Source organism: Paenibacillus xylanivorans, from assembly GCF_001280595.1.
Taxonomy (GTDB): Bacteria; Bacillota; Bacilli; order Paenibacillales; family Paenibacillaceae; genus Paenibacillus; species Paenibacillus xylanivorans.
The window spans coordinates 190,366-248,036 of sequence record NZ_LITU01000065.1 but is presented as its reverse complement, the minus strand read 5'-3'; the positions used below and the strand labels follow the sequence as shown (position 1 = coordinate 248,036).

Annotated in this window: 46 protein-coding genes and 1 other annotated feature (1 of these 47 running past the window's edge); of the genes, 9 read left to right on the top strand and 37 right to left on the bottom strand. The window is 45.8% G+C overall.

From position 1 onward, the window contains the following. Positions 1-890: the 5' portion of an ABC transporter substrate-binding protein gene (locus AMS66_RS18370; RefSeq protein WP_082350770.1), read on the bottom strand. The gene continues 718 nt to the left of window position 1, outside the view; 890 of the gene's 1,608 nt are visible here — the first part of the coding sequence; the start codon lies at positions 888-890; the stop codon falls past the left edge of the window. Positions 891-1,144: 254 nt separating this feature from the next. On the opposite strand from AMS66_RS18370, the gene AMS66_RS18365 reads away from it, so the two are divergent. Continuing rightward, on the top strand, positions 1,145-2,647 hold the full coding sequence (locus AMS66_RS18365) for a carboxypeptidase M32 (protein WP_053782174.1): 1,503 nt from the start codon (positions 1,145-1,147) through the stop codon (positions 2,645-2,647). Between the two features lie 220 nt (positions 2,648-2,867). Here AMS66_RS18365 and AMS66_RS18360 read toward each other — a convergent pair whose 3' ends face one another. The 3 genes from AMS66_RS18360 to AMS66_RS18350 all read right to left on the bottom strand — a co-directional run bounded on the left by AMS66_RS18360 (position 2,868) and on the right by AMS66_RS18350 (position 8,744). Further along, positions 2,868-4,085, bottom strand: a complete 1,218-nt coding sequence (locus AMS66_RS18360; RefSeq protein WP_053782173.1) for an MFS transporter — start codon at positions 4,083-4,085, stop codon at positions 2,868-2,870. Between the two features lie 234 nt (positions 4,086-4,319). Next, a complete protein-coding gene (locus tag AMS66_RS18355) occupies positions 4,320-7,565 on the bottom strand; it encodes a bifunctional cytochrome P450/NADPH--P450 reductase (protein ID WP_053782172.1) in 3,246 nt (1,081 codons plus the stop codon). Between the two features lie 249 nt (positions 7,566-7,814). Continuing rightward, positions 7,815-8,744 carry an NAD(P)/FAD-dependent oxidoreductase gene (locus AMS66_RS18350; RefSeq protein ID WP_053782171.1) on the bottom strand — a complete coding sequence of 310 codons (930 nt, stop codon included), beginning with the start codon at positions 8,742-8,744 and terminating at the stop codon, positions 7,815-7,817. Positions 8,745-9,136: 392 nt separating this feature from the next. Between AMS66_RS18350 and cyoE the strand changes: the two genes are divergently transcribed. After that, on the top strand, positions 9,137-10,060 hold the full coding sequence (gene cyoE, locus AMS66_RS18345) for a heme o synthase (protein WP_379436314.1): 924 nt from the start codon (positions 9,137-9,139) through the stop codon (positions 10,058-10,060). A 104-nt stretch (positions 10,061-10,164) separates the two neighbouring features. On the opposite strand, the gene AMS66_RS18340 is transcribed toward cyoE, so the two are convergent. The 4 genes from AMS66_RS18340 to AMS66_RS18325 all read right to left on the bottom strand — a co-directional run bounded on the left by AMS66_RS18340 (position 10,165) and on the right by AMS66_RS18325 (position 16,250). Further along, on the bottom strand, positions 10,165-11,934 hold the full coding sequence (locus AMS66_RS18340; RefSeq protein ID WP_053782169.1) for an ABC transporter ATP-binding protein: 1,770 nt from the start codon (positions 11,932-11,934) through the stop codon (positions 10,165-10,167). Continuing rightward, entirely contained in the window at positions 11,931-13,676 is a 1,746-nt protein-coding gene (locus AMS66_RS18335) for an ABC transporter ATP-binding protein (protein WP_053782168.1), read from the bottom strand. The genes AMS66_RS18340 and AMS66_RS18335 overlap by 4 nt, the downstream gene beginning before the upstream one ends. Positions 13,677-13,813: 137 nt before the next feature. Beyond that, positions 13,814-14,545, bottom strand: a complete 732-nt coding sequence (locus AMS66_RS18330; RefSeq protein ID WP_053782167.1) for a Stf0 family sulfotransferase — start codon at positions 14,543-14,545, stop codon at positions 13,814-13,816. A gap of 484 nt (positions 14,546-15,029) precedes the next feature. Beyond that, positions 15,030-16,250, bottom strand: coding sequence for an MDR family MFS transporter (locus tag AMS66_RS18325; protein ID WP_053782166.1), 1,221 nt, complete (start codon positions 16,248-16,250; stop codon positions 15,030-15,032). A gap of 147 nt (positions 16,251-16,397) precedes the next feature. On the opposite strand from AMS66_RS18325, the gene AMS66_RS18320 reads away from it, so the two are divergent. Next, positions 16,398-18,197, top strand: coding sequence for an ABC transporter substrate-binding protein (locus AMS66_RS18320; protein WP_053782165.1), 1,800 nt, complete (start codon positions 16,398-16,400; stop codon positions 18,195-18,197). A gap of 22 nt (positions 18,198-18,219) precedes the next feature. Here AMS66_RS18320 and AMS66_RS18315 read toward each other — a convergent pair whose 3' ends face one another. The 10 genes from AMS66_RS18315 to uvrA form a co-directional block, all read right to left on the bottom strand. Beyond that, positions 18,220-19,110: an SDR family oxidoreductase gene (locus AMS66_RS18315; RefSeq protein WP_053782164.1), complete on the bottom strand. Its 891-nt coding sequence runs from the start codon at positions 19,108-19,110 to the stop codon at positions 18,220-18,222. 31 nt (positions 19,111-19,141) lie between these two features. Then, positions 19,142-19,621 (bottom strand): hypothetical protein, encoded by a 480-nt coding sequence (locus AMS66_RS18310; protein ID WP_053782163.1) that lies wholly within the window; start codon positions 19,619-19,621, stop codon positions 19,142-19,144. Between the two features lie 121 nt (positions 19,622-19,742). Next, a complete protein-coding gene (locus AMS66_RS18305; protein ID WP_053782162.1) occupies positions 19,743-20,300 on the bottom strand; it encodes a MarR family winged helix-turn-helix transcriptional regulator in 558 nt (185 codons plus the stop codon). A gap of 230 nt (positions 20,301-20,530) precedes the next feature. Then, positions 20,531-23,167 carry a PAS domain S-box protein gene (locus AMS66_RS18300; protein WP_053782161.1) on the bottom strand — a complete coding sequence of 879 codons (2,637 nt, stop codon included), beginning with the start codon at positions 23,165-23,167 and terminating at the stop codon, positions 20,531-20,533. A 211-nt stretch (positions 23,168-23,378) separates the two neighbouring features. Further along, complete coding sequence (locus AMS66_RS18295; protein ID WP_053782160.1) at positions 23,379-25,763, bottom strand: polyprenyl synthetase family protein; 2,385 nt, start codon at positions 25,761-25,763, stop codon at positions 23,379-23,381. A gap of 187 nt (positions 25,764-25,950) precedes the next feature. After that, the gene (locus tag AMS66_RS18290) at positions 25,951-26,748 is read right to left on the bottom strand and encodes a sulfite exporter TauE/SafE family protein (RefSeq protein ID WP_053782159.1); all 798 of its coding nucleotides are present in this window, start codon (positions 26,746-26,748) and stop codon (positions 25,951-25,953) included. Between the two features lie 473 nt (positions 26,749-27,221). Beyond that, on the bottom strand, positions 27,222-27,977 hold the full coding sequence (locus AMS66_RS18285; RefSeq protein ID WP_053782158.1) for an SDR family NAD(P)-dependent oxidoreductase: 756 nt from the start codon (positions 27,975-27,977) through the stop codon (positions 27,222-27,224). A gap of 66 nt (positions 27,978-28,043) precedes the next feature. Next, the gene (locus tag AMS66_RS18280) at positions 28,044-28,202 is read right to left on the bottom strand and encodes a hypothetical protein (protein WP_201782193.1); all 159 of its coding nucleotides are present in this window, start codon (positions 28,200-28,202) and stop codon (positions 28,044-28,046) included. A gap of 32 nt (positions 28,203-28,234) precedes the next feature. Then, entirely contained in the window at positions 28,235-28,408 is a 174-nt protein-coding gene (locus tag AMS66_RS32780; RefSeq protein WP_160319706.1) for a hypothetical protein, read from the bottom strand. 26 nt (positions 28,409-28,434) lie between these two features. After that, complete coding sequence (uvrA, locus tag AMS66_RS18275) at positions 28,435-30,939, bottom strand: excinuclease ABC subunit UvrA (protein ID WP_053782156.1); 2,505 nt, start codon at positions 30,937-30,939, stop codon at positions 28,435-28,437. A gap of 152 nt (positions 30,940-31,091) precedes the next feature. On the opposite strand from uvrA, the gene AMS66_RS18270 reads away from it, so the two are divergent. Beyond that, positions 31,092-31,586 carry a MarR family winged helix-turn-helix transcriptional regulator gene (locus AMS66_RS18270; protein WP_053782155.1) on the top strand — a complete coding sequence of 165 codons (495 nt, stop codon included), beginning with the start codon at positions 31,092-31,094 and terminating at the stop codon, positions 31,584-31,586. 177 nt (positions 31,587-31,763) lie between these two features. Here AMS66_RS18270 and AMS66_RS18265 read toward each other — a convergent pair whose 3' ends face one another. Then, positions 31,764-32,234, bottom strand: a complete 471-nt coding sequence (locus tag AMS66_RS18265; protein ID WP_144424529.1) for a DUF6376 family protein — start codon at positions 32,232-32,234, stop codon at positions 31,764-31,766. A 141-nt stretch (positions 32,235-32,375) separates the two neighbouring features. Here AMS66_RS18265 and AMS66_RS18260 point away from each other — a divergent pair, with 141 nt between their 5' ends. After that, positions 32,376-33,344 (top strand): bile acid:sodium symporter family protein, encoded by a 969-nt coding sequence (locus AMS66_RS18260; protein ID WP_053782153.1) that lies wholly within the window; start codon positions 32,376-32,378, stop codon positions 33,342-33,344. An 84-nt stretch (positions 33,345-33,428) separates the two neighbouring features. Here the strand turns inward: AMS66_RS18260 and AMS66_RS18255 are convergent, their stop codons facing one another. The 9 genes from AMS66_RS18255 to AMS66_RS18220 form a co-directional block, all read right to left on the bottom strand. Next, positions 33,429-33,689 (bottom strand): hypothetical protein, encoded by a 261-nt coding sequence (locus AMS66_RS18255; RefSeq protein ID WP_236703496.1) that lies wholly within the window; start codon positions 33,687-33,689, stop codon positions 33,429-33,431. A gap of 284 nt (positions 33,690-33,973) precedes the next feature. Then, positions 33,974-34,216, bottom strand: coding sequence for an SGNH/GDSL hydrolase family protein (locus tag AMS66_RS33865; protein WP_144424528.1), 243 nt, complete (start codon positions 34,214-34,216; stop codon positions 33,974-33,976). A 50-nt stretch (positions 34,217-34,266) separates the two neighbouring features. Then, a complete protein-coding gene (locus AMS66_RS33860; protein ID WP_144424527.1) occupies positions 34,267-34,551 on the bottom strand; it encodes an SGNH/GDSL hydrolase family protein in 285 nt (94 codons plus the stop codon). Positions 34,552-34,763: 212 nt separating this feature from the next. After that, on the bottom strand, positions 34,764-35,849 hold the full coding sequence (gene asd / locus AMS66_RS18245; RefSeq protein WP_082350775.1) for an aspartate-semialdehyde dehydrogenase: 1,086 nt from the start codon (positions 35,847-35,849) through the stop codon (positions 34,764-34,766). A gap of 117 nt (positions 35,850-35,966) precedes the next feature. Continuing rightward, positions 35,967-36,245: a binding site (T-box leader), on the bottom strand. A 191-nt stretch (positions 36,246-36,436) separates the two neighbouring features. Further along, on the bottom strand, positions 36,437-37,282 hold the full coding sequence (locus tag AMS66_RS18240) for a class I SAM-dependent methyltransferase (protein ID WP_053782152.1): 846 nt from the start codon (positions 37,280-37,282) through the stop codon (positions 36,437-36,439). A 105-nt stretch (positions 37,283-37,387) separates the two neighbouring features. Then, entirely contained in the window at positions 37,388-38,260 is an 873-nt protein-coding gene (gene galU, locus AMS66_RS18235; RefSeq protein WP_053782151.1) for a UTP--glucose-1-phosphate uridylyltransferase GalU, read from the bottom strand. Between the two features lies 1 nt (position 38,261). Beyond that, positions 38,262-38,699, bottom strand: coding sequence for a GtrA family protein (locus tag AMS66_RS18230; protein WP_053782150.1), 438 nt, complete (start codon positions 38,697-38,699; stop codon positions 38,262-38,264). Then, positions 38,692-39,678: a glycosyltransferase family 2 protein gene (locus AMS66_RS18225; RefSeq protein ID WP_053782149.1), complete on the bottom strand. Its 987-nt coding sequence runs from the start codon at positions 39,676-39,678 to the stop codon at positions 38,692-38,694. The genes AMS66_RS18230 and AMS66_RS18225 overlap by 8 nt, the downstream gene beginning before the upstream one ends. Positions 39,679-39,751: 73 nt before the next feature. After that, positions 39,752-42,001, bottom strand: a complete 2,250-nt coding sequence (locus tag AMS66_RS18220; protein ID WP_053782148.1) for an ArnT family glycosyltransferase — start codon at positions 41,999-42,001, stop codon at positions 39,752-39,754. A 203-nt stretch (positions 42,002-42,204) separates the two neighbouring features. Between AMS66_RS18220 and AMS66_RS18215 the strand changes: the two genes are divergently transcribed. Then, entirely contained in the window at positions 42,205-42,888 is a 684-nt protein-coding gene (locus AMS66_RS18215; RefSeq protein WP_053782147.1) for a response regulator transcription factor, read from the top strand. After that, the gene (locus AMS66_RS18210; RefSeq protein ID WP_053782146.1) at positions 42,888-44,414 is read left to right on the top strand and encodes a sensor histidine kinase; all 1,527 of its coding nucleotides are present in this window, start codon (positions 42,888-42,890) and stop codon (positions 44,412-44,414) included. The genes AMS66_RS18215 and AMS66_RS18210 overlap by 1 nt, the downstream gene beginning before the upstream one ends. Before the next feature lie 157 nt (positions 44,415-44,571). Here the strand turns inward: AMS66_RS18210 and AMS66_RS18205 are convergent, their stop codons facing one another. The 6 genes from AMS66_RS18205 to AMS66_RS18180 form a co-directional block, all read right to left on the bottom strand. Then, positions 44,572-45,138, bottom strand: coding sequence for a GNAT family N-acetyltransferase (locus AMS66_RS18205; RefSeq protein ID WP_053782145.1), 567 nt, complete (start codon positions 45,136-45,138; stop codon positions 44,572-44,574). Positions 45,139-45,201: 63 nt separating this feature from the next. Then, positions 45,202-45,744 carry a hypothetical protein gene (locus tag AMS66_RS18200; protein ID WP_053782144.1) on the bottom strand — a complete coding sequence of 181 codons (543 nt, stop codon included), beginning with the start codon at positions 45,742-45,744 and terminating at the stop codon, positions 45,202-45,204. A gap of 82 nt (positions 45,745-45,826) precedes the next feature. Then, complete coding sequence (locus AMS66_RS18195; protein ID WP_053782143.1) at positions 45,827-46,402, bottom strand: GNAT family N-acetyltransferase; 576 nt, start codon at positions 46,400-46,402, stop codon at positions 45,827-45,829. 175 nt (positions 46,403-46,577) lie between these two features. Continuing rightward, on the bottom strand, positions 46,578-46,883 hold the full coding sequence (locus AMS66_RS18190; RefSeq protein ID WP_053782142.1) for a hypothetical protein: 306 nt from the start codon (positions 46,881-46,883) through the stop codon (positions 46,578-46,580). A 98-nt stretch (positions 46,884-46,981) separates the two neighbouring features. Then, on the bottom strand, positions 46,982-48,736 hold the full coding sequence (locus AMS66_RS18185; RefSeq protein WP_053782141.1) for an ATP-binding cassette domain-containing protein: 1,755 nt from the start codon (positions 48,734-48,736) through the stop codon (positions 46,982-46,984). Continuing rightward, complete coding sequence (locus AMS66_RS18180; protein WP_053782140.1) at positions 48,730-49,584, bottom strand: ATP-binding cassette domain-containing protein; 855 nt, start codon at positions 49,582-49,584, stop codon at positions 48,730-48,732. The genes AMS66_RS18185 and AMS66_RS18180 overlap by 7 nt, the downstream gene beginning before the upstream one ends. A gap of 112 nt (positions 49,585-49,696) precedes the next feature. Between AMS66_RS18180 and AMS66_RS18175 the strand changes: the two genes are divergently transcribed. After that, positions 49,697-50,287, top strand: a complete 591-nt coding sequence (locus AMS66_RS18175) for a biotin transporter BioY (protein WP_053782139.1) — start codon at positions 49,697-49,699, stop codon at positions 50,285-50,287. A gap of 125 nt (positions 50,288-50,412) precedes the next feature. On the opposite strand, the gene AMS66_RS18170 is transcribed toward AMS66_RS18175, so the two are convergent. From AMS66_RS18170 to AMS66_RS18160, 3 genes are all read right to left on the bottom strand, one after another. After that, complete coding sequence (locus AMS66_RS18170; RefSeq protein ID WP_053782138.1) at positions 50,413-52,305, bottom strand: beta-glucoside-specific PTS transporter subunit IIABC; 1,893 nt, start codon at positions 52,303-52,305, stop codon at positions 50,413-50,415. Between the two features lie 214 nt (positions 52,306-52,519). Next, positions 52,520-53,350, bottom strand: a complete 831-nt coding sequence (licT, locus tag AMS66_RS18165; protein WP_053782194.1) for a BglG family transcription antiterminator LicT — start codon at positions 53,348-53,350, stop codon at positions 52,520-52,522. Between the two features lie 285 nt (positions 53,351-53,635). Further along, a complete protein-coding gene (locus AMS66_RS18160; RefSeq protein WP_053782137.1) occupies positions 53,636-55,078 on the bottom strand; it encodes a 6-phospho-beta-glucosidase in 1,443 nt (480 codons plus the stop codon). A gap of 648 nt (positions 55,079-55,726) precedes the next feature. Between AMS66_RS18160 and AMS66_RS18155 the strand changes: the two genes are divergently transcribed. Beyond that, entirely contained in the window at positions 55,727-57,451 is a 1,725-nt protein-coding gene (locus tag AMS66_RS18155) for a cellulase family glycosylhydrolase (RefSeq protein ID WP_082350768.1), read from the top strand. Positions 57,452-57,671 lie beyond the last annotated feature (220 nt).

Genomic DNA, 57,671 nt, shown 5'->3' with positions numbered 1-57,671 from the left:
AGGAAGGTTTGCAAGTCAGGATTGTCCGCGATCTGCTGTTCATTATCCACAGAGATATTCAGTGCAATGTCATATTCCCCGGAAGTAATCCCGGCAAGACGGGTCGACTCGTCTGTAACGAAGCGGAAGTACAAGTCATCGACCAGCGCTTCCTTTTTGCCGCCTGCTCCATCACTCGGCTCGGTACGGGCAGAGTAATCGTCATATTTTTTCAAATGAATATACTGATCCTGCTTCCACTCCTCCAGTTGAAACGGACCTGTACCGATGAATGATTTGATCCCTTTATCATCTGCTTCATCAACCACTTCTTTCGGGTAGATCGCAGCTGCGGGAATCGGATCAGCAAGCAGTTGCAGTGTTAGCAGAAATGGTGTTTTCAATTGAAGTACGACGGTATACGGGTCCGTTTCTTTGGCCTCGGCACCCACAAAGTTTGCTTTACCATGACTAGACAGTTTGATCCAGCGATTCAGGGAAGCAACAACGTCCTCCGCTTGCAGTTCCTTGCCATTATGAAACTTCACACCTTGGCGCAGATGGAATGTATAGGATAATTTGTCGTCGCTGATCTCATAAGATTCTGCCAGCAGCGGAATGACCTGTGCATCTTTATCCAACGTTACCAGTTGCTCATAGATCTCGCGTGAAATATCCTTGACCGCTGTATTGGAAGACACATGTGCATCCAGTGTGACCGGTTGTGTTGGATAACCAATGTTCAGCGTCCCGCCTGTCTTTCCTTCAGCCGATGTCTGCTGTGACGAACTTTCACCGGTTGTTGAAGAGGCTTGTGTACTCTGCTGACCTTCTCCACCTGAAGCGCAACCTGCCAGAAGCAGGAATACCAGAATCATCATTAAAGCAGGCTTGGTATGTTTTCTCATCATGTAACCCCTCTCGCTCTCATGCATAATGTTAAATCCGATTTCACTATCCCGAGTGATATACAAGTGTTCATGTCGGATTAGTGAAATTGGTATTTTCAGGCTAAGGGAACAGAGGTCTTTTGTAAAATAAGCAATAGTAATGTGTTGATTCATTTTTTGTAATCTACGAAAAAGCGTGATTCTCTGTACTTCCAACTATTCCGATGGTAATATACAACTTAAATTTCATCCTTTATCTGGAAGGAGTCATGAACATGACAACGATACAACGCTTGGATGCCAAACTGGAGGAGCATATCGAGAAGGTCGAACATTACAAACAGGTACAAACCCTGCTTGCCTGGGATGCTCGCACAGGGGCACCTCGAAAGGGCGCATCCTACGCCGCACGAGCCAAAGCAACATTGGCTGGAGAACTATTCAAGATACAGACCGATGCTGATTTCGGTTTGCGACTAGAGGACGCAGCACAACAAGAGGACCTTGATGAGCTATCCAAGCGAATTATTGCAGAGCATTGGAAAACGTATAAACGCAGGAGTGCCATTCCAATAGAGGAATATCAGGCATTTGTACAGCAGCAAGGTCTTGCAAACGCCGCTTGGCTGGAAGCCAGAGCTGCCAATGATTTTTCCATTTTCGCTCCGCATTTGAAACAGATCTTCGATGCAAGCTTGAAATTTGCCGGATACTGGGGATACGAGCAGCATGCATACGATCCACTCGTGCAGCAGTTTGATCCTGACCTTGATAAGGTAACGTTGGATCGCATTTTCAGTGAGCTGAAATCCGCTCTAATACCGCTAATCCGTCGTGTCACATCTTCCGCTAAACAACCGGACACATCCATATTCACTCATCCCTTCCCACTTGAACAGCAGCGGCAGCTTGGGATCGAGCTGTTACAAGCCATTCGCTACGACTTTGATGCCGGGCAATTCGGTGCAACCGTGCACCCATTCAGTTCTGCCATCAATCCTTACGATGCACGGCTCGCAGCCAAATTTGTTGAAAATGACGTTCGCGTTTCATTGTGGAGTGCATTACATGAAGGAGGTCACTCTCTCTATACACAGAATATTGACCCCAACCTGATACATACCGGACTTGGGATCTTCACTTCGTACGGCATTCATGAATCCCAATCGATCTTTTTCGAGAAATTCATTGGCAGACACAAAGGCTTCTGGGAAAATAACTATTTTATTTTGCAAAAAATCAAACCTGAAACGTTTGGCCATGTGAGTTTGGATGACTTTTATTTTGCTTTAAATGCAGTAAAACCGACGTTTAACCGTTTTGAGGCCGATGAACTTACCTACAACCTGCATCTAATTATTCGGTATGAGCTGGAACAAGCCATTATTGCTGGAGAAGTGGATTACGAAGGATTGCCTGAAGCATGGAATGATAAATATGAGGAATATCTGGGCATTCGTCCCCCGACTCATCTGGAAGGCATTTTACAGGATGGACACTGGAGCGCCGGATTTGGATTATTCCCTTCCTATACACTCGGGTTTGTCTACGCAGCACAAATACACAAAGTCATCCGCCGCGAACTTCCCGATTATGATCATTTGATTGAATCAGATCATATCGAGACGATTACCGGATGGCTGACAACACATATTCATCAATTTGGTAAATCAAGATCGGCGGACGAGCTAATTAAGTCCATCACCGGAAAAAGTATTGATACCGCTCCATTGATTCGTTACTTAACGGATAAATACGAGCAGCTCTATGAACTGTAATGATTCTGCACAACAAAAAAAGCGAGAGTTGTTCCTCGCTTTTTTTGTGTATTATTTTTTAAATGGAAAATCTATCGCTTACTCGAAGAAATCATCGAACGACCGCACAGGTTTTACATCCATGGGCTGCTTGGACGCAGCCAGACATGCGTATGCCCCCACATATACGATCAAGCATAACAATATTAATGCTAGCATGTTAAGCCCTCCCTTTTTTTATCTAGCCATTCAGAATCCTCTTTTTCAAAATACGATTCACTTGCTCTGAGCTTGCCAGCATTAAGATAAGGAAAATAAGAACAACCAGCGGGAAAAAGCCGATATTGGTTTTCGCAGCAAGAACGCCAAAAAGCGGAGGAAGCAATGTGGTTCCTGTGTATGCCAGTGCCATTTGGTATCCCATTAATCGGGCAGAATTCGCTTTGCCGAATCGAGCTGGAGTTTCATGAAGAAGTCCGGGATAGATGGGTGCAAGCCCCAATCCAATCAGCATAAATCCAGCCAGCGCAAACGAAATCGATAATGGAAGCAATAAAATGATCCCACCCACAATGGCGGTCATTTGACCAGCCAGAATTAACACCCGATTTTTTATTTTTAACGTGATAAAGCCTGTAATCAACCTGCCTATCGTAATACCTCCGTAGTATAAGGAGATCCAGCCAGCTGCCGTTTCTGCCGAGATGTTTCTTGCTCCTACCAGATAACTGGCCCCCCATAAACCGACCGTTGTCTCCACGCCACAATAAAACAGAAATGCGATCAGTGAGTTTTTGACTCCCTTAATCTTCAATACATTCCGTTCGGGTCTGTTCTCACGCTGTACTAACGTGTTGTCTGCTTGCACATTATCTGATTCGTTGTTCATACTTGCACTCTCCCGACTTGCAGCAACACGCTTCCACAACGGCAACGTGGCAAACAAAATCAGGACGAGACAACACTGGACGACGGCTACAGCTGTATATCCGCTTCTCCAGGAATGATGTTCCGCAATGTAATATGACATAATGATAGGCCCCGTTGTCGCGCCCACCCCCCAGAAACAGTGCAGCCAGTTCATATGGTGTGCTTTGTAATGCTCTGCGACATAATGATTCAGTGCAGCATCAACGGCTCCAGCCCCTAAACCCAGAGGAATGGCAAGAATGACGAGCCATATCAATGAAGGTGCGTAGGAAAATCCAAGGAGTGCTCCGGCAGTTAGACAACAGCTAATTAATGTAACCTTGCCTGTTCCCCATTTTTGAATAACCGTGCCGCTTGCCAAGCTTGAAACGATAGTTCCCCCTGCAACGACCATCGATAGAATTCCTGCTGACCCAAACGAGGCACCAAGTTCAGGCCACATGACTGGCCAGGCTGAACCTAGCAAGGAGTCCGGAATCCCCAGACTGATAAACGCAAGGTAGATAATGATAAGAAACCAAGTTGCCATAAATAGATCCCTTCCCTGCATATAAATTGAGAGTAAATGAACACAAGAATACTGATTAAACCACTTTATTTATATACTTTATAAAGATTACTTATTTATATTGACTCAAAAAAAATTCTTTGTCAATAGATCGTATCAGCCCAAATTAAAACAGCCGCCAATCTGGATGAAAAACTCCTGATCGGCGGCTATTTTTAGGACATAAAAAAAAGGCAGCTTATCGCCGCCTCCATCTTAACGTGTCTCGGCAAATAGGACCTTAGCCGATTCAACAGTTCGTTTACCTGCCCACACATCCTGAACGTAACGCCCTTCCGCCTGAAGCTGGCGGAGCCAATCCTTTGCTTCCTGAATGGTTGCTCCCTTCACATTCTCGTATGCTTGTCTTAAAGTCTCTTCCACGGCGGGAGCCATTTGGTTTCCGTCACCACATACGTAGATTCTCCCATTGGCATCAAGCAAATGAAGCAATTGTTCGGCTTCCTTCAACATCAGATGCTGCACATACGTTTTGGGCTTACCCTCAACACGAGAAAAAGCAGTATGCAGCTTGACGATGCCTGCCTCTTCGTATTGCTCTAGTTCTTGACGATATATAAAATCCGAATCATTTCTGCATCCAAAGAACAAATGGGCTTCACTGAGCGGTAATCCTCTTTGTTTCACAACAGATCTGGCCTGAAGGAAACCTCTGAACGGTGCAACGCCCGTCCCTGGACCCACCATAATAATGGGAACATTCGGCCCTTCCGATAGCTCAAATCCCGATTCTGGCGTACGTACAAACATCAGAATGCTCTCGCCCGTTTGACAATCGGCCAGATAGGATGAAGCCACGCCCCGGAATTCGCCAATCCCACTCCATGCAGGCTCCCTTACAACCGACACCGTTATGCTTGCCTGCTTGGAATTGAGGTGTGGAGAGCTGGATATGGAGTAATACCTGGGCTTGAGTGGAGGCAACAATTCAAGAAACCTTTCGAACGGCAGCTCACAGGCCTCATATTTTTCAAGCAGTTCCAGCATGGTGATCCTGTTTTCAAGTATCTGTTCCGTGTAGTTGTTTTCTTCCAACATCGCCTCCAGTTCACGCTTATGAGGTGGGCACACCGTATAGTTCGCCAGCTCCTGCAGCTGCGTTCTTGTAACAGGTGCCTGTAATTCAACACAAGTACGAAGCAACTCATTAACATGGACTGGACGGTTCAGAGGAAGATGGGTAAGCTGTGTTACGTTTGAAGTTAATTGGATCTGAACGTCTCCTTTTAATCCGAACCGATGAAGGATGCGATTCACAATTTCATTTGCATTTCGGGGTAATACGCCAAGATGATCGCCTTCCTTATAGGTCATGCCTTCAGGCAGCAGCATCTCAATGTGACGTGTACTCCGTCCACTATCCAGTGCTTGAAGCTCTTCGTTTGACACTATAGTGGCATAGCTGGCATTGTAGGTTCGCGCAAGTGGTAGATCGGCTTTCTCGCGAACAAATTCCATTTGAAGTGTACTTCGTGAGGAGTGTTCCATAGATTCCTCGCTAATCCCCAACGCGTTTAACATCTGAGGCCACAACATCCGCTGCCACTCCTCCACTTGTTTCTCCATATCCCCACCTGCATCGACTTCTCCCCGAGGTAACAGCCTGTTGCCTCCCAAGCTCGCAAACTTCTCATCGACCCATCGAGGAATGCTCTGGTAGGTACCGGACCAGCTCCGATCCCCGCAGCCCAGCACTGCATAGGTCACACCGTGCACCTTCTCTGACTCCGCTTCCTTTAACCATTCCATAAATGCCGTTGCATTTTGCGGAGGTTTACCATTATACGATGCTGTCACGATGAGAACGATCCCCTCTTTGGGCAAGCGGCCAACCCATTCATTCAATGTTGCGGCTTTGCTTAGAATTCCATAGGAACGGGCTTTCTCTCCAACCGCTCTGGCAATGTCTTCTGCCGTCCCCAGATTGGAGCCGTATAGAATCAATAGAGGTGGATTAGCATTCACCGACGTGGTCATCGATTCCGCAATAGGGCTGTGATCAGCTACATTGGTATGAATAGGCTGGTTCAACTGTTCATAAGCGGGGACAACAGGTGTACTCAGCTTCGGAGAAACTGTGCGTACTCTCACCTGTATTCGAAAATCCCCTGGTTTTAACGTTAACGTTTGTTTCACGTCCAACTTATAGTTGCTATAGTCTACCAGTTCAAAATGTTTAAGTACCATACCCAGCACAAGTGTTGCTTCATACAAAGCAAACTGCATGCCGATACACGCTCTCTCCCCATTCCCAAACGGTTTATACGCATGATGAGGCACTTGAGTCGTATCTTCAAAACGTTCTGGACGGAAAAGCTCTGCATCCTCTCCCCAGGCACCTTTGTCACGGTGAAGCTGAGGCAGAAGAATACTGCAGCTCTCTCCTTTTTTCAGCGGATACTTGCCACCTATGACGGTGTCTTCTTTGGCATAGACGTCAAATCCCGGAGCCGTTGGCCATAGACGTAACGATTCGCTGAGAATCATGCGGATATATGGGAGCCTGAGGATTTCCTCGTACTGTGGAGAGTCACCGACCAATACTTGGTCCACCTCGTCATACGCCTTTTGAAGTGATTCCGGATTGTTCAGCAAAAAATAAAGAGCAAATGATAACAGGCCACTCGTCGTTTCATGTCCGGCAATGAGAAAAGTAATAATCTGATACCGGATGTTCTCATCGTCCAGCGTTTCTCCGGTTTCTGGATCTTTGCCATTCAGCATACGCGCGAGCAAATCAACCTCTTCGGGAGCTGCGCTTGCTTTACGTTCCTCGATAATCTGGTCGACCAAAGAGAACATCGTTTGAATATCGTCTTGGAACTGTCGTTTGGTTTTCACCATCAGCAGATTTTGAATTTTCAAACGGGAGCTTTTCTGCATGGCTTCATTTAAAGCACGAACCATACTTTCGATAAAAGGACTGTGGTCCTGTCTGTAAAAGCTGTTAAAGCGATAATTGAATCCGCACAGTCCAATGGTATCCAGCGTAAGTCGTGTCATGTCATCAGCTACATCAATGCTATCGTTGGAATTCAAACGCGCCCATTTGTTTATCAATTGTTCCGCTATGTCGACCATCATTGGATGATAACCCTTCATTGCCTGTTTACTGAAGGTGGGAAGCAGAATATTATGCGCCTTTTTCCAGTTCGGCTCGAATGTTCTGCTTGTAAATAAACCATCTCCTCCAAAGGCACGTACATTTTCGAGTTCATTGTATACAAATTTATCAAAACGGGATACGTCACATAATTCAGCCACCAGATCTGGGCCAGATACGATCAATCCGGAGTAGCCAGGAACGGTCAGTCGGTATATAGGACCATACTCCTCAGCTAATTCCCCAAGGGACAACGTTGGTTTTTCTTTATCAATTAAGGGCAGATTCCCGAGTGGCCCATACATTTGGGGCTGTGGAACGTTAGTTGCATTTCTCATTTTAAACACCCTCTCCCAGAGTTTAAAATGATAGATTTATCTATCATTTGATACAATAATAAACCGAACAAGAATGGAAATCAAATATTGCGTTTATGCCAATACCCATCGGAACTAGTCCACTCGACAAAGAAGAAAATCTGTTAAACACAAAAAGGGAATTGCGTCTGCAATCCCCTTTTTGATTTGAATTATTTAGTTAAATTATTCTTATGCAATGTCTTGGAGATGAAACTGTACACCCTTATCCTATGGGTTTACATGTTTACCACGCTCATCCCAAGCTTCCATATTCAGCTCACTGTTGATCGTTACAGCGGTTAATGCACCAAGGGACGCCGCAGTAATAGCCTGGTACAGCTCCGATGCTGCATCTCCAGCGCTGAACAGACCCGGTACGGTCGTTTTGCCGTATTCATCCACAACGACCGTACCCGCATCCGTAACATCACAGCCTATCGTCTGCGGTAGTTCTGATCCAGCCGTCAGTTTCGGTCCAAAGAAAATCCCTGTGCACGAGATTTTGGTGCCATCCTCCAATACAACCTGCTGTACCATGCCTTCGTTTGATTCAATGGATCGAATCGGAGAGTCCCATACCGGAACTCCATGCTGTTTCAATTCCTCCCGCTGCTCATCCGTTAATTCATCAGGTCCATTTGTGCAAATGGTATACTGGCTTGTCCAGCCGGAGATCGTTTTGGCCATATGAAATGCCTTCGCTCCATTAACAATGATGACAAGCCGTTGATCTCTTAATTCCCAACCATCGCAATAAGGACAGACAAAAGCACTCTTGCCATATACTTCTTTCAACCCGTTAATATCCAGCGGGAGGTCTTTTTTTCCTACTGTGAACAACACTTTCTTCGCACGATAGACTACTCCTTGGGCCGTTGTAACTTGAAAATCACCATCTGTTCCTGTCACTGAGGTCGCTGTGTCCCCTACAAAATGAACGGACGGATAAGCGCTAATCTGTTCCTTCGCAACCTTCCGAAAATCACGTGGACTTGCGCCATCTCTCGTCAGAAAACCGTGTGTTTCACGCGTAACCCAGTTGCGCGGGCGTTCATCATCTATGACCACAACATGTTTGCGAGCTCGTCCTAGTACAAGGGCTGCATTAAGACCTGCTGGCCCTCCGCCTATGATTAATACATCCATCTTTTGATTCATATTTAACAACCTTTCCAGATATTCAATATCCTTTATTATTTCAAAAAAAAGGTCTATCCTGATTGCTTCTTGCCGCTATTCTCTAATAAAAACAATGCAAGAGGAAATCACTTAAATACTATTAAAGACCTCTTATATCTACAATAAAACAATAAAACTCAACATGCAAGAAAAATATTCTTTTCTTGTTATTGCTGCTATTCGGTTTCAATGACCTGTATCACAGAAAATCATTTTTAACAATTAAAAAAAACCTTGTTTTTAAATTGTTCACAATCAAATGACATTATTTTAAATACTAAATCGTTAATTAATTCACATAGTGTATTGAATGCTATAATAAAACCACGAGATATATAAGTATAGATATAGGAAGTGAGTTCTTGAAAACAATGAATAAAGGGTCACGGCCCGAAATCAGCCTGGAGTATACTAGCTCGATTCCGAAAGTATTCTTTGATACGATCAAGATCGGAATTATCAAATCCAATCTGATCGCCATGTTTGCCGGTTTAAGTTTGGCTTTGTATGTATTTGATGCATCCATTTTAGCTAATATTGTACCCATTATCCTCTCTGTCATCGGGTCTTCCCTGATTATCGGAGCGGCCGGGGTGTTTAACAATTTGTATGATCGGGATATCGATGCGATCATGGAACGTACCAAAACACGTCCGACGGTAACAGGTCGTGTAGATACCAAAACAGGATTGATCCTCGGTATTGCCATTACGATTATCGGGGGCATCATGTTGTATATCGCTTCCCCTTCGGCTGCCGTATTCGGCATATTGGGACTGTTGCTGTACGTGTTCCCTTATACCATGTGGACCAAGCGGACAACGGTTTACAATACGGAAGTAGGAAGCCTTTCAGGCGCTGTTCCTCCACTCATCGGTTGGGCAGCCATTTCACCAGAGTTGGGTCATTATGAAATTTGGGCCTTGGTTGTTACCATGCTGTTGTGGCAAATGCCTCACTTCTATGGCATTGCCATCCGGAGATTCGATGAATACAAGGCGGCTGGCGTACCTATGCTTCCTGTCGTAAAAGGAATCAGACGGACGTACATCCAGACGAATGTTTATCTGGTATTGTTGTTATTCTCCAGCTTCTTGTTCTGGCCGATGAGTCCGTTCATTGCCATTGTTGCGTTTCTGGTAAGCTTGGCCTGGCTTATTCTTAGTGTGGCAACCTTCGATAAGAAAGAAACCAAGAAATGGTCACATAAAATGTTTATTTTCTCCATTAACCACATCACGATCATCTTCCTGGTCATCATTGCGTATTCATTGATTGCACAGCTGATCAAATAAAGATTGATCAAATGAGTAATAATAAAAGCCGTACAGATCTTAACTCTTTCGAAAAGAGTTGTCTGTACGGCTTTTTTCATTTGTTATATATCTTATATCTTATCCTATCCCACTTTAACAGGTGTTTGCTCACCTTGCCAAAGCAGCTGCATCTCTTCATTTGTAGCAAGCAAATCTGATAAGCTGCCCTCAGCCTCAATTCGTCCATCCTTCATGACGATGATATGATCCGCCTTGGCAAGTGCTGCTCTGCGGTGAGACACCGCGATACATGTGACATCTGGCTCCTGGAACAAGCCTTCCCAGACCTGTTGCTCGGTCTCCACATCCAGCGCACTGGACAGATCATCGAAGATGAACAGATCCGCTTCCGTCATCAACATGCGTCCGGTTGCCGCGCGCTGAATCTGACCACCCGACAGCATGACACCTCTTGGACCTACGGACGTTTCGAGTCCTTTATCCAGGTTTTGGATATCCTTATCCATAACAGCCAAGCGAATTGCTTTTGCAAGAGCAATCTCTGTACGCCCCTGTTTTCCCTGAACCATATTCTCTTTCAGCGTATCACTGAACAGTCGGGGGACTTGCGGCGTATATGCTGCTCTGGGCGGCATCAGAAAGGTAGCCGGATCAACATCCTTTCCATTCCAGCGAATATGGCCCTCTTGTTTGGGTAGCAGTCCCAGAAGTGTGCGTACCAGAGTTGATTTGCCAGAACCGATCCTACCAGTAATGACCAGAAATTGCCCTCGCTTCACACAGAAGCTGATATCCTGTATTCCATTTGCAGAATGAGGATACTGGTACGACAGATTGCTGATCTCCAGCTCTCTTAGCTTCTCATTGGGATCTCTCTGTTCAGTAGGTAGCTCAGGCGGATCTTCATTCAGATAAGTCTCTCTGAAATCCATGATCCGGTCTTCCTCACCAGGACGAAACAGGGTTCGCATGCGGTCAAAAGATACTTTGAGCCGTTTATGCTGAAACACCATATAGCCAAACAAAGAAATACTAAAGCCAATATTGGCAAGATAACTGGTGAACAAGGCAAAATTACCTACGGTGAAATTACCGGATTTCATCTCGGCCGCACACATCAGGAGAATAAGACCTGTACAGATACTGAGAACATGCTGATTAAGCGATCTCATCCACTGTTTGAACAGATTATCTCGGAGTGCGGCCTGTCGACGTTCTTCATTCAGATTGTTAAAACGAGTAGAAACATGTTCTTCTGCCTGCCCAAGTTTCAGCGCCTGCACAGCTCCAAAGGTCTCGGCAATGAAACTGGTAATTCGCCCTGTCGACTCACGATTGGCTTGAGCATATCGGCGAGCCCGATTACCAGACAAGTTATTAAGCAAAGTTACGATGACCAGAGGCAGTACCGCAACGAGAGTGATTTTCCAGTTGATGTTTGCCATAATGATGATGGATACGATGGCGAACACGAGCCTTCCCCAAAAATCCACCCAGGATTCCACGTACTCAACAACCTCATCCACATCATCCCGAAAGCGACTCATCGCCTCTCCCGGTGAAGCTGGCAGATTGCGTCCTGGCCAGCGCATAATACCGGCGAGCATATTGGTACGCAGAATCGCCTGAATATGGTAGATATACGTAATCCACGCATAGAATGCGGCAAAAAACGTCCCTACTCTTGCTGCTCTGATCAAAGCAATGAAGATCAGTGGAGCCGCCAGCCACATATAATTACTGGACCCCGCCGTTGCTCGATCAAAGAACCACTGCATCCCGATTCCTATTAACAGCGGCAAGGAATGAAATATGCACCATGAAAATCCGTTGATCAAAAATAGAAAAGGCCTGAATCGAAACAAACGGCCTATAAATCCGGTTACATTCACGCCAATTCCTCCTCTCGCCCCGTAAACAGCAATCTGGCATAATGTGACGCCGGATCGCTGGCGAGTTCTTCTCTGGCTCCGAATTCCAGTACCTTGCCATCACCCAGTACCATAATTTGATCGACCTTCTCCAAAGTAGCCAGACGATGTGCAATGATAATTCCGGTACATTGCTTCATCAGTTGGTCAATGGCAGACTGAAGCATGCTCTCAGTTGCGGCATCCAGTCGTGAGGAAGGTTCATCGAGAATGACAAGACTTGGTTCGGTCAGAAATACACGCGTCAAGGCAAATAGTTGAGCTTCCCCTGCGGACAATGAAGAACCACCTGCCTTCAGATGCGTATCCAGTCCTGCGGGCTGTGATTCGATCCAGTGACTTAATCCCAGTCGATCCGTTGTCTCCTTAATGATCTGATCTGAGACGTCCTGGTTGAACAGCGTTAAATTGTCTCGCAGCGTCCCGTCGAACAGCTGTACATCCTGCGTAACCATACCAACCCTGCGGTAGAGTGCAGGCAAGGTAAGGTCTGAAATATCTGTGCCCCCAACACGAATCGTTCCGCTATCCAGATTATACAGGCGCAGAAGCACACGACTGAGACTTGATTTTCCGCTACCAGTACGACCAATGATGCCCAGCCGTTCGCCAGGTTTAATGGCAAAGTTAATATTCTGCAATACAGGTTTATCCTCGTTATAACTGAAGTTCACCTGCTTGAATTCTAGACCAAGTGGCCCTTCTGGCAGCTGATCCTCTCTTCCGTTTTCGATCTCACTGCGCAAAGACAACAGTTCTCTTGACCGAAGCATACCTGATTTCGCCTTCTGAAACTCTTGAACCTGATCGCCCAACATCTCAATCGGATCATTAAGCATCTGTGTGTATTGATATATCAGAAACAGTGTTCCGATGCTGATAATGCCTTGCATGTAGTAATGAACACCGAGCAGAAGTACTGCCGTGACTGCAAGGGCGAACAGAATGACCGTCGTATTCCATGGAATAACCCGAAGCAACCAGGCTTTCCTTCCCTTTTGAAATACAACACGCATCGTACGATAAAAACGATTCATCACATACGGGACATGCCCATTCGCTTGAACATCTTCAATTCCCGCAATACGCTCTTCAATTAATCCGAACAAGGATGCACTCGCTTCCCGCTCATTTTTGGAAGAGTTTACTCCCAGATTCCGAATGAACACCATAAACAGAATCGATAACAATGTAAACACCGTCATGACAATTGCAATCGGTACGTTTACGCTGAACATAAATCCGAGGATTCCGGCAAGCAATACAAAGCTCCCAACCACTTGCACAATGAACATGGCAAAGAAGTTGGAGATACTCGTCACATCACCATCCACCCGTTCTATCATCTCTCCCGGTGTCTTCACATTATGAAACCGCATATCAAGACGCAGACAATGCTTCAGGAGATCTCCCCGTAATCGGTTTGTTGCCCGCCACGCCACATCGTTACCTAGATAACTTACGGCTACTGTAATCAATTGATTTACGAAGGCAACAACCAGAAACAATCCGGCAAGCTGGAACAGGTTAGAAAGGACTCCCCCACTTGCGGCCGTATCAATGAATCGTTTGATAATTTGTGGATTCAGGAGCTGCAGTCCCGTTGACGTTAGCAACATCACCATAAGCAAGGCCAATCGGCCTTTAACGGGTTTTAGATATTGCAGCAGCCAGGACATGGAGCGTTTCTCTGTTTTGGGCATGGCCCCTCACCCCTTCGTATAACATTTCTATTCCATTTTTGCGATTCTAAGCATTTTGGTCCCTCACTAAGATGAATCATACATAATAACAATAAATGCAACATTTCCAACCCGTGGATGAATCTTACCAAGTGTGTTTACCATTTAACATTCTCCCAATCTCTCTGGCATTCTTCCCGAAATCTTTGCACCCATTGTTCGGAAATCTCGTCTGCAATCGGGTCAAAGAACGGGGCTGATACGGTAATACCATCAAATTGAACATCCAAAAACGCTAGCATTTTCATGACGGTCCCTTCGTAATCTGCTATAAAATCCTCATAAACAATCGTCAGCGGCACAATGCCTGACTCGGACAGAAAATCTTCAATTGCTGCTTCGCACATGTTACTCTCCACAAGCAGATGTTTAATCGCATCAAAGTTATATTGATCTGCAATATCTTGTAACTGAGGACTGTCTCCGTGCTTGCGGTGCCATTCACCCGAGACAATGGCTCTCCACCATGACACAGCCAATCTGACTTTGTTGCGACGCGTCATATAAATGTGTTTAGTGCAATTCGGGAAGCCCGTACTCCATACCTCAGCCCGCGATAACTCTGTTGGCAGGCTATAGAGACTGCGGAATGCGTCAATCCATCGTTGTTCAAAATTAATCTTGATTCCGAAGATTCCGTTCGACGTTGTTCCCTGATCCCAGATCTGCTCCAAATCTCCACGCTTTAATGTATCTGGGCTCATACTCTGATAATGCAGCCACTCCCTCGGATATCCTGCGACACCCGTAGAACTTAAGGCTTCACCCAGCAGAGTACTGCCCGTTCGTTGAGAAAACCAGATGGTATAACTTTGAACAGGTCGTTTCATATAGCTGCCTCTCTTTCTCCCCTTAAGGGTTGTTTTCATGCTAAAAAGTACTGCAAATCTCCCTTCCATGTGCAACAGATTGGGTGGAATGCATGCAAAAAAGCCATAGATGAACTAATGTTCATCTACAGCTTGTAACAATAAGAGAACCATATGAAATAAGAAGCGTTTCCGGATTTCTCCACTGCACGCAATAATGATGAGCGTCCACGACAGGGGTGCACAAACATGACTGTCTAGACGCCAATATACAATCCATTGGTTAAGTCACTATGCTCATGCGTATTCAGTTATCGATTCAGAATGCGCCCTGTCTGGAACATGTTCATCTTAACCACCCGTCACACATATTTGTTGTTTATTGTATTCGCTCCACCGTAATCCGTCAAGATAATATTAACTGAATTGTTATTTCCTTCATGACACTGAACATCATATGCCGCTACTTCAACGATCATAACCCAAGTAGGGAATTTCTCTGAGATTAAACCTCAATCTCCCTCTCCCTGATGACAAGGCGCTTATGCGCTATGATAAGAAAAGGCAGTCCGAGTGCAGTGGTCAGTGCCAGAGGTACAAAAATGAACAGGCCATTCCCCGTCCCAAATTGGGTTAACAGCAGCCCTCCCATAATCGGTGCCATGACGCTGCCCAAGTTATTAAATCCAATTGTGCCAAAGTAGGTCCCTTTCCATTCGGGTTTGGCAATACGGTCAATCAGCATATCCATCATGGTGAACATGAGCACTTCCCCAATTGTGAACAGAATGACGCTGATCATCAGGACCATAACGCCTTCAGCGATGCCAAACAGGAACAAACTTGTAGCGACCAGCAGGTTCCCTAGGATGAGCGGCACAACCGGTGGAAATTTGCTGGCAACCCGCACAATCGGGTATTGGACCACAAGCACAGTCAGCGCATTGAGAGAAAGCATGTAGGAATACACTTGACTTCCATGTTCAAAAAGAGGATTCTGCGCCACATACTGTGCCAGGGTCGAGCCAAAATGTCCGTAACCGAGTACGCAAAAGGTAGTCCCGATAAGTACCGGCAAAAATACACGATCGCGGCCAGTGGTAGCCAAGGCATCTCGTAAACGTGGCGCAGTGACCTGAACGTGTTTCGGCAGGGTTCCACGATGCGATTGAAATTGAAGGAACAAAACCAGGCCGTAAACAATATATACCATCCCAGAGATCATAAACGGAAACGTAGATTGCGCTGATCCAAGCTGAAGACCGATAATGGGCCCGAACACCACACCCAGATTAATGGCTGCATATCTGAGATTGAAGACAAGCAGCTTATTTTGCGGTGGAGTAATATCCGATAGAAGTGCACGTGACGTGGGCTCAAACACGGCGCGGCATAGTCCGTTTAACGTATTGGCCACAAAAAATACCCACAGATGCTCAGCTGCTGAAAAGATGAAGAAAACACATGCCCAGCCAAATACGGAGACCATCATGACTATTTTGCGGCCAATTCGATCTGAAATGTAACCTCCGTAAAAGCTGACCATTACCCCCGCCAGAGAACTGACCGCGACGGTAACCCCAGTCTGTGTTGGTGTGGCTCCCAGTACCTGGGTCAGATAAATGGATAAAAATGGGATGCTCATCGACGTGACGAGACGTCCAAACATGGTTCCAATAATGATGGTCCAGGCTAAAGGGTGAATCTGCCGTAAATGTTGCTTCATTGCGCATGGTTCTCCTGTTCTTGTTGTTTTGTCTTAGTGGGGCTGTCTTTCCCTGTCTCTTTATGTATAATTGTATCGATCAAAGGGGGAAATAAAAGTGTAAGATTGTAATAACACTTTTCACCTTTTATGAAGGAGCACTTAAACATGGATACCACAACAACCCATTATGTACGTCTTGCAACAGCAAAAGAACTATCTCTTAAACTTCATGAACCGGTTCCAGTAACCATCGATAGCCTTTCCGCTGCCTTATGCTGCACCCCCCGCAACGTGAAGTTTATTCTGCGCAAGCTGGAGGAACAAGGCTTCATTCATTGGCATCCTGGGCGCGGCCGGGGACATCATTCTGAGATGACGTTGCTGCGCAGTGTGAATGAATCGCTGGAAAATCACTTGCGGGAACTGATTGGGAGAGGCAAAATCAAGGAAGCGATCGAGCTAATCGGAAATGTTGACATCAATGAAACACTTCAGGAACAATTGCTGCGATCACTTAACAAGCATATGGGATTCCATAGTCATGTCGAAACTGCCTCTGGTCAGGATGTGCTGCGCATGATGAGATCACGCAGACAAGGCAATCTGGACCCTGCTTTTGTTTATACAGCTTTTGAAACCTACCTGCTCGGTCAGGTCGGCAATACATTGGTCACTTATGATGCTAAATCCAATTCATTCCAGCCCGATTTGGCGCATATGTGGGAATGCAGCGAAGATCACACCGTATGGATCTTCTATCTCCGTAAAGGGGTGCGTTTCCACCATGGACGTGTAATGACATCCAAGGACGTACAAGCCACATTACAGCGATTGCATGGTGTGCACAGCCCGTCCATCTGGTTATATCGGGATATTGAACGTGCCGAAATCACTGGCGATTACTGTATCCGGTTTAAACTCAGTCGGCCGAACCGCTTCTTTTTGCATCTGTTTAGCTGTATACGAATGACCATTCTGCCCTACGATATGGATGTCTACGAACGGCTGATTGGCACCGGACCTTTTCAGATTACGAAGATTAATGAGGATGTGCTGGAGCTTGGCGCATTCGAAGCTTATTACGGTATTCGTCCCCATCTCGACCAAGTCCATATCTGGTTTGTTCCCGATTTGGGCCCGAATGATCGGTACTATGAACTTCCTGGAACATCTCGGCTGAAGCTCCCATCAACCGATTTTAATACAAACAGCATCAATTATCCTGCGCTCGGGTGCCAGTATATGCTCTTCAATTTTCGTAAGGAAGGCATCCACCATCATCCGAAATTTCGCCAAGCGCTGAGGATGGTATATGACTCCGTGGCACTTGTGAAGGATCTGGGCGGTAATCGAATTACACCCGCAGGCAGCTTCTTGCCATGGAAAAGTGAAATACAGGACTGGACAGAATCCTCGCTTGAACACGCCCGTGAGTTGCTATACAGCAGTGGATACCAAGGTGAAACCATTGCATTATCGTACACTTTGAACAAAGATTCAAAAGCTGCGGAGTGGCTTCAGCGGCGTGCACAAGTCATTGGCCTGCGCCTTGCCATGTGTCCCTGCGAAGATAATATTCATTTTGGAGAAACGATGAATGCCGAATTGATCATGGCTGAAGAGATTCTGGAGGAAGATTGGCAATATGGCATGATTCACTTTTTCAAAAACCTGTCCAATCATTTTCATATGTGCATGACTCCTGATCTGCAATCTATACTGGATCAAAAACTGGATCATTTCGCCCAGCTACCCAGCATAGAACGTGCAGAGCTATTAGATGAAGCTGAGGAAATGCTGCGAGAAAACAACTGGATTTTGCACGGTTGTCACATGAACAAGCGCGCTCAACTCGATCAGAGCATCTTCGGCATGCAAACCGCCGAATTTGGTTATATGGATATCTCTCAATTATGGATCAAAATCAGCAGTGAGGTTTGTTTTGCATCAAAAGAATCCCCCTAAAGAATTATTAGGGGGATTCTCCTTATTTCATTGCATGGTTATAGCCTCGGTTAAATGCATCCCGATACTCTTCCAGAAATGCATCGAGCGAGCGAGGCTCTCTGCCAAGCAAGCGTCGAACGGTATCTGTCGGCTTCTCTGACACAACGGTAGACATCGTCTGGATTTCCACAACGTGGTCTGCGAGCCAAGAAGGCATCTGTCCATGTTCGATCAAATCAGTTCGCAACGCCTCAGGTTTGAGGTTAAAGAATTCGATCGGTCGATTGAGCAGGATGGACAATTTATCTGCAATCTGTGGATAGGTGAACGTTTCGGAACCCGTCAACGTATAAATGCTGTTAACCGACTTGAACCGTGTCATTACTTCTGCGGCAATATCTGCGATGTCCCGGCAATCGATGAAGTTGCACGGTGAATCTCCAATACAGCCGAAGAACATATCCTGGGTTGTTATGGTTGGTGCGAGACGCAGCAAATTTTGCATGAACGCATAAGGTCGCAATATTGTATACGTAATTCCTGATGTCACGAGAGCTTGCTCGATATCGGCATGCCATTTTGCTACAGCTACAGGTGAACGTTCCTCATAAGCTGGACTGGATATTTTGACGACATGCTTCACTCCCTCTTGCGCAGCTATCTGAATAATGGATGTCTCTAATTCCACTTGTCTGGGATTGTTGGATAACGCAAGGAATAGTTGGCTGGCACCCGCCAAAGCTCTGCGCATCGATTCAGGATCATTCGCATCGGCAATACAAAGTTCAACACTGGAAAATGCCAAGTCCACGATTTGTTGACGAAGCTGATCCGGCTCTCTGCTTATTGCCCGAACGGGAACGCCGCCCTCCATCAAACGTCTCAAAAGTGCATTTCCAATCATACCTGTTGCTCCAATAATAGTAATCATGTTTTCATATCTCCTTCTCAAGTGAATTCATTTATTTTGTAAAGGAAGCTCTCCAACGCCAGGTCATGATCGTGCAGGCTAATGCACCGGACAGGGGAAAATCGAACCCGATATAATCCAGCCAAGTCCATGAAAGACTCGGGTTTACGATATGCAGCACGTTGGAAATCCCCCACGAGGCCATAAGGCCAAGCATTGCGCCTGCAAGTGCAAAGCAACCCACGACGATCACACGAGGCGTTTTCACCATCCAGCGTGTACGGCTCCCACGTTTACGCAGCCAGAGTCCAATCCATAGAGCCATCAGCAGGGACGCCCCTCCAATCGTTGTTAGGGCTCGTAACTGAAGCACTTTATCAGCGGTAACGATTCCCCCGATGCTTGCCATAATGGCAGGCGATAAGTAAGCTGGGATTAATTCTCGCCATAACACAAACGGTTTTTGGCGTGGCTGTGCGGATCGAACAGCATAACTTTCCTCTGATCGAATGGGGTCTTTTTGGTTAAACATATCACTACTCCTTTTATTTGAAACTACACCCTATTGTTACACTATATAATTAGGAGCCTAACTATATGGTGATGAAAATGGGCTAGCTGATCTAGCCCGTTTCACCTTTCTTGCTATGCTCCTAGGATTTGGGTTCAGAGAGGTCAATTGACTCATCTGTAAGTGCCGAGATGCCTTGGGTTACACGCCCCAGCAGATCGAGAAACACACTCCGTTCCTCAATTGTAAGCAAGCCGACCATCGCTTCCAATCTGGCAAAATGCTCCGAAGCCATATCCGTCAGCTTTTTGGCGCCTTTGGCTGTCAAGATGACTGACTTCTGACGGCCATCGACGGAACTCGTCCGACGAGCGACCAGTCCGTCGCGTTCGAGAATCTCTATTAGACCAGTTACGGTTGCACGAGTAACGCCCAGATTTTCCGCGAGTTGCGAGGGCAGCTCTTCGCCATCGTTATCCTCTAGATCTGCTAACAGACGATAACGACCTGTCGATAAACCAAATCTGGAGAAGTGAATTTCCGCAGCATGCCCAAGCTTGGCTCCCGCTACCATCAGCCTGGATGCGACAAGCACGGCTTGTGCATCAACATCTAATTGATAGCGATCAACCTGTCGCTTCGTTTGTACTAACGAGGGGATGAGATACATGTCATTTGTTTCTTTATTATGGTTGGTCATAGATATAGTATGGCGCCTAACTATATATTTGTCAACTTTTATTCAGCGCTTTCTATCCACTCCGATTTCCGTCTAACGTTAAAGAGCCGTTGACTTATCACAAGGATAAGTCAACGGCTCTTTTGCCAAACAAAAGGTAATCCGTTCATACACATAAAGAAATCTTAAACCATGGGTATGTCTGTAATGGTACATACTATATATTCTCCATTGTCATGTTCGTTTGCAAATCACAAACGATTCTTTTGTTTCTTTGTTTTGTAAAACTCCTCCATCACTTGCATAATGGATTCACTTTTAATTGGTTTGCTTACATACGCATCCATTCCAGCCTTTAGACATTTGTCCATATCCCCTCTAACCGCGTTCGCAGTAACCGCAACAATGTAAGGGCATGCGCCCGGTTGCAATGATTCTTTAATGGCTTTGGTCGCTTCGAATCCGTTCAGTCGAGGCATGTGTACATCCATAAACACAATATCGTACGCACTTCGTTTGACAGCTTCCACAGCTTCTACACCGTTCACCACATAATCCACAAGATGTCCTTTCTTCTCAATCATTCGGCGCAGAACAAGTTGGTTCACTTCATTGTCTTCCGCGATTAAAATTCGCAATAGATCCGTCTTATTCTTTTTCTGTTGAAGATCGTAACTGTTGATTTCCTCGATGTTACTGGTTTTAAACGAAACTGTAAATACAAATGTGGTCCCTGGATCATTGGATTCTTCAATCCAGATATCTCCCTCCATGAGCTCTATAAGCTTCTTGCTGATAGCCAGTCCAAGGCCAGTACCTTGAGGCTTGCGAGTCATGAAGTTCTCCAATTGGTAGAAGGCTTCAAATAAATGCTCTCTCTTCTCCGCTGGGATTCCAATCCCCGTATCCTTCACTTTGAATTGAAATTGAACATCATTATGTTTTTGTCCGATCACTTTCACCTCAATTTCAACACTGCCTTCTAAGGTGAACTTCACAGCATTCCCAATGATGTTGGTGAGGACCTGTTTTAGACGGTAAGCATCCCCAAATACGGGAATAGGGATCGCGTCATCCAGGTCTAGACGAAGATCCAGCTGTTTCTCCCGAATCATTGGCGTTACGATATCAACCGTCTCGGTCACGATTCCCCTGAGATCAAAGGGCTCATCCATCAGATCGGTTTTACCGGACTCTATCTTGGAAAAGTCCAGGATATCATTGATAATCGCAAGCAACGAATCTCCGCTCCTTTGGATGATTTCAATGTATTCCTTTTGTTCTCCGCTAAGTCCAGGCGTATCCAGAAGCAAATCCGTCATCCCGATCACTCCGTTCATGGGTGTACGGATTTCATGGCTCATCATCGCCAAAAACTCACTTTTTGCCTTATTCATTCGTTCGGCCGTTTCTTTGGCTACAAGAAGCTTTTTCTGTTCTGTAATATCCTTCGCAATCAGGTAGAAGCCTACGTTTTTTTCATTAATAATGATAGGAGCAAGGGTTGCCAACACTTCTGTCTCATAACCATCTGTGTGCTGAATGGCGTTGATCTCTTTTTCAGCCATCTCATAGTGGCTATTGAGGATAAGTCCGAGATTAAACGATCCGATAAATTTGCATATGCTTGTTCCGATCATTTCCGTAACCGGGCATCCTGTTATCTTCACGGCTACCGGATTAGCATTTATAATATCGCCGTTCATGTCAAAAGAAATGATGGCATCATGATTATATTTTTTGAGTGAAGTATAGCGTTCCACCGATTCCTGAAGCTTGAATTCGACAAGTTTACGTTGGGTGATATCCTGCAATGTTCCGTTTAACTGTATCGGTTGATGATATTCATCATAGGTGATTAACCCTCGCAGATGAAGATACTTTTCATTGCCGCCAGTACCCAGATGCCGATATTCAAAATCAAGCGGTTCTCCTTTTTTCACCCATTCAATACATTCCTTCAACCGCTGCTCCTCTGACGGCTCCATGAATGTAAAGATATCGCTCGCCTTATAAGGCTTATTGTTGTCTATTTCAAAAATCTCAAATATCTGATCGGACATTGAAATATGGTCATTGACCATGTCCCATTCCCAACTACCGATCATGGCTATGCGTTCAGCTTCCGCACTAATTTCCTCATGTTTCTTTCTCTCCGTTATATCTCGACCAACCGCAAGAATTTGTTGTTCATGCTTGGAGTCTCCGATAACCTTATATGTGGTTTCAAACCAAAGATAGTGCCCATCTTTATGGCGAACCCTTATGTTTAACAGATTACCTGTGTTCAAGTCCATCTTCGAGATACGTTCCATATCTTGTTGATGGAAATACGCGTTATTGTTTTTCCCAACCACTTCTTCTAACGAATAACCGAGCAGCGTGTTGATTGAGGGAGAACAGTAGCGACAAATACCATCAAAGGTGGCGATATATATGATTTCCTGTGCGTTGTCTGAAATGAGCTTGAACATCTCTTCACTGTGAAGAAGCTTTTGTTCGGATGTTTTACGATCCGAAATATCCACAGCGTGGCAAATAAAATAAAGAGGCTCATCCGTTATTTCGTCCCGAGCCAATGATATATGTAACGCAACCCATAACACGTCACCATTTTTTTGGATGTAACGCTTTTCGTATTTAAGCTCCCTCGATTTACCTTCAAACAGGTCGCGCTCATAGATCGAATCTAGTGCACAATCATCGGGATGAGTAAGGTCCTGGTAATTGAGAAGCATTAATTCTTCAGTTGTATAACCTAGCATACAGCAAAAAGCAGGATTCACTTTCATCCAATGTCCTGTCGGAGCAAGGAGTGCAATCCCAATAGGTGCTTGATTATAAATCTGTTCAAACAATTCGTGATGATCGACCTTTTGAACCTGCATCTTAAGCTCTCCTTTTATTGTATAAACTCCAAGTTATTAAAACACAATAATTGCTTAATACCCCGTATTTCAATTGTTGAAACTTCTCATTTTCTAAAGATTTATGTCATTGAGGCAAAACAAGACCTGGATTCTATAAGTATCGAATCCAGGCAATTGTCGTTTAATTTATTATAACCCATGTGAAGCATGGATTGGTCAGAAAAAAATGTCACCGCTCCCGTCCAATGATGTAATCCAACAGATGCCTCAGAAAAGAAATCGGCTTTGGCATTTCGTTCAGCGCATCGGTTGCGAGACAGTAGTGCTCCCACATCTCTTTCTTCGCGCCATCTTCACCCAGAATGGATACAAAGGTTGAGCTATTGTTCCGCACATCCTGACCTGCCGGCTTACCGAGTACCCTATGATCCCCTTCCAGGTCCAGCAGGTCATCCTTAATTTGAAAAGCGATACCCGCATGATACGCAAACTTCTTTAAGGAGGCAATCTCCACGCCCTTCACCTGAGCCAGAATGGCTGGCATCACAAGTGCAGCCTCGAAAGCAATGCCTGTTTTGTAGAAACAGATCATGTTCAATTGTTCTAGGGTCAGCGTTTTTCCTTTGGCATTCAGATCCATCGCCTGTCCCATACACATATCTTCTGCTTTCTCAGCCGAATATTGAATCAGGGTAAGCACGGTTGCGGCATCAAACTGATTGAGGGAGGATTGCTCGCCAATGGCTTTTTGGATGAGAAATAAACCTGTCAATTCTGCTGTTGCGCTGTTGTGCACCTGATGCAAGGTGGAACGACCTCGCCGGGTCGAAGCATTATCCTGGGTCGGCAGATCATCAAAGATCAGCGAAGCCGTATGCATGTATTCCAGTGATCTCAGAAGAGGGATGATAGATGATTCATGCAGACCATATTCACGCACACCCATCACCCAGGTTAGGATCGGCCTTAGCCGCTTCCCATCTCCTTGCAGACTGTAATTCGCTGCATCAATAAGTATGCCTTTCATCTCTGGAAGTCCGCCCGGCTTGGATATCTGTAATTCAATATTGATCTGTTCACGAACCGTGCGAATGGTATCCAGAAAATCCTGTTTTTCCTGCTTGTCATTCTGCAGTTGCATGATGACCTGATCCCGCAGCAACTTATCCAGGAAATCCACATCATCGGCTTTTCGCACCATTTGCTGAATTAGGCGATTGAATTCCGGTTGTCCTGAGGCAAAGGTGTTCATCACTTCATTGTATTGTTCTTGACCCAAACGCTCTTTACAACGCTTAAGTCCATTAATAGCTCGATCCAGTATGACCTCACGGGTCTTCGCATCCGAATGGTACACCTCATGAATCAGATAAGAGATAACCGCCCAGTATAGTTCATACGGATTGATCAGATCCGGCCGCAGGTCACGATACTTCAGATAGTAAGTATACGGAGTCACTGCTCCCTCCTCCATATCGTCAAACATATCAGCGAAATCGTCCGCGAGCTGATTATATATGCCATAGTAGAACGTCCGCAGATCAAAACCTTCATCCGCCGATGCACTGAGTACGGAACGAACAATGAGTCTTGAAGATGAGGATTTAATAATAATCGGGATATAGAGTTCTTCATTGGAATAATTCGCGTTCGACAGTTTCTTGGCCCGGTCTATTTCCTGGGACTGAAAGAATACATAGGATTGCTCGAAGAACGTACGCTGCGTTTCAGGGCGCTGGTAGTTCTTGATATACTCGAACGCCTCCCGCAGCTCGGCATGAACATATTGAATGACTTTGAGGTTGGCTCCCTTCCATTCGCCGATATCCGGCACGATCCCGGTGAGAAGCGCATTCCGAATCAAGAGAGAATACTGTTCCTTCTCTTGTGCAGTCAACGCCTGCGAATCAAGCAGGTCATCAATAAACGGATAGGTCAGTCCGTAAGAATAACCAAGCCGAATTGCAGCGTCCAGCCTCTCGGAACGTTCTGCCTGGGGAGTCTCATCATTCATATCATCGTTCACATGCAGAACCACGCCGAGGATAATCTTGAGCAGCTTGCGCTGCGCCTGTTCTGCGTCCAGTTCTTTGGGGATATTGGAAGCGACATGTTTTAATTTGTTAATCACCCAAATGACTGCCGTTTCCACATTCTCCTTCTGAGCCCACCGATATAAGGCAGCCAGACTGATATAATCCGGTTGTTCCTTGCTATGGGTCGTGTTCGAACGCATAAAGTATGCTTTGGTATCCTGAACGACGCGCTGAATGCGCTTCTGTGTCTCTGAAGAATCCAGCGCTTTCCCCAGATCACGCATATAAATGTACGAAATACTGCGATCCAGGTAATCATCCAGTTTGCCTGTAACATTCAGCCAATGGATATATCTATGAGCATCCCGGGATTCCGGTTTTCTTTGACGTGGGGATAAAAAAGATAACCATGAAAAAGGTTGAATATGTTTTTTCTGCCATAAGTGAATATCTTGCGTAAGCACAATGGTATACGTATTATCCAGAAGTTGTTCATGAAGAGAAGTAAAATACTGAGCGGCCTTCTGCTCAGCCAACCGATATCCTGTATCAGCCTGATCTGTGAGTACGTTATTCATAGGGTGGATACCTCAACTTCTCATAATGTTAAACATGTATCCATGAAAGGAGTTTGAGGGTGCTCCATGGACGAAAACTGGTGAATTCATGCAACAACAAATTCGCCAGCTCATGTTCATAACCTTTATACGGCATTCCATCCGTTTGGTTACGAAATCGTCATGGACGCTTCAATCCTATGTGTTTTCACAAAATGGAAGACCATACCTTCACTGCTGTAATGGCGATAAGAACCATCAGTCCGTACCGAAGCAGTCTCACATTAATCATCGAACTGACTTTGGAACCGAGAGAAGCTCCAAGCAAACTCCCGATAACCGTATAAATGATGGGCTCCAGTGGGATGTCTCCGCCCAGAATCTTCCCCAGTACTCCACCGATTGCAGAGATGAACACAATCGCCAGCGAAGAAGCAATAGTCGTCCGGGTAGGGATCTTAAGCACAGTAAGCATGATTGGAATTAATATAAAAGCACCGCCCGCACCGACAATTCCCGAGACGATCCCCACAGCAAGAGCCGCTCCGGCCGCAACATAGGTGTTAAACACCAATTGTCCACCCGAGCCTTCCGTTCCCTTACCAGGAATCAGCATGAGCACAATCGCGATAATGGCCAGAATGCCATAGATCAGATTGATGACTTCTCCATTCAGATGACTGGATATGAAGCCACCGATCAGACTCCCAACAAGAATACTGGAGCCCATGTAAGCCACCAGGCCTTTATGAATGAGAACGTCGCTCTTTTTTCCATTCCTTGTTCTCCTAATGTAGGCGATCACACCAGCGAGTGAGGCAAAAAACACCTGAAACATGCTGATAGACGAAACCTCGTGTGCCGAGAACGGCTCCAGCCCCATAAGAGAAGGTACATACAATAACAGCGGATAATTAATTATGGCTCCACCAATACCCAACAAACCGGAGAAGAAGGAACCGACCAGACCCAGTATAAACATGATGATAAAAAGCAGAGTATCCATCGGTTTTTCTTCCTTTCTTGCGGTGTAAAAATAATGCAAAAAACAGTATACGCAGTTAAAATAATCGGCTATAATTAAAACCAAGTAAATTAATCCGAAATGAGTGATTAAGCATGTTTAACGTGTTGAAGACTCTTTTTGAAAATAAATGCCCGCTATGCAACGAAAAATTACAAGTTCATAGTGATGCTTTATGTGCTACAAAAACATGCTCCCAATGTCACTACAAAGAAGAGAGCTATGGCTCTCTCGGTGTGCGTATTGTCTATGACACCACAAAATGATAAAAGACGCATGCCTGCTTATTGTATCATGATCTCTGAACTACCGGGATGACTATATAGAATTATTTTCATAATAAATACACTTCTTATATTGGATACAAAAAAAAACGGTGCAGAACGATTTATTCGTTCCGCACCGTTTTTTTTGTATTTTTCGGAGACAGACTGGACTGGCTTACAGCTCAAATCTTATTTTGTTTTGAAGCTAAGGAATCCGTCATCTACTGCAACCGTTGTACCATTCACTGCACTGGCAGCGTCACTGAACAGGAAGGTTACAACACTCGCAACTTTCTCCGGCTGAATGAGCTCTCCACGCATATGTTGGGTGGCAAGTGCATCCTTCATCGCTCTGTCATCTCCCAGAATCGGTGTTTCAATAAAGCCTGGCGCTACACCAACCACACGAATGCCATGCTCGGCAAGTTCCAGGGCACCGGATTTGGACATCATCACGACAGCTGCCTTGGCTGCATTGTAGTTAAAGCTTCCCACAGCAGCAATGCTGCCATAGATCGAAGCTGTATTTACAATGGTCCCTTGTACATTCAATTCAACCATTTTCTTCGCGCCATAATACATGCCGTAATACACACTGTGCTGGTCAACATCGATTACTTTGTGATAAGATTCCGGGTCCATCTCCAGAAATGGCTTCACAAGTCCAATGCCCGCGTTGTTGAAAATGCCGTTCAATGTTCCGTATTTCTCTACGGTCCAGTCGATCAGGACTTTGATCTCATCCCCTTTGGACACGTCCACTTTGTATGCTCCGGCTGTGCCGCCACCTGCTTCAATCTCAGATGCAAGCTTTTTGGCACCCTCTTCGTTATAGTCTGCTATGACAATCGTTGCACCCAGATCCGAAAGTTGAAGCGCTGTTTCTTTACCAATACCACTCGCTCCGCCCGTAATAATAATTACTTTTCCATTTTGTTCAGACATCACGCAGGTCTCCTTTGATAAGAATATATTGTCATATCCAGCACACAAATCCATTACATAGTCTTGCTAGTGTGAGGCTAAATATTCATCCGACTTGGAAGCAGGGTCGAATTTTTCCTTGCTCATAAACCACGCAGCTAACAGAGCAATAACGGCGGGAATGATCGCCCAGACAAACGTATGAACGATGGATGAGGACAATGCTTCTGTAATCTGCTCCAACATTGGCGCCGGAATATCAGCACGTGTGTCCGGTTTTAAGACCAGGCTGGGATCGCACAGATCCACCCACCACCGTGCTCACTGCCATTGCCATTGCCAAAAAAGGAGACCAATTCACTTGCAAATACGTGACTTTGTACGATACCAAATACCGTGATTCCCAACGTCATGCCGAGTTCCCTGTTGAAGTTGAGTGTGCTTTTTACCATGATTACGTTTCCCTTATCCGTTCTGATTAAAGCCCCTCGGCTAATATGCGCTTCAAAAATTGTCCTGTATGGGAGTCCCTGACCTCTGCCACCTGCTCCGGCGTACCTTCGGCTACCAGCTCGCCACCCTCAGCACCGCCTTCTGGACCAATGTCAATAACCCAATCGGATTCCCGAATCAATTCCAGACTGTGCTCTACAACGACAACGGTATTCCCCGACTCAACTAGCTTATCCAGTAAAATATGGAGTTGCTTAATGTCTGACGGATGAAGGCCAGTTGTTGGCTCATCCAACAGATAGAGCGTGTGTTTTTTGGTTTTTTTACTCAGTTCTTTTGCCAGCCTAATCCGCTGACCCTCACCACCTGACAATGTTTTGACGGATTGACCCCATTGGAGGTAACCAAGTCCAACTTCACATAACATCTCGACGAGATCGGCGATTTTGGTCTGACTTTTCAGGACAGGCAAACTTTCGGCCACTGACATATTCAGTACATCGGATATCGAGAAGCCTTCGTATTGAACCTGTAACACCTCATCCATGAACCGTCTGCCCTTACAGTCATGACAAGTTACCTCCAGATCAGGCAGGAAGTTCATGTCTACAGACAATACCCCCAGACCCTGACAGGTTTCACAGCGCCCTCCGGGTGTATTGAACGAGAAATGCTTCGCAGTTAGCTTACGTGCCTTGGCATCTGGTAAACCAGCGAACAGCTGACGCAGGTGTGTAAATACGTCGGTGTAGGTGGCAACATTCGAACGCTGCATTCTGCCCATCGGCGTTTGGTCAAAAATAACGATATCACCGACGTGCTCCATGCCTGTCATCTCTTCACAGCCTGATGGTTTCTGGTCTGACTCCATCCCCTGTGCGAGGATATCAAATACAAGCGTAGATTTGCCGGACCCTGAAACACCCGTTACGGAGATCAGCGTGCCTAATGGAAAAGATACAACCGGAATATCAATGTTCCGCAAATGCGCTCCCCGAATGACAAGATGCTGCCCCGTACCTGCTCTTCGGTTATAAGTGGGACTAGCTACAGATTCATTTCTCAGATAGGCTCCCGTAACCGAAAGCTCACTTGTCATTAAATCCTCTAGGCTCCCTTCACCGACAACCATCCCTCCATTGAGTCCAGCACCAGGTCCAATGTCGATCACATGATTGGCAGCACGCATCATCTCAATATCGTGTTCAATGACAAGGATCGTATTGCCCAGATCGCGAAGCTCCTGAAGTACGCGAATCAGGCCAATGGTATCTTTCGGATGAAGCCCTGTCGTCGGTTCGTCCAAAATATACAATACGCCCGTTAAACCGGAACCCAGAAGCGATGCAAGTCGTAATCGCTGGGCTTCACCACCAGATAAGGTTACCGTTTGACGATCCATGGAGAGATAACCCAGTCCAACATCCATAATGCGTTTCAACTTGGTGGGCAGATCATGAAGGATTGGATCAAGCAGGTGGTGTGCCTCGGGTGAGATCACCTCTTGTAGTCCTACCGTCCATTCCAGCACTTTACTGAATGACCAGTTGGTGACGTCGGAGATGGATGCGTCAGCTACGCTTACCGAGAGGACTTCTTTTTTCAAACGAGCTCCCTGACATTCGGGACACTTTTGTTGATGAAAAAAACGTCCGTCTTTTTCCGTTCCACCACCTTCTCCTTCCTTTTCCTTATAACGTCGCCACAACCCGGGAATCACACCTTCGAACTTGGTTCCCTGGATGGGCTTGATATTCGGGTAATGCTGTTTGAATTCTTCGCTATCGACGCCGTAATACAGCAAATCCCGCTCGATTTCACCAAGCTCCTTCAACGGACGATCCGGATCGAATCCGAATCCAAAATGCTTTCCAGCTGCAACCAGAATTCGGATCTGGATATCCCGATGCACACCATTTAACGAAGCTACACCTCCATCCCGCACACTAAGCTCCGGATTGAATACAGCCGCTTCGTTGATTGACGCCACATGACCAAGACCGCTGCACGCTTCACAGGCACCCTCCGGTTTGTTGAACGAAAAGTGTGACATGCCCAGCTTCTCAAGTACGGCATTGCAATGTGGGCAATTAATTGTTTGATGACTCATGTATTCGTCTTCCTCGGTTAGATGACCAGCCGCTTCCCACGTTGGAGAAATGGTGCCGCTACAGGATGGACATATACGCTCTCCAAGTCTGGAAAAAATGAAACGGACATAAGTGTAAATGTCTGTCCCCGTTCCTACCGTAGAGCGTGGATTCCGGTTGGTAATGTGCTGTCCTACGCTGATGGATGGAGAAAGACCTGTGATAGACTCCACCTTTGGTTTGCTGATCGAATCCGATGTTAATCCCATTGATTCCATGTATTGTCTCTGGCATTCTCGCTGAAGGGTATCCATTGCCAGTGTGGATTTTCCGGAGCCGGATGGACCTGTTAGAACAACCAGCTTATACTTCGGAATCGAAAGTGAAATATTCTTCAGGTTATTCTCCCGTGCACCTTTAATCATTATGCTGTCTCTCAAAACCGATCGTCCCCTTTGCAAATAAGTACAGAGTTCGTTAAAATAAGTTGAATTTAATCATACGTCGATCTAGTATCTCCAAAATCAATTATCTTGTTAATCTAATATCTTGATAATCAAGATATATGTCATCTTAAGAGGAGGTTTATTTTTTGTCAACTGAAAAACACAAGCAACCTACAGAAATGCAGGAAATTTTAACCTTGCGAATGCGGAGCCTTGGTACCCGAACCGTGTTGTATCAGCAGCATGTGGCTGCTTCTTTGGGCTTGTACAATAACGATTTCATATCGGTGGATATCCTGCGTGAGAAAGGTCCAATCACTGCAGGCGAGCTGTCAAAACTTACCGGCCTGGCCACAGGAAGTGTCACGACATTAATAGACAGGCTTGAGAAGAACGGTTTTGTGCGCCGGGAAAATGACCCCAATGACCGCCGCAAAGTCATCATTGTGCCTTTGTACGAAAACAAGGAAGAGGTCAGCAGCACATACCTCACTCTTCATGCGGCTATGGTTAATCTAGCTTCCATATACACAGAGGAAGAGCTGGAGCTTATTACAGGGTTTCTGAGTAAAGCAGGAAACGTTCTGGATGAACAGATTGAAGATTTAAGCTCCAAAATTCGTGGCAAATCTTCCTCCTGAACACGTTTAAGCAAAGAATCTAATACATGTAAAAAGTATTTGAAAGATAAAACAATACGAAAAAGGACGATATTCCCGAAAGGTAAAAAACACTTCGGTATATCGTCCTTTTTTAGGATGACACAGATATAGCTTACAAATGACTATAACTGGAGCTGTAACAGTTGCTTCAATTCTTCAATTATTTCCAAGCCCGCTTAACGGATCTTTTAAACCATTAATATTGGTGATTAATTCGGGAATTCCTGTCTTCTCCCAGTTTTCTGCCGTAAAGCCCTGCTCTGCAAGCGTGTTCTCGAATTGACCCACTACTTCGGTTAATTGATTATTATAACTGACCAGATTCTCATGAATGCTTTCACCTATGGCTGGTGCTGTGAGCTGAGAGAATTCACTTGCTTCCGCCTGAATCTGATCAATTTTCTCCTGAACCTGAGTTGTCAATTCCGGGTTGTTCATCGCTCCTGAAGCGAGTTGCTGCAATTCAGTGCCAGCGCTTGATACTTGCTCTATATATTCAGTAGCCCCACTAACGTAATTCAAACTCTGATTCGCTTGCTCCACGACGGAACAGGCTGAGATCACTAGAATACTTGACGCAATGAGGCCTGTCATCATCCATGCTTGCTTTCTTTTCCATTTAATCACAATCATCTCCCCTACTCAAAATTAGAGTATTCCTCCAAAATCCATCATAACTGCTGGGTGTGCTTCATTGCAAATGGGTCTGCATTCAGCGTTATTAACATGTATAATAAAGGAATCATACGGTAAAGGGATGTCATGAATATGCTTCAGGCCTTAAATGTACGCTTGAACCGCATCATGCCACTGATTACCCCAATCAGCATTATTATTGGCGTTCTTTGCGGGAGTCTTCTTTCTTCTTATACTTTTTTGTCACCATGGCTTTTTGCGTTTATGACGTTTGCTGGAAGCATCAGTCTCGGGATACGGGATTTTGTGAACGTGCTGAAGAAGCCTTTTCCTCTGTTTGTTTGCCTGTTTATTTTACATCTGGCGATGCCACTGATTGCTCTGGGCATGGGTCACCTGGTCTTCCCAACGGATGCCTACACAATAACGGGCCTTGTTCTTGCTGCCGTTATTCCAACAGGTGTGAGCAGCTTTATCTGGGTCAGTATCTACCGGGGCAATATTGCTCTGACACTTTCGATTATCCTGATTGACACGATGCTTGCTCCTTTCGTTGTACCCGGTGTGTTATCATTGCTGATTGGCACTAGCGTATCGCTGGATATAGCAGCCATGATGAGCAGTCTGTTCTGGATGATCGTTGTTCCCTCTTTGCTCGGTATGCTGCTGAATGAGTGGACCAAAGGTGGTATTGTCCCCGTTTGGGGACCCAGACTGAATCCGTTCTCCAAATTGTTTATGGCAGCTGTTGTCGCTATAAACGGCTCTGTCGTTGCTCCATATTTGGCTGACTTTAATTGGCGATTGGCGGGTCTCGCAGCCATCATCATTTTCCTCGCTTCGTTTGGCTATGCACTGAGTTACTTCATTGCCCGATTGCTCGGTTGGAATGAAGCCGATCAGGTCGCACTTGTGTTCAACGGAGGCATGCGCAATATTAGTGCGGGAGCGGTGCTTGCCGTATCGTATTTCCCTCCACCGGTTGCCGTCCCGGTTGTACTCGGTATGGTATTTCAGCAGATGTTGGCTTCGCTTGCAGGATACCTGCTCGGCCGCCGTTCGCAGACTCTTCACAATGCTGATAAGACCTCTGCAGCCTAGTAGAAATAAACAAATCAAAAAACGCCGACATTATTGTCGGCGCTTTTTTGGTTCAAACTGATATCAAGCTACACATTCATAAACCTAGTAATCCGAGAGTGAAATTCCAGTTCCAATGATGACTACGAACACAAGAATATACACAACAATCCCGATCGCTGCCCACAGCAACGATGCTTTGGCATAATTGGCTTTCGAAGGATTCGAATCTCCAAATGCCCAAACAAACAACATAATAATGTTTACAAGCGGAATCATCATAAGGAACAACGTGAGCATCCAACTACCGAAACTTACTGGCGGTGGTCCTGGTTTATGTACTCTTTGACTAGCAACTTCTGACATAATATTTCTTCCTCCTTTCTTCTCCATTTCAATTGCTACCTGCTAAGACAATCTACTTCTAATTTAAGAAGAAACGTTTGCCGTTAATAAAAATACCGGAAATCTCATGAATTTACAATGTAATATTTACCATATTAGTTTTGACATATATTTTTTATAACTTATCTCGAATCTCCAATAGACAAAGGACCTGCAATATAAGTGAGTGCACTTATGATTAAAGTGCCTGCCCTACAGGTCCCAGTTCAATTTGTTCCATTTTCCTCACACAAATTCAAAAGGTATCACAACGTATTCAGGAAGCCCACGATTCTGGAGGCTAATCTTGCATGTCCGGCCTGATTGGGATGGAGCCCATTAGGTACTCCGTTATCGCCTGTAAAATATAAATCGCTGTGAACCGACAATAGCGGCTGGATTCCAGCAATGTCCCACAGATCACAAACCGGTATGGAGTACAGAGAAGCGACCTCTCTAATCGCAGATACATAGTCACTGTATATCCGACCGGTTACCGTATTCGGCAAATCTTCAGGTACTGCTTCACTTGATCCATGGAGAGGAGTAAGAAAACCGATCAGGTTGGTTGGATAGCGCTGGAGAAGTCATTTCTTCCGCCCATGAAAAAGACAACATCCGCTTCCGCGTGCATCTGCCCAATGCGGTTACACATTGGTTCAAACCCGCCGTCCGCCACACTGCTTCCCGAAATGCCATAATTCTCATAGGATTCAAATCCCAATGCTCTGCTAACCAGTTCCGGATACGGATGTTCCCCTTCCTGGAGTCCATATCCGAAAGTTATGCTGTCTCCTAGAAAAACAGCCCTTTGCCCTTCATAGGATGATAATTGTAACGACATAAGCAGATCCCTTCTTTCCCTTGTAACAGATATGTATAGTAACGAATGTCATCCAAATACATAACCAAAGCGGCTTGTATTGAGATAAAAATACCCCTCTGTTCAACAAAAATAAATTCATCTTTCCAGATGTCTCTTTACTCTTGTCTACTAAAAGGGGTAGCCTGTCAGTAATATTCTATTACTTCTTTTCCTATTTCCACAATGCCTGTTTATTTCGGCTGAATATATCCTTCAGCTTTGAGCAATTCAGCGATTAGAACTGCACCGCCTGCTGCTCCGCGCAACGTGTTGTGGGATAGTCCTACAAACTTGTAATCATACAGGGAGTCTTCGCGCAGTCTGCCCGTTGATACGCCCATACCACGCTCGATGTCACGGTCCAGTTTGGTTTGTGGTCTATTTTCTTCTTCAAAATACGTAATGAACTGTTTCGGAGCGCTTGGCAGACCCAGCTCTTGCGGACGACCTTTGAATTGCAGCCAACGATCCAGAATTTCTTCTTTGGATGGTTTTTTCTCAAAGGATACAAACACGGTCGCCAAGTGACCATCCGTTACCGGAACACGAATACATTGTGTCGTAATTAACGGAGAAGATGCTTTTACAATCTCATTATTTTCAATGCTGCCCCAGATGCGCAAAGGCTCCTGTTCACTCTTCTCTTCCTCGCCGCCAATGTATGGAATCACGTTATCCAGCATATCCGGCCAGTCCGTAAAGTTTTTACCTGCGCCAGAGATCGCTTGGTATGTGGAAGCTACCACTTGAGTTGGATTGAACTCGCGCAAGGCGTGAAGTGCAGGCACATAGCTCTGAATCGAGCAGTTTGGCTTAACCGCGATGAATCCGGTTTTGGTTCCAAGACGTTTACGTTGAGCTCCAATTACGTCCAGATGTCCCGGGTTAATTTCAGGAATGACCATTGGTACATCAGCCGTCCAGCGGTGAGCCGAGTTGTTGGACACAACCGGAGTTCCCGTTTTGGCATAAGCCTCTTCGAGCGCCTGAATTTCGTTCTTTTTCATATCCACTGCACAGAATATAAAATCAACCTGGCTCGCAAAAGCTTCCACTTGGGAAGCATCCTGAACAATGATGTTTTTCACTGCTTCCGGAATGGGAACAGCGAGCTTCCATCTGCCTTGAACGGATTCTTCATATGTTTTGCCTGCCGAGTTGGCACTAGCTGAGATTGCAGTTACTTCAAACCATGGGTGTCCATTGAGCAGATCTACAAAGCGCTGGCCTACCATCCCCGTTCCTCCGACGATACCGACTTTCAATTTTGCTGACATAAAATCATCATTTCCTTTCGGTGTGAGTTTCTCCTTATTAAACACTATTCAGGCATTTCCAAAGCGTGTAGCCAACATCCCGGAAAAACCAAAAAATCCCATCCCCAAGACAAAAGTCTCAGGGACGAGATTGTTACACTCGTGGTACCACCCAGATTCGCCAATATGTCGCCATACCAACCTCTTCGAGTTAAGGATAACCGCATTTAATCATGCCGTATCCGCTTATACTCTTGCTCTGTAACAGGAGCTCCTGTCACACCATCCCTCAATCCTTAAAGTTCCGATGTGCTGCTCTGAGTCTTTATTCAACAAAAAATTCTTTACCCCTTTTCAGCTACCGGAGCTCTCTGTGAAAGAAACCTTTTTATCTACTCATCTCTTCATCGCATTTGATATTGCGACTATAATATCAAAATTACCATCATGAAGTAAACACATTTTTTTAGATAATGGAATTTATACGTTTTCAGCGGAGCTGAACAATTCAATTATCGCAAGAAAAACTTCAGCTAAACGCGGTCTGTCTTCTGTGAAAGTACGTCGATATACGTTTTTCTTATAATTTGCTGCAAATGGCTATTTCTTTACTGCTTTTTCGCAACAATGGCATACGTTCCCAATGGACTTCCAGGCCCCGAGGCATGATGTGCCCTAAGTAATTTCAATTCGGAAAGAAGGAGGGTTTTTACCTTATCCGGGATCGGAAGCATTTTCAGTTCCACAGGCGCTTCTTCCAGTGTCATTTCGGTTTCCCAGCGACCGTCCTGCAGCTCGGGAGAATGGATTGAAACCTCTTCCTTTATCGACCAGCCCGCCGCAGAGACAAGCTCTTGGATATCCTCCGGTGTAAAGAGCGTGCGCACATTGGAGAAGCTGTTCTCTTTGTAGCATTCAACCTGGGACTGAATCAGAACGGATAACCAGTGCGAGAGCTGGCTCACATCTGTAACTCGTGCATCCCATTCGGCGAAACATAACTGATGCCCCCATGACCTTACCTTGCTGAGAATCTGGGCGAGTTCGTCAAAAGATTTCAAGTACCACGAACAATGAGAAAGTACAATCACATCAAACTCATTCTCGGCAAATTGGGCCTGATCACTTAGAATGTCGAAATGATAATCCATTCGAATTCGGTCACCCAGCGGGGATTTCCGCAGCTTGGCTGCCGCTTCACCCACGGTCAGCGGTGCACCATAATCCTCTGGTGCAATATCTACCCCATGAACGTACCCGTGCTCCCCCACCAGATGCGCAAGCACGGCCGTTGTATCTCCCTGACCACAGCCGATTTCCAGAACGCGGCTGCCTTCCTGAATTCCCCAAAAGAATCCCAGTTTCATCCGATGCTCGGTCTGAATGTATTGAATAGCAGCGTTGTCCTCCACATCCATATACTTAATCAGATCCCTGATGATAGTCTCACTCATGATTCCTCACTCCTCAAAGAGCAACTTGAACTTCTTGCTCATTGTAGCGTTACAGGAGCCATTGTACAATGTTGGAAATTCTTAATCTTTAACACCGCTTACGTCTTATCCCCACTGTGTTGCAAGCTGCTGAAGATATGGGGTCAGCATGGGCTGCAATTCCTTACGCATCAGTCCGATCTCCAAAATAGCCTGAATATATCCGAACTGATCACCAATATCGTAGCGGCATCCCTCCAGCTCAAGGGCCAGCAGCTCTTCCACCTGGCTCACTTCTTTCAGAGCATCCGTTAGCTGATATTCCCCTCCAGCCCCTCTCTCGATTCGATCCAGAATGGGAAATATGGAAGGTTTCAGAATGTAACGCCCCATCACGGCTGTTCGGGAGGGCGCTTCTGCAATGGAAGGTTTTTCTACCAGATTGGTGATCCGGTGAACCCGATCCTCTGCCCCCTGTGAATCAATAATCCCATATTTACTCACGTCAGCAGCCTGCACTTGCCGTACGCCAACAATCTGGCTGCCTGTCTTTTCATATAAATGAATCATCTGTGCGAGTGCCGGTGGATCAGACACCATAATATCATCCCCAAGCAGTACGGCGAACGGATCGTCACCCACAAACTGACGTGCACATCCAATCGCATGACCCAATCCAAGCGGCTCTTTTTGACGGATAAAATGAATGCTGGCCATTTCGCTGATCGCTTGTACTTCTTTCAGCAGAGCTTGCTTTCCTTTGGCATAGAGGGAATGCTCCAACTCAACCGATTTGTCAAAATGATCCTCAATTGATTTTTTATTGCGTCCGGTTACAATGATGATATTTTCAATGCCTGACTGTACCGCTTCTTCCACAATATATTGAATGGCCGGTTTGTCCACAATGGGCAGCATTTCTTTGGGTTGTGCCTTGGTAGCCGGCAAGAATCGGGTGCCAAGCCCCGCTGCCGGAATGACTGCTTTTTTAATTCTCATATCATGAAACACTCCTTTCATTAGCATCAGATAAAGGGTCAGACCCTCGAGAGGAATCTGCCCGGAACACCCAATACCGACTGGCAATATAGTTTATACCCATGCCCGAGAGGGTCGCCAGTATTTTACTCATCACAACGCTCCAACCCCATGTGCTATTGCAGATGTACAGAATCAGAGAGGATAACGCCAGAACCACCAGATTGGTGATTACAAAACGCATAATTTCGTTTTTCTTGCCCTGTCTTCCCGCATCATGGAAGGTCCACCTGCCGTTCCACCAGTAGCTGTTCACGACCCCGCAGCTATAGGAGATCACCTGGGCAATCAGAGCAGGTGTGCCTGCGGCAGCGAGCAATGTAAACACCATTGCATCCACCGCCGTATTCAGGACGCCCACAATTCCGAACTTAAACAGCGTGACCAGACGATTAGTCATGATGAGCAACTCTGCCCGTTAACCGTGACTGACCCGTCTGACTCTCCATCTGATACACATCTCTCACGATGTATAGCGGGCGAGCCTTGGTTTCATCATAGATTCGGCCGACATACTCGCCAAGAATGCCCAGCATGATCAAAATGAAGCCGTTAAAGATCAGCATGATGCTGACCATCGAAGGCCATCCTTTGATCGTTGAATCTGTAAATATCGCCGAAGCGATGACACTTAGCATATAGATGAAGCCGCCGATGGACAGAACAGCACCCACGTAACCCGCAAGCTTGAGCGGTTTGTGTGAGAATGATGTAATGCCGTCCAGACTCAGCTTCAACATGCGTTTCAGCGGGTATTTGGTCTCACCTGCCAAACGTTCATCGCGTTCATACTCAATCGCTGTCTGGCGGAATCCCACCCAACTGACCAATCCGCGGACAAATCGATTCTTCTCCGGAAGACGTTTCATCTCATCACATACCTTGCGATCCATCAGGCGGAAATCCCCGGTATCCACTGGAATATCCGTATCCGTCGACGCTCGCAGTACCCGGTAAAACAGGCTTGCCGACCATTTCTTGAAGCGGGTCTCCCCGCTTCTTCTGGTCCGACGGGCATAGACAACCTCATAGCCCTCTTTCCACTTGGCGATCATGTCCAATATCAGCTCGGGAGGGTCCTGAAGATCTGCATCAATAATGACGACTGCATCGCCTGCTGCATAATCCATGCCTGCCGTAATCGCGATCTGGTGACCGAAGTTGCGTGCAAAATCAATCAGCTTCACACTTTCATCCCAGCGGGCGTAGTCACGGATCATCTGTGCACTTTGGTCCACGCTGCCGTCATTGACAAACAACAGCTCGTAACTCTCTCCCGTACTGCCCATGACTTTTTTCAGACGCCGATAGGTCTCCTCAATCACCGCTTCTTCGTTATACATCGGAATGATAATGCTGTAACGGAACTTTTGAGCCATGTTCGTTCCCTCCCTTTTCCGTTGTTTTCGTTCGAATTGTTCAAGTTCATATCGCTTATCATTTGGATCACTCTTATAATTTCACTTCATATAAAGTCGTTTGACCGCCGAAACCGGAACCACTGTCCGTACCCGTCTTCCACTCTGACGTTGGAATCTCCGTACCGTGCTCCTTAATCCAGTCGCCGATATCAGAACTGCCGCCTCGGCCGCCCATGCCACCTACCATGAAGTATTTCACTTGTCCACTCTTCACGAGTTGTTCCAGTTTTTCCGTGGTATACACCGGATCTGAGCCCGAGAATCCGCCGAGCGTAATGACCGCTTCATTTTCATCAATGATATAAGGGGCTGCCTGGTTATAGTCCGTCGTTGCGAAGAGATAGGTTTCACCTGTGTTATGCTCTCTCAGATAATTCAGTGTTGTGGTGTCCACTTCTTCGTTGCGGTTTCCCGCTCCACCTCGACCACCTGTCGTAGGCATTCCTCCCCCACCATTCATACTTCCTCCTGAATTCAGAGGTGTTCCCATGCCCTCATTGTTAGGGTCAGCTTCATCGGACGATGGGAGATCCTGTGGGGTGTCATCTGATGCATTCGGCGGAGCCATACCCATACCGCCACCATTGCGATCACCTTGTCTATCTCCCATAGCCATGCCCATTCCACCGAACATCCCATTGGAACCAGTAGGTCCAGCCGCAGGAATCATGCTGTTGCCTCCATACGTAATAGGTGTGAATGCCCAATAGGTCGGACCGATCAGCATGACCATGAAGCCTGTGATAATCAAACCCTGTTTCCATGGGTGTGAACGATTAAGCATCACAATCAGAATAACCGTTATCAGGATGCCTGCAATTAATTCACCTAGGGACCAACCTGCCCCGATAGTCTCGTTATACACCTGCATGATATACCAGCCGAAGACGGTCGTAAGCAGCACGGATAATGGAAGCAACCAGGCTTGCCAGCCATTGCGTTCACGATAAGCCGTCCACATTGCGCTAAATCCTGCTCCGGTTAATGCCGCTATCGGAGGTGCGAGCATGATCAGATAATATTGATGGAAGAAACCAGCCACACTGAAGAAAGCAGCTACCGGAAGCAGCCAAGCCAGCCAGAACAAAGCTTCCCTATGCTTATCGGTTATATTTCTTCGTCTTAACCCTGCAAAAATGGCAATGCAGCCAAGCAACACAATCGGCAAAAGCCAACTGGCCTGACCGGACAGTTCAGTTTGGAATAACCGCAGAGGACCTTTTTCCCCCGTGCCAAACATGCCGCCCATGCCTCCACCGCCACCATTGCTACCTCCCAAATCCCTTCCATTAGGCATCTCGCCACCGTTTGGCAACTGACCGCCCGGGAAAGTCATTCCGTTCATTCCACCCATTTCACCGTTTCCAGGTAGATTGCCTGTTGAAGCCGAGCCGCTGCCCGACTGATCGGATGCTGATGTCTGGGAAGTTGCGTTGCCACGGTCCTTGCCTTCATCAGAGGCGTTTGGCATGCCTGCATTCGCTGATCTGTTCTGTTGTCCCGTGAGACGAGATAAGCCGTTATATCCAAAAGCCAGCTCCAGTACCGAATTGGTTTCACTGCTGCCGATATAAGGCCGTTCATCTGTCGGTATAGAATCCACAGTGACTGCCCAGGATAAGGAAACGACTGCCAACACTGCCGTACTTCCGATTAGCAAGATGATTTTTCTTCTCCACTTGGCGTTGAATGCAAGCAGATAGAACAAGTAGAAAGCCGGAAGAATCATGTATGCTTGCAGCATTTTCATATTAAAAGCAAGTCCAATGAGTGCAAAAGCAATCAGGATACGCCATGTACTGCCTTGCTTGCTTCCCTTGAATAAAAACCATGAACCCAACAGCAGCGTAAAGACCAGCATACTGTCAATGTTGTTGGTACGGCTGACCGCAGCCACTACTGGTACGGTTGCCATCGCAAGTGCCGAGATTCGCGCCGCGCCAAGTCCGAATGTAGGCTTGACCATGAAATAAATCAGCAGCACCGAACCGATCCCCGCTAATGCTTGCGGTAAAATAACACTCCATCCATGCAATCCAAAAACGTAAGCAAAAGCGGTTTGAATCCAGAAGACAACCGGTGGTTTGTCTACCGTTACCGAACCAGCCGAGTCAAGCGATGCGTAGAAAAAATTATGGAAGTTTCTCAGCATGCTCCCAACGGCGGTCGTATAATAGGAATTGGCATATTGATCGTTCCAGATGCCGTACCCATTCAGAAATGCCGCCAGTAAAACAATCGGCAGAAGGACAAGATCAATCCTTCGTTTGGCGTTATTCAATCTCAATCACTCCTTCAAGTTCTTCATGTCTACTATTGTGGCATGCCAAAGTAAAACTGGGATGAGTGCCCGCTGAATGTTGCCTGAGGATAACTTGCAAACTTTTCAGCTAATTTTCAGTTTGGCGAGCGATAATATAGCATATAGACCTGTAAAATTGAGGGTATGTAATAGATGGATTTAACGGGGAGGAACGCCTGCTTATGAAGCTGAGTACTGGCATTAAAATACTTTTGGCAGATGATGAACCACATATTTTGCAATTTCTGGAGCTTGGACTAAGCAATGAAGGCTTTGATGTACGTACAGCCCCCGATGGAGCCGCTGCGCTTGAATTGGCACTTGATTTCCGTCCACATATGGCCATTCTGGATGTCATGATGCCAGAGATGGATGGGTTTGAGGTTGTTGAGCGTCTGCGCAAGAGCGGCGCTCAGATCGGGGTGATCATGCTGACAGCCAAAGATGAAGTCGAGAATCGCGTCAAAGGCCTATGGCTTGGTGCCGACGATTATATGATTAAACCATTTGCGTTCGATGAACTGCTTGCACGGATTCAGGCAAGGCTTCGTAATCAGTTTCCATTATTAATCGGGGCGGTGACTCATGGGCCAATCCGAATCGATGATCAGCGCAAAGAGATTACCTATCACGATCAGATTCTGGAGTTGTCTCCTACCGAATATGAACTTTTAAAATTCATCGTGCTTAATCATGGCATTGTCCTGAGTAAAGCGACCATTCTGAACCGTGTGTGGGGGTATGATTTTGGTGGAGAAGAAAACATTGTGGAGGTGTACGTTCGCTCCTTGCGTGACAAATTGGGGGATAAAGAGCATAAACTCATTCGTACCCTTCGAGGTGTCGGATACAGGGTGGATCTCTAATGGGGTCTTTACCATTGAAGGATAATCTTCCTTGGGCATGGCTGCATCGCTGGGTATCGCCACGTTCGCTTCGCTCTCAATTACTCGCGCGCTCCCTGTTCATTCTGGCTGCTCTGTTATTGTTAATTGGTATTCTTCAATTCTGGATTATGGAAAGCTTTCTGTATCGTAACCAGGCGAAAACCATGGAAGAGCAGCTCATGTCCATGCCCCCTGTGTGGCTCGGAACGTCTTCACGAAGTGGTACGACAAATAATCCTTTTGGCGGACAATCCGGATCAGATCCAAGAGGATCAGGTAATCGTTTCTTGTACATTCCGGATCGTTCACTGGCCTTATTTGATAATCAAAGTGGCTTCGAGGACATTTTTGGTGAAGACGGTCTGACCGCTCCTCGCTTGACATCCGTTGAATATGAGAACATTACAGATCAGATCAACGATAAGCAACATGTTCCATACCGGATTGTAACGGATAACCAGGGCAATGAGCAGTTAATCGTTTTCTCCTCACCGGGACCACGTAATCGCGGCTTACCCATGGTGCAGATGGGCACGCCTACGAAACCGCTAAAAGATCTGATCGTGAAACAGCTTCTGATCTTCTTGATGTTATCCCTGCTGGCTATGGTCGCTGGACTCATTCTATACACCAAGGCACTTCGCCGGACACTGATTCCCTTATCCAGCATGGTAGACACGGTGCAACGAATCGATGCAGGCAGTCTGGCCGAACGCCTTCCTGCGGTGCAGGGACAACAGGAAGTAGATCAACTGGCACTTTCATTTAACGGCATGCTCGAAAGGCTGGAAGACTCATTTGAAGCAGAGCGGGAGTCGAAAGAGCAGATGCAGCGTTTTCTGTCTGATGCTTCCCATGAGCTGCGTACCCCTCTTACCTCCATTCACGGATTTATTGAGGTGCTCAAGCGCGGCGCAGCCTCCAACAGCGAACAATTATATGCCGCATTGAACAGCATGTATGGTGAATCCGTCCGGATCAACAAACTCGTAGAGGATCTGCTGATGCTGACCAAGATGGACCAGGCGCCTCATCAGGAGCAGGAAGTCATCCAACTCGACAGTTTGCTGCTCGAAATGCAGCCACAGCTGGTCATGATGGCTCATGAAAGACAAGTTCATCTCGACCTGACTGCTGAAGTGCATGTTATGGCTGATGCTCACAAATTGAAGCAGGTTGTACTCAATCTGTTCCACAATGCAGTACAGCACACCGATTCAGATCAGGGAACCATCAGCATCACGTTATATGCCGTTCAGCATAAAGCTGAGTTAACGGTAAAAGATAACGGCTCGGGGATTGAACCGGAACATCTCCCTCACATCTTTGAACGTTTCTACCGCACAAGCTCTTCCCGTTCGAGAAAACAAGGTGGCGCGGGTCTTGGCCTTGCCATCACCCGTTCAATTGTAGAGTCGTATGGCGGGAAAATTACAGTACGCAGCCAGATCGGCGCAGGAACAGAATTTACGATTTTACTGCCATTGGCAGAGGGTGAAGCCTAAACTGAACGAGGCTCACAAGATGCAGCTTTTCGTTTTATTGCGGCTCCTATCACATGACGAATAACCCTTTCATTCAGCGGAGAAATGAAAGGGTTATTCGTTTCGTATCGGATTGGTGTATTGGTACATGGTGCATCTGTATCGAGAATTATTGTTGCTACTTCCGTAGTTGGTAATGGTTGTAAGATTCATTCTCGATTTCGATCAAATTCAGCCATTCAAAATTGCATTTCTGTATTACCTTATTGGATGCCTGATTCGTTAATAGAGCGATGGCATTCAACACTTCAACGTTTGTATTATCAAATAAATACTGTGTTATTCCTTGTACTGCCTGCGTTGTATAGCCACGGTTCCGGAAATGTTTCGAAATGCCGTACATAATCTCCCGATTGGGCGCTGGCAGTTCATCCTTGATCCCCGAGCAGCACCATCCTATGAACTCATCATTTTCTTTGAGTACGATAGCCAAACGTAAATAGAGGTCCCCAATGTCCCCACCCGCCAAAACAGCTTGTTTAAAATTTTGATTCTCGGGAATTTCGTATTGAGTGAGCCAAAGTGCTCTCTCTTCAACCGTAGCATTCCATCCCGGCAAAAATTCGTAAACCTCGGGTTGCCAGGTGATTTCCTGTAATTTCTCCAAATCCTCAGGTCGATACTCGCGCAAATAAATATCTTTGCAATCAATGATTAATTCATCGCTTTTTATGGTTTGTTTCATAATGCCTCCTGATGTACATCTTATCTATCTTTATTCGTTACATTTTAAAACTCGATAACATAATCAATTCAAATTATAAGCTTGTATTAAATTGTTCTCTTCATCAAGTGCGTACACATTCGTAAACGTTGTCATTAACATCATTTCGTCTTCACTCTGGTAGGCTTCCGGCATTCTCATGATAAACGTATTATTGCTGGACTCAACCTCCTGAGTTTCACCGTTTGTATATTCAATCTTAAACTTGTGTACAGGCGTATCGGAATATAAAGCGCCCCATATAAAATCCCCTTTGTTGTTCTTCGGCTCCGCTCGTACCAAAAAGGCGGGCCCCACATCTGAACTTGCTGTCCAGCCTGATTCACTATCCGTATCATAGTGATATCTTCCATTCTTCTGTTCATAAGCAGCGAAAACATATTGCGTTTGGTCCAGTGACAAAACCAGTTCATTTTGCTGATCTACATTAACTACTTGAAGGGGGTATTTCCAAGTAGACTGAACAGCTTTCTCTAACGTTTTATATCCAAAAATATCATTCCAGAAGAATACACTAACCAGTACGCACACAATCAAACTTAAACTAATCCATAACAGCTTCCTCATATTTCACCTCTTGCACCTTGTCAGTTGCCCAACTAACATTGGCAGCCCATAGACGCCGTACTGATTTGATATAAAATGAGACTTACACAAGCCCTTCCTTATCAATAAACTCGTCTTTCGTTAATCCGAACATGATCAGATCCTGGTACTTCCCATCGGTATAAATCACCTGACGACGCACGCCCTCCTGCACACACCCAAGCTTTCTCATCATGGCTGCGGAAGGTTCATTGCCTTCGAGAACATAATCGTTAAATTTATTAAGCCTGCGCTCAAAAAAGGCATATTTCAGCAAGATTCGAATAGCTCTCGTCCCGTATCCTTTTCCGCGATGATCCCTGTCAATTTGAATTCCAATGCTAAAGGTACCATTCCTCTCATCGATGCTGTTCAGGTTCACGCCCCCAACATTCTCACCATTCATATTTTCAATCGTAAACATGATCCGTCCTCTGTCCAGAGAAAAATCGGAAAAGGCTTCCGTAAATTTCTTCGCCTCAGCATTCGTAGGGGGTAGCTCTACTGCACATTCCAGTAAACGACGAGCAGGTGAATCGAAGCGGTTATAATAATGATTCTCCCAATCTTCCTCACGCAATGCACGCAATCTGACCTGATCATCCTGCCAAAAATAATCGCTATAGTTAATCTCTCTCATTCTGATGTCCCCCGTTTGGCAATGAATTAATTTTCATTTTAATATAAGCTACGCCTATGATAACCCATATTGTGGGATTTGAGGAGATTTGTTTTCTTTTTTCAATTCAACTAAAAATAGCCCCCGGACAGAACGATCCTGCCGAAGGCTATCATCTATTTTATATAAAACGTCATTACGATTCTTCTTCTTCCAGGTATTGTGGCTTGGTTACATTATCGGGGACCGTTTCATCATAGACGTCCTGACCGGGATAATCCCGAACTTCCCCTTCGTGCAGCTCATGATTTTCATAATCGAAACGGTGCGCGGTCCTTTGATCCACTCGCCACGGCGAGCTTTTGCCAAGAGATTCAGACATTAGAGATGAGCCGTAAGGACCTTCAGGGAACTCTTCGAGTGTGATATCATTTCGCTGCGACTCCACCGTGGACACATCGGTATATTCTTGCCTTTCTTCTTGCAAAAATTTATCCTTCATCGTTCGTCCCTCCATATCTGCTTCGTGGTGATCAAAGCATGTTTATTTTGAACGGGAATGAAAGCATTTATGCATGTTCTTTGGCAAAAGTACATTCTTCAATCTCTGATCCAGATATAAAATACAAAAACAATAAGTCCAATCATGCAAATCCACGTATCCCGTTTGGACCATACCAATAAGGATGAACGTGATCCAAGCAGTGAATTCTCTCTAACTTTCCGCATTTCCATTGCAATCGTCATATCTTCTGCACGCTGAAACAGCGCCATGAGCAAGGGAATGACCATTGGACCAAGATCACGCACTCGTACCGTATTCGGTCGTAATGCAGCTTTGCCGCGTGCCCGGACGATCAGCGAGAATCGCTGCCATTCACTCCAGATCATCGGGATAAAACGGAAGATTAAGGACACGGCGAGGGCAAACGATGACACGGGTAGCTTGATTTTTTTGCCGACGCCAAGCACCCAATTTAGTCCTTCCACCATGCGCCCATAAGGCGTAGTCAGTGAAAACCAAAGACTTGCCAAGGTGACGATAAACAAACGATACACATTCAGTAACGTCGCCTCCGCCTGCATCAGGGAAAATCCGAACTGTAAGCCGCCTCCTTCTGTAGTAAGAGTCGTCCCCGACAATGCGGTGGATATGAGAAAGAACAGTACGAGCGGCTTCATTAGTTTCAAGCATCCCATCAGTGCCTGACGTGGCAGCACAACGAGCGCTAAAATGACTGGCACTAACGTAAGAGATAGGCCCAGCCATTGGTGCTGAAGCATCGTTGCGGTCACGAGCAAGATGTATAAAACCCATTTAAGACGCGGGTCCATTGCACCATATAATCCTCTACTTGAACCTGATTTAGCGTGGGCGTAGATGGCATCCTGTTTGCCTTCTTCTCCCGAAGTGTTGAAGCGTGACAAGGCAAGCCTCTCTTCATCTCTGAATTCATCCTCATTACCAACACCATCAGCTTTTTGCTCTAACGGCTCGTTAACGGACTGAACAATACTTTCAGCCATTTCCTCCGGGGTCATCGCAGTAAAAGGCAAATGTATGCCCGCCGCCGCAAATTGTTGTGCTAGTTGCATAGAGGGTGGCAGCCCAATTCCGGCAAGCTCCAGCAATTCTGGCTTTGCATGAAGTTCCTTTGGTGAAAGATCAGCAACCAGTCGTCCCTCCTTCAACAAAAGAACCCGATCCGCATGCGGCAAAAACGTGTCCAGATCGTGAGTAGCTACGATAGCTCCCTCACCTGCATTTCGATGCTGATTTAATGCATCCAGCAGCATGACAACACTTTGTGCTTCTAATCCGGCACTCGGTTCATCAAGCAACAGCCATGAAGGCTGCGTAGCCGTTCCCAGGGCGAGCCCCAGTCTTCTCCGTTCTCCTCCACTCAGTGCAAAGGGTGATCTGTCCGGATGGAATCGTTCTTCCCCTTTATGCCCCACCGTCGGGGAGTCCCAGCGCTCAAGCGCCTTGGAAATCTGCTTTTTCTTTTGTTCATCGGGTAGACGGTATGGACGCAGGGAATACGCAAATTCACGCCCAATGCTTCGGGCGAACAGCTGTTGCTCCGGGAATTGAAAGACCAACCCCATTTGCAACAGAATGGACTGTGGTACTTTCCTGTTCTGCCAGTAAGGCTCTCCGTCCAGCTTGAGGCTACCCGCATCTGGAGGTTTTAGACCAGCGATCGTTTGCAGCAGTGTGGTTTTGCCTGATCCTGTGCAGCCTAGCAATAAAGTTATTTCTCCACGGTTCAGTTGGACAGTGATGTCTTGAAGTAGCGCTCTTTTGTCAGGTTGTGACGAAGCTATGCTTACATGTTCTAATTCAATTACCAAAGGGCTACCTCCTTAACCAACTGCTCTGGTCGCAAAGGTGTCGAATGATGGAGCAGACCTTTCCTTTTCAGGAGTAGAGCCGTCTGCACTGTAAAAGGTGGAGCAAGCCCAAGCATTTCGCAGGGCGATGGTTGTTGTCTTTCTTTTCCAGCCTCAGCCGTTGTGCCTTCCTTCTCCCTTCCATAGAAGAAAGCTGCAGGCGCTCCATCGTACACACAGCGTCCCTGTTCCATGGCAATAATTCGATCGCACAACGTCGCTTCCTCCAAATGATGCGTAATCCAGATTACCGCCGTCCCTTGCTGGACAATGGTTTGAACTACCGCTTCCATTCGATCTCTGGCTCCCGGGTCAAGCATGGCCGTAGGTTCGTCCAGAATGAGCACATCCGGCTTGGCCGCCAGCGCTACCGCGATATTAAGTAGCTGCTTCTGTCCTCCAGACAGCATAGATATTGCCGCCTCTGGCGGGTGCTCTAGTCCAACTGTATGTAATGCGTGATCTCTCCGTCGTAATTGTTCATCAGTAGATTCCAGCAACGAGGATAAGGCAAAATGAAATTCCTCCTCAATGGTATCTCCAAGTACCTGCGCATCAGGCTGCTGGAGGACTCCACGAACAACCAGTTCCGAAGAAGCCTTCCTTTCTCCGCCGGATAGCGGAGTGAATCCGATTAGCAGTCCTGCCAGCGTACTTTTGCCGCTACCATTGGCTCCCACAATACTTATCCATTCTCCGGGCGCTAATTCTAGGGAAACCCCATCCACTGCCTTACGAACACGTCCTGACTCGGACGCATAATGAACACGGACTTGATCCAGTGTAATCAAAGGTGTAACGTCTTGCATCGCAAATTGGTCCTTTCCCTTTTGAGTCTTTTGTGGTACGATCCAAATCGTTAACCACGTCCGTTTAATCGGTTAACAATAAGATTACCAAAATTGAAAGGAATGTTCAAACATGAAATTGTCTTTGCGAGGTATTGTATTTAGCGCACTCATGGCAGCCATACTTGTTATTTTTGGATACATAAGTATTCCCATTGGTTTCTCTCCTGTGCCGATTACATTGCAAACTCTTGCGGTTATGCTGGCAGGAGGACTGCTTGGCCCATTATATGGTTTTCTAAGTATCGCTCTGGTTGTCATCCTGACTGCCATTGGCTTCCCGCTTCTGCATGGCGCAGGCGGACTCGCAGTACTCCTGGGGCCTACTGGTGGATATGTCATGATGTGGCCTTTCTCCGCACTGCTCATTGGATTACTGCTCTCTAGGATCAAATTGAAAGGATTTGTAGGTTACTTCCTCGCTTTTATCGTATTTGAGGTGTTTGGTTCATTGTTGATTTATGTTTCGGGCGTGCCCTGGCTGGCCTATGCTTACAAAATGTCGTTACCCGAGGCCATGATACAAGGATTCTATCCCTACATCATCGGTGATCTGATCAAAGCCTTGTTCGCTGCAATTATCATCGCGCCTGTGCGCATGGTCTTCCCTCCACAGCGACTGACTGGCAACATGAACTCAACAGTTGTACGAGCAGACTCCTGATTGCTACTTGTATTAAGTAATCTGGAACTGAATTTATTTTATGAACAAAGCCGCGCCCACATAAACAGAAATTCAATCTGTTCAACGTAGGGCACGGCTTTTGTCAATCGTCTATCGTTTATTCTTTATTGTTCCGGTCCCTTTCCACCATACAGGGTAAGTAACGGTTCTTGAACCCGAACTTGTCCCGTAATCAAAGGAACCACTTCCTCATAATTCGTAGAATTCGTTACAATGATAGGTGTTACCGTATGATAACCTGCGGCCTTGATCTCAGCGATATCGAATTCCAGCAGCAAATCTCCCGCTTTCACCCGATCACCTTCCTGAATATGTGATGTAAAGTGCTGACCATCAAGCTTGACCGTATCCACCCCGACATGGACCAAAATCTCAGCCCCCGTATCCGATACAACAGCCAGTGCATGTTTCTTCTTGAAAGCCACGGTAATTGTACCGTCAAAAGGAGCAACTACTCGGCCTACTGCCGGTTCAATCGCAATGCCTTTACCCATCGCGCCCGATGAAAATGCCGGGTCAGGTACATCGCTAAGATCTACAATGGTTCCCTCGATTGGGCTGAGTACTTCTTGATCCGATGAAGCCGCTGTTCTTTCGGATGGCTTGGTGGTTTCCGTGCTTCTTTCTTTGTCTTTTTCTTCTTCTTCAACCGGGTCTTTGAACCCCATAATGTAGGTCAGTGCAGCCGCAACAACAAAGGATACGCAGATCCCAAGGATCAGTCCAGGGAAGCCCTCTCCACCCGGTCCATAGAAGATCGGCAAAGTCAGCAGTCCTGGAGCACCCGAAGCGAATGCCTGAGTACCCGCCTGACCGATGATGGCCCCACCAACGGCACCCCCGATAACTCCTGCGATGAATGGACGTTTGAGTGGCAGAGTCACACCATAGATGGCAGGCTCGGTAATTCCGAACAGGGCTGTCAGTGTGGATGAACCCGCCAGCGTTTTCAGCTTTTTATTTTTGGTTTTCAGCATAACACCGAATGCAGCTCCGGTCTGTGCGAAGATGGAAGCCGTCGCAGCCGGTTTGACGCCATCGCGTCCATAAACAGCAACGTTGTTGATAAATACAGGAATGAGACCCCAGTGAATTCCGAAAATAACGAGCAGCTGCCAGCTTGCACCCATAACGGCTCCAGCCAATAGTGGACTGAATCCGAAGGCAGCCACGAGTCCTGATGCAATAGCATTACCTACATATACACCAAATGGACCGAATACGAGCAAAGTAAGTGGTACCATAATGACAAGCAAAAATAATGGAGTAACAAAATTTTTCACACTCTCGTGAAGAACCTTACTGAAGAATTTCTCCAATTTGCTCATGACAATCACTGCCAGAATAATAGGAATTACGGTAGATGAATAATTCATCAAAATCACAGGAATACCGAAGAAATCAGTTGGCGTACCCTCCGCCTTGAGCGTAACGATGGAAGGATAGATTAATGCCCCAGCGATTGTCATCGCTACAAACATGTTACCCTGGAATTTGCGGGCGGTTGTAACCGCTAACAGCAAAGGCAGGAAATAAAACAGACTGTCTGCTGCTGCAAACAAGATCTTATACGTGGTTTCCGTCGTTTCCAGCCAACCAACATTGCTTGCAATGAGCAGCAATCCTTTAAGTATACCGGCTCCCGCCATAACCCCTAGCAGCGGTGCAAAAATACTGGAAATTACATCAATAATGCCGCCTATGCCTTTCGCGGACTTCTTCGGCTTTTCCTTTTCGGAAGAATCATCCAAAATGTTACTGATCTGGCCAATGGCACTGTAAACTTCAGGCACCTTATTGCCAACGACCACCTGGAATTGACCCCCATTTTCCTTAACTGCGATGATTCCTTCTGTCTTTTCCAGCTTGGCTTTGTCTGCCTTAGCATCATCCTTCAATACAAACCGCAAACGTGTTGCGCAATGTACCAGTGATACCACATTTTTTTCGCCGCCGACCAGCTCGACGATCTCTTTTGCGAGTTTTTCCTGACTCATGATGTGCACCCCCATATTTACTAAAACAGGCATCTTACCGATTTTTTTGCACGCAAAAAACCTAAGCCTTGAGTAAGGTTTGGACACATTGGTCCTGCCTTCTCATGACTTAGGTTTTGCCTGCATAACCAGTAACAATCCCAGTTAAATCGTATTCAATTCCTGTTAATCTCATATTATTATGATTTAACCAAATTTGTCAACATTTTAATTATTATCGATTAACAACTCGTTCAATGTGGACGGTCAGATACAATTTCTCTTCGTTGGTAAGCTGATGGTTATATTCCTTGTTAACGAACATTTCGATTTTCTCCGTACATGCCGCTGCTTCCGGGTGCTTCTCTTTGATCATGTCATAGAAGTGGTCATAGTTGTTGTCATAATGCGTCCCGCTTAATACCCTCTGAGAGAAGAATTTCAGATGCGTAATGAAGCGAAAATAGCTGAGAGACTCTTCATCAAATTCCATCTTGAAGTGATATTTCGCTATATTAATAATCTGCTGAATAAACTTCGTGATGTTCATCGTTGTAATGACTTCTTCATTCATCTCCGCATTGACAATATGCAGGGCAATATACGCTGCTTCATCCGGTGGAAGCTCAATATCCAGTCTGGACTTGATCTGCTCCAGCGTTTTCAGACCCAGTCCGAACTCAGCCTTATACAGCTGTTTGATTTCCCACATCAGTGCATTCTTGATTTCAACACCTTCACGATATCGTTCAATCGCAAAGTTAATGTGATCTGTTAGGGAAACATAGATATTTTCATTCAGGTTACGGCCCAGATTCTCTCTGGCATAGGTAATAATTTCTTCCACAATCTCGATCAGTTCCATCGGTACTTCGCGCAGCAGCATTTTGAAATTGTCGGATGTCTGTTTGTTTTTAAGCGCAAATACTTTCTGGATACGGGTCTCGTCTACTTTATCCCCCGGCTTTTTCTTAAAGGCAATCCCACGCCCCATCACGACAAGCTCTGCTCCATCCGCTTGATAGATGCTAATGACGTTATTGTTGATAACCTTTGCTATTTTCACTTCAATCCCCCCGTCACGATCCACTCTCTTGGCAGTCATATATCGCCTTTTGGGCATACAAAAAAAACCTGAAGCATCACAAAATAAACAAGACATGTACGTCTGTTTTTTGGTGCTTAGGTTTTGCCTACTTCAAGTAGTAACAATCCCAAAACGATATAATTGCGTCAAGTATAGCGCGAAGAGAAACATATGTCAACGCTTTCAATGAGGGAACAATCGGAAGTTCCATGAAGAATGGTCCTTCCGATCATATCAGGGAGAAGCCCTTGGTTAATGCATTGCTTACTCTTCACCTAAATTGCTGCCATCCGATTCAATCACATTTTTGTACCAATGAAAGCTCTTTTTCTTGATCCGCTTCAGGTCACCCTTACCTTCATTGTCACGGTCCACGTAGATGTAACCGTAGCGTTTTCTCATCTCTCCAGAAGAAGCGCTAACAATATCAATTGGCCCCCAGCTTGTATAACCGATAATCTCTACACCGTCCTGCAGAGCTTCACCCATCTCGGCAACATGGCGTTTCAGATAATCAATGCGGTACGAATCGTCAACCTCACCTTCAGGTGTAACCACATCATTGGCTCCAAATCCATTTTCTACAACAAACAGCGGTTTTTGATATCGGTCATGCAGTTGATTGGCTGTAATCCGGATGCCTTTGGGATCAATTGTCCAGCCCCACTCCGATTTCGCCAAATACGGATTCGCTACAGAACCAAATACATTGCCGGTCGTCATGTTTTTGACCACTTCCGGGTCGGTGGAGGTTGTACGACTTGAATAATAACTAAATCCGATATAATCCACCGTATGGTTTTTCAGGATTCCCGCATCACCTGGCTGCATTTCAATATTCAATTCATGATCCTTGAAGAAACGTTTGGCGTAGCCTGGATACTCTCCACGCGACTGAACATCAATGAAGAAATAGGACTCCCTGTCTTTCTCCATGCCCTGGAATACATCTTCCGGATTACATGTATACGGATAGAAGCTTCCTGCTGCAAGCATACAGCCAATCATGGCGCCGGGGATTATCTCGTGACAGGCTTTAACGGCCAGAGCGCTTGCCACCAATTGATGGTGTGCTGCCTGATACTGAATCTCCTTCACGTTTTCACCATCCTTGAAGACAAGACCCGCGCCCAAGAATGGCAGATGCAGCAGCATGTTAATTTCGTTAAACGTCATCCAGTATTTCACCTTGTCCTTGTAACGGCTGAATACGGTTTTGGCATAGGTTTCGAACAGACTCACCAGTTCACGACTTCTCCAGCTGCCATATTTCTCAATCAGATTGACCGGTACATCGAAGTGAGCGAGCGTAACCACAGGCTCAATACCGTGCTTCAACAGTTCATCGAACAAGCGATCATAAAACTGCAATCCCGCTTCATTTGGCTGTGCATCTTCTCCGGTTGGAAAAATCCGTGCCCAGGCAATCGACACACGCAGGGCTTTGAATCCCATCTCGGCAAATAAAGCAATATCCTCGGGATAACGATGGTAGAAATCAATCGCTTCATGTGAAGGATAGAACTCGGTTTCCAGCGGGGTCAATGCAGGGACATTACCCTTCATGATGCTTCTACGCTTCTCTCCTGTCGGCAGCAAGTCAACAATGCTCAGCCCTTTACCATCTTCCAGATAAGCGCCCTCTGCCTGATTGGCAGCAATGGCTCCACCCCACAAAAAGTCTTTGGGAAACTTGAAATTAGTCATCATTCATTCTCCTTCCAAATATGTAATTCTGTTATCCGCTCCAATCGCAAGAAATATTAATAAGACAAAATAGAAAAAACCCGAACCAACCTGAATACACGTTGCAGTGTATACAAGCCAGCTCAGGTTATGCCCATATCGGTAACATTCCCAGATCACAATTATGCGGATTGGATAAAACTTTAGCAAGGAATAGCTGAATTGTCAATTTTATTGTGACTGGGTAACAGAAGTCGGATTGGATTTTTCAAACTCTTGGACTTAACGATTAACGAGACGTATATCCTGCATCCGCATGAATCGTAGTGCCTGTGATATAGGAGATCCAAAGCACTACGTATCATTGGTTTTTATCGATTGCTCCTGAAGCAACCGAGTAACTCGAAGTAAAATAATGCATTCCCCTACGATATTCCATAATTGTTATAACCACTAATTTTCACATGAATTATCATCCAATTATCATGGTATTTTCTTTGGATAAATCGTGATATATTTGCATTTCAGAAAACGTTTTCAATACTTAATTTGGTGGTGATTCCATTTAAATCAATCTAAGTTCTAGTTCTATGCTGAACTTAAATCGCCAATTTTTGTAAGCGCTCTATTTTTAGTTCATCGATTATAATTACAAAGGAGAATATGTTAATGAACAAAAACCGCAAATCGGCCCTCTCACTCACTATCGTAACGGCAATGATCCTATCCCTGTTCTCATCAGCCATCGCTTCTGCTGCTACAGATGACTCGATTCAGGCAAATGCAGCCGCTGCTCCAACCAATATTCAGTCCTATGTTACTGCGATGGAGCCGGGCTGGAATCTGGGTAACTCGCTGGACGCCGTTGGTGCAGATGAAACGGCCTGGGGTAACCCTCTGATCACTCAGCAACTGATTCAAAATATCGCCAATCAAGGCTACAAGAGCATTCGTATTCCAGTGACCTGGCAAGCTCATATAGGAGGAGCACCTAACTACACTATTGATACCGCTTACATGAATCGCGTACAACAGGTTGTAAACTGGGCCCTTGATGCCAATCTGTATGTCATGATCAATATCCATCACGATTCATGGCAGTGGATCAGCTATATGGAGAATGACCATGCCAATGTTCTTGCTCGTTACAACTCGGCCTGGACTCAAATTGCAAACAAATTCAAAAACTCATCCACTAAACTGATGTTCGAAAGTGTAAATGAACCACGCTTCACCGAAGGTGGTACAACGAATACCGCTACTGCTTACGCTTTGCTGGATGAGTTGAATGTATCTTTTCATAACATCGTGAGAGCATCCGGCGGAAATAATGCAGCACGTCCATTGGTCCTCCCAACGATGCATACCTCTTCCGCTCAACCAGATCTCGATGCATTATCCCAGACGATTGCGAAATTGAATGACCCTAACATTATCGCTACCGTTCACTACTATGGCTTCTGGCCATTCAGTGTAAATATTGCAGGGTATACGAAATATAACGCTGAAGTGCAAAAGGATATTACGGATACCTTCGACCGTGTGTACAATGCATTTACAGCCAAAGGTATTCCGGTTATCGTCGGTGAGTATGGCTTGCTCGGCTTTGATCAGCACACTGGGGTCATTGAGCAAGGTGAGAAGTTGAAATTTTTTGAATTCATTGGCCAATACCTGCGTCAGAAACAGATGACCACCATGTTATGGGATAATGGGCAGCATTTCGGTCGTACAAGCTTTACCTGGTCTGATCAGGATCTGTATAACACGATGAAAGCAAGCTGGACAGGTCGTTCGTCCACTGCTGAATCGGATCTGGTTTATCTGAAAAAAGGGGCTGCGATTCAGGACAAAACAGTAAAACTGAATCTCAATGGCAATACATTTAGTTCACTTGCTAATGGCAGTACTACCCTTGTTCAAGGTACAGATTATACAATCAGTGGTGATGTGCTGACATTGAAATCCAGTCTATTGACCAGACTGACCACTTCCGGCAATCTTGGTGTCAATGCCAAGCTGACAGCCAAATTCAACAAAGGCGCAAACTGGAACCTGAATATCATCAAGTATGATACGCCTAAACTGAGCAATGTAACAGGTACCACGAGCTCGTTTGCGATTCCGACTACCTTTAATGGCAATCAGTTGGCCACCATGGAAGCAACGTATACAAGTGGAGGAAACGCCGGTCCGCAAAACTGGACTTCATTCAAAGAATTTTCCTACGCTTTCAGTCCGAATTACAACAGTAACGTGATTGAACTGAAACAAAACTTCTTCAACGAAACGAATAATGGCGAAGTCATTCTCAAGTTCCACTTCTGGAGCGGAGACGTAATTACGTACAAAATTACAAAGAATGGTTCGAGTGTTGTCGGAATCTCTTCCTAATTGGGTTTCACAGCTCAATGTATAGCAGATTGGAATTCAATCCACGAAACGTTGTGTCCAGGGCAAGAGGTTCTGGACACAGCGTTTTTCATTTATACTTGGTTCATCCGACTGGCGACAGGAACCCACTATCAGGCAATTTTGTAGTCACATGTTGTGGTTTCGCTGCTGTCTTATGGCGGTTCACAATAAAAATGAAACATCTCCACTTCGGCTGTGA

Coding starts and splice junctions, on each gene's coding strand:
- AMS66_RS18175 (WP_053782139.1), top strand. CDS start 49,697: ATGAAATTGTCTTTGCGAGGTATTGTATTTAGCGCACTCATGGCAGCC.
- AMS66_RS18295 (WP_053782160.1), bottom strand. CDS start 25,763: ATGAATAACGTACTCACAGATCAGGCTGATACAGGATATCGGTTGGCT.
- AMS66_RS18160 (WP_053782137.1), bottom strand. CDS start 55,078: ATGACTAATTTCAAGTTTCCCAAAGACTTTTTGTGGGGTGGAGCCATT.
- AMS66_RS18365 (WP_053782174.1), top strand. CDS start 1,145: ATGACAACGATACAACGCTTGGATGCCAAACTGGAGGAGCATATCGAG.
- AMS66_RS18335 (WP_053782168.1), bottom strand. CDS start 13,676: ATGCCCAAAACAGAGAAACGCTCCATGTCCTGGCTGCTGCAATATCTA.
- AMS66_RS18190 (WP_053782142.1), bottom strand. CDS start 46,883: ATGAAGGATAAATTTTTGCAAGAAGAAAGGCAAGAATATACCGATGTG.
- AMS66_RS18200 (WP_053782144.1), bottom strand. CDS start 45,744: ATGAGGAAGCTGTTATGGATTAGTTTAAGTTTGATTGTGTGCGTACTG.
- AMS66_RS18280 (WP_201782193.1), bottom strand. CDS start 28,202: ATGTTGGAGCAGATTACAGAAGCATTGTCCTCATCCATCGTTCATACG.
- AMS66_RS18170 (WP_053782138.1), bottom strand. CDS start 52,305: ATGAGTCAGGAAAAACTCGCAAAAGAGATCGTCGAGCTGGTCGGCGGC.
- AMS66_RS18290 (WP_053782159.1), bottom strand. CDS start 26,748: ATGGATACTCTGCTTTTTATCATCATGTTTATACTGGGTCTGGTCGGT.
- AMS66_RS18350 (WP_053782171.1), bottom strand. CDS start 8,744: ATGAATCAAAAGATGGATGTATTAATCATAGGCGGAGGGCCAGCAGGT.
- AMS66_RS18210 (WP_053782146.1), top strand. CDS start 42,888: ATGGGGTCTTTACCATTGAAGGATAATCTTCCTTGGGCATGGCTGCAT.
- AMS66_RS18230 (WP_053782150.1), bottom strand. CDS start 38,699: ATGACTAATCGTCTGGTCACGCTGTTTAAGTTCGGAATTGTGGGCGTC.
- AMS66_RS18195 (WP_053782143.1), bottom strand. CDS start 46,402: ATGAGAGAGATTAACTATAGCGATTATTTTTGGCAGGATGATCAGGTC.
- galU (WP_053782151.1), bottom strand. CDS start 38,260: ATGAGAATTAAAAAAGCAGTCATTCCGGCAGCGGGGCTTGGCACCCGA.
- AMS66_RS18315 (WP_053782164.1), bottom strand. CDS start 19,110: ATGATTACTATTATTGGAGCAACAGGTATGATTGGAAATGCACTTTTG.
- AMS66_RS18155 (WP_082350768.1), top strand. CDS start 55,727: ATGAACAAAAACCGCAAATCGGCCCTCTCACTCACTATCGTAACGGCA.
- AMS66_RS18285 (WP_053782158.1), bottom strand. CDS start 27,977: ATGTCTGAACAAAATGGAAAAGTAATTATTATTACGGGCGGAGCGAGT.
- AMS66_RS18255 (WP_236703496.1), bottom strand. CDS start 33,689: ATGTCAGAAGTTGCTAGTCAAAGAGTACATAAACCAGGACCACCGCCA.
- AMS66_RS18240 (WP_053782152.1), bottom strand. CDS start 37,282: ATGAGTGAGACTATCATCAGGGATCTGATTAAGTATATGGATGTGGAG.
- AMS66_RS18205 (WP_053782145.1), bottom strand. CDS start 45,138: ATGAAACAAACCATAAAAAGCGATGAATTAATCATTGATTGCAAAGAT.
- AMS66_RS33860 (WP_144424527.1), bottom strand. CDS start 34,551: ATGTCGTTACAATTATCATCCTATGAAGGGCAAAGGGCTGTTTTTCTA.
- asd (WP_082350775.1), bottom strand. CDS start 35,849: ATGTCAGCAAAATTGAAAGTCGGTATCGTCGGAGGAACGGGGATGGTA.
- AMS66_RS18360 (WP_053782173.1), bottom strand. CDS start 4,085: ATGGCAACTTGGTTTCTTATCATTATCTACCTTGCGTTTATCAGTCTG.
- AMS66_RS18320 (WP_053782165.1), top strand. CDS start 16,398: ATGGATACCACAACAACCCATTATGTACGTCTTGCAACAGCAAAAGAA.
- AMS66_RS18330 (WP_053782167.1), bottom strand. CDS start 14,545: ATGAAACGACCTGTTCAAAGTTATACCATCTGGTTTTCTCAACGAACG.
- cyoE (WP_379436314.1), top strand. CDS start 9,137: ATGAATAAAGGGTCACGGCCCGAAATCAGCCTGGAGTATACTAGCTCG.
- AMS66_RS18325 (WP_053782166.1), bottom strand. CDS start 16,250: ATGAAGCAACATTTACGGCAGATTCACCCTTTAGCCTGGACCATCATT.
- AMS66_RS18260 (WP_053782153.1), top strand. CDS start 32,376: ATGCTTCAGGCCTTAAATGTACGCTTGAACCGCATCATGCCACTGATT.
- AMS66_RS32780 (WP_160319706.1), bottom strand. CDS start 28,408: ATGGTAAAAAGCACACTCAACTTCAACAGGGAACTCGGCATGACGTTG.
- AMS66_RS18310 (WP_053782163.1), bottom strand. CDS start 19,621: ATGTTTAACCAAAAAGACCCCATTCGATCAGAGGAAAGTTATGCTGTT.
- AMS66_RS18300 (WP_053782161.1), bottom strand. CDS start 23,167: ATGCAGGTTCAAAAGGTCGATCATCACGAATTGTTTGAACAGATTTAT.
- AMS66_RS18225 (WP_053782149.1), bottom strand. CDS start 39,678: ATGGCTCAAAAGTTCCGTTACAGCATTATCATTCCGATGTATAACGAA.
- AMS66_RS18305 (WP_053782162.1), bottom strand. CDS start 20,300: ATGACCAACCATAATAAAGAAACAAATGACATGTATCTCATCCCCTCG.
- AMS66_RS18180 (WP_053782140.1), bottom strand. CDS start 49,584: ATGCAAGACGTTACACCTTTGATTACACTGGATCAAGTCCGTGTTCAT.
- AMS66_RS18215 (WP_053782147.1), top strand. CDS start 42,205: ATGAAGCTGAGTACTGGCATTAAAATACTTTTGGCAGATGATGAACCA.
- AMS66_RS18355 (WP_053782172.1), bottom strand. CDS start 7,565: ATGAGAAATGCAACTAACGTTCCACAGCCCCAAATGTATGGGCCACTC.